The organism is Sedimentitalea arenosa (assembly GCF_016428585.1).
Taxonomy (GTDB): domain Bacteria; phylum Pseudomonadota; class Alphaproteobacteria; order Rhodobacterales; family Rhodobacteraceae; genus Sedimentitalea; species Sedimentitalea arenosa.
The window spans coordinates 166,802-222,736 of sequence record NZ_JAELVR010000003.1 but is presented as its reverse complement, the minus strand read 5'-3'; the positions used below and the strand labels follow the sequence as shown (position 1 = coordinate 222,736).

General features: G+C 65.2%; 59 protein-coding genes (2 of these 59 only partly in view). 34 read left to right on the top strand and 25 right to left on the bottom strand.

What is annotated here, in order from left to right:
* A protein-coding gene (locus JF290_RS05760; protein WP_199023810.1) for a long-chain-fatty-acid--CoA ligase crosses the window boundary here: on the top strand, nt 1-1,388 show its 3' portion. The gene continues 172 nt to the left of window position 1, outside the view; the window shows 1,388 of its 1,560 coding nt (coding positions 173-1,560); its start codon lies beyond the left edge, outside the window; its stop codon occupies nt 1,386-1,388.
* A 263-nt stretch (nt 1,389-1,651) separates the two neighbouring features.
* On the opposite strand, the gene JF290_RS05755 is transcribed toward JF290_RS05760, so the two are convergent.
* Nucleotides 1,652-2,413 (bottom strand): NAD kinase, encoded by a 762-nt coding sequence (locus tag JF290_RS05755; RefSeq protein ID WP_199023809.1) that lies wholly within the window; start codon nt 2,411-2,413, stop codon nt 1,652-1,654.
* Nucleotides 2,414-2,584: 171 nt separating this feature from the next.
* On the opposite strand from JF290_RS05755, the gene glyA reads away from it, so the two are divergent.
* Complete coding sequence (gene glyA, locus JF290_RS05750; RefSeq protein ID WP_199023808.1) at nt 2,585-3,889, top strand: serine hydroxymethyltransferase; 1,305 nt, start codon at nt 2,585-2,587, stop codon at nt 3,887-3,889.
* A 52-nt stretch (nt 3,890-3,941) separates the two neighbouring features.
* Here the strand turns inward: glyA and JF290_RS05745 are convergent, their stop codons facing one another.
* Entirely contained in the window at nt 3,942-4,316 is a 375-nt protein-coding gene (locus JF290_RS05745) for a hypothetical protein (protein ID WP_199023807.1), read from the bottom strand.
* An 89-nt stretch (nt 4,317-4,405) separates the two neighbouring features.
* Here JF290_RS05745 and JF290_RS05740 point away from each other — a divergent pair, with 89 nt between their 5' ends.
* The gene (locus JF290_RS05740; protein ID WP_199023806.1) at nt 4,406-5,164 is read left to right on the top strand and encodes an alpha/beta fold hydrolase; all 759 of its coding nucleotides are present in this window, start codon (nt 4,406-4,408) and stop codon (nt 5,162-5,164) included.
* Here JF290_RS05740 and JF290_RS05735 read toward each other — a convergent pair.
* Nucleotides 5,154-5,348, bottom strand: a complete 195-nt coding sequence (locus tag JF290_RS05735) for a CTP synthetase (RefSeq protein ID WP_199023805.1) — start codon at nt 5,346-5,348, stop codon at nt 5,154-5,156. The genes JF290_RS05740 and JF290_RS05735 overlap by 11 nt on opposite strands.
* Nucleotides 5,349-5,440: 92 nt before the next feature.
* Nucleotides 5,441-5,833 (bottom strand): rhodanese-like domain-containing protein, encoded by a 393-nt coding sequence (locus tag JF290_RS05730; RefSeq protein ID WP_199023804.1) that lies wholly within the window; start codon nt 5,831-5,833, stop codon nt 5,441-5,443.
* 158 nt (nt 5,834-5,991) lie between these two features.
* On the opposite strand from JF290_RS05730, the gene JF290_RS05725 reads away from it, so the two are divergent.
* Complete coding sequence (locus tag JF290_RS05725) at nt 5,992-6,207, top strand: hypothetical protein (protein ID WP_199023803.1); 216 nt, start codon at nt 5,992-5,994, stop codon at nt 6,205-6,207.
* A gap of 10 nt (nt 6,208-6,217) precedes the next feature.
* On the opposite strand, the gene JF290_RS05720 is transcribed toward JF290_RS05725, so the two are convergent.
* Entirely contained in the window at nt 6,218-6,652 is a 435-nt protein-coding gene (locus JF290_RS05720) for a DsrE family protein (RefSeq protein WP_328701209.1), read from the bottom strand.
* 163 nt (nt 6,653-6,815) lie between these two features.
* Here JF290_RS05720 and JF290_RS05715 point away from each other — a divergent pair, with 163 nt between their 5' ends.
* The gene (locus tag JF290_RS05715; RefSeq protein WP_199023802.1) at nt 6,816-6,953 is read left to right on the top strand and encodes an entericidin A/B family lipoprotein; all 138 of its coding nucleotides are present in this window, start codon (nt 6,816-6,818) and stop codon (nt 6,951-6,953) included.
* Between the two features lie 327 nt (nt 6,954-7,280).
* Nucleotides 7,281-7,529 (top strand): hypothetical protein, encoded by a 249-nt coding sequence (locus JF290_RS05710; RefSeq protein ID WP_199023801.1) that lies wholly within the window; start codon nt 7,281-7,283, stop codon nt 7,527-7,529.
* A 608-nt stretch (nt 7,530-8,137) separates the two neighbouring features.
* Here JF290_RS05710 and lepA read toward each other — a convergent pair.
* Entirely contained in the window at nt 8,138-9,937 is a 1,800-nt protein-coding gene (gene lepA / locus JF290_RS05705) for a translation elongation factor 4 (protein ID WP_199023800.1), read from the bottom strand.
* Between the two features lie 127 nt (nt 9,938-10,064).
* Between lepA and JF290_RS05700 the strand changes: the two genes are divergently transcribed.
* From JF290_RS05700 to JF290_RS05680, 5 genes are all read left to right on the top strand, one after another.
* Complete coding sequence (locus JF290_RS05700; RefSeq protein WP_199023799.1) at nt 10,065-11,903, top strand: calcium-binding protein; 1,839 nt, start codon at nt 10,065-10,067, stop codon at nt 11,901-11,903.
* A 110-nt stretch (nt 11,904-12,013) separates the two neighbouring features.
* On the top strand, nt 12,014-12,331 hold the full coding sequence (locus JF290_RS05695) for a hypothetical protein (RefSeq protein WP_199023798.1): 318 nt from the start codon (nt 12,014-12,016) through the stop codon (nt 12,329-12,331).
* 105 nt (nt 12,332-12,436) lie between these two features.
* Nucleotides 12,437-13,489, top strand: a complete 1,053-nt coding sequence (locus JF290_RS05690) for a Hint domain-containing protein (RefSeq protein ID WP_199023797.1) — start codon at nt 12,437-12,439, stop codon at nt 13,487-13,489.
* Nucleotides 13,490-13,556: 67 nt separating this feature from the next.
* Nucleotides 13,557-14,522: a LysR family transcriptional regulator gene (locus tag JF290_RS05685; protein WP_199023796.1), complete on the top strand. Its 966-nt coding sequence runs from the start codon at nt 13,557-13,559 to the stop codon at nt 14,520-14,522.
* Between the two features lie 20 nt (nt 14,523-14,542).
* Nucleotides 14,543-15,262, top strand: a complete 720-nt coding sequence (locus JF290_RS05680; protein ID WP_199023795.1) for an NAD-dependent deacylase — start codon at nt 14,543-14,545, stop codon at nt 15,260-15,262.
* Between the two features lie 69 nt (nt 15,263-15,331).
* On the opposite strand, the gene JF290_RS05675 is transcribed toward JF290_RS05680, so the two are convergent.
* From JF290_RS05675 to JF290_RS05650, 6 genes are all read right to left on the bottom strand, one after another.
* Complete coding sequence (locus tag JF290_RS05675) at nt 15,332-15,826, bottom strand: copper chaperone PCu(A)C (protein WP_199023794.1); 495 nt, start codon at nt 15,824-15,826, stop codon at nt 15,332-15,334.
* Nucleotides 15,827-15,878: 52 nt separating this feature from the next.
* Complete coding sequence (locus JF290_RS05670) at nt 15,879-16,205, bottom strand: hypothetical protein (protein ID WP_199023793.1); 327 nt, start codon at nt 16,203-16,205, stop codon at nt 15,879-15,881.
* 128 nt (nt 16,206-16,333) lie between these two features.
* Complete coding sequence (gene rpmB / locus JF290_RS05665) at nt 16,334-16,621, bottom strand: 50S ribosomal protein L28 (protein ID WP_199023792.1); 288 nt, start codon at nt 16,619-16,621, stop codon at nt 16,334-16,336.
* A 232-nt stretch (nt 16,622-16,853) separates the two neighbouring features.
* Nucleotides 16,854-17,831, bottom strand: coding sequence for a methylmalonyl Co-A mutase-associated GTPase MeaB (meaB, locus tag JF290_RS05660; RefSeq protein WP_199023791.1), 978 nt, complete (start codon nt 17,829-17,831; stop codon nt 16,854-16,856).
* 81 nt (nt 17,832-17,912) lie between these two features.
* Entirely contained in the window at nt 17,913-19,547 is a 1,635-nt protein-coding gene (locus JF290_RS05655; RefSeq protein ID WP_199023790.1) for a SulP family inorganic anion transporter, read from the bottom strand.
* A 182-nt stretch (nt 19,548-19,729) separates the two neighbouring features.
* Nucleotides 19,730-20,782: a cytochrome-c peroxidase gene (locus JF290_RS05650; protein ID WP_199023789.1), complete on the bottom strand. Its 1,053-nt coding sequence runs from the start codon at nt 20,780-20,782 to the stop codon at nt 19,730-19,732.
* Between the two features lie 283 nt (nt 20,783-21,065).
* Here JF290_RS05650 and JF290_RS05645 point away from each other — a divergent pair, with 283 nt between their 5' ends.
* The 5 genes from JF290_RS05645 (at nt 21,066) to JF290_RS05625 (ending at nt 25,786) form a co-directional block, all read left to right on the top strand.
* Nucleotides 21,066-21,581, top strand: a complete 516-nt coding sequence (locus tag JF290_RS05645; protein WP_199023788.1) for a lipid-binding SYLF domain-containing protein — start codon at nt 21,066-21,068, stop codon at nt 21,579-21,581.
* Between the two features lie 231 nt (nt 21,582-21,812).
* Entirely contained in the window at nt 21,813-22,685 is an 873-nt protein-coding gene (locus JF290_RS05640; protein ID WP_199023787.1) for an S-methyl-5'-thioadenosine phosphorylase, read from the top strand.
* Nucleotides 22,685-23,317, top strand: coding sequence for a LysE family translocator (locus JF290_RS05635; protein WP_199023786.1), 633 nt, complete (start codon nt 22,685-22,687; stop codon nt 23,315-23,317). The genes JF290_RS05640 and JF290_RS05635 overlap by 1 nt, the downstream gene beginning before the upstream one ends.
* A 69-nt stretch (nt 23,318-23,386) precedes the next feature.
* Nucleotides 23,387-23,926, top strand: a complete 540-nt coding sequence (locus tag JF290_RS05630) for an adenine phosphoribosyltransferase (protein WP_199023785.1) — start codon at nt 23,387-23,389, stop codon at nt 23,924-23,926.
* 219 nt (nt 23,927-24,145) lie between these two features.
* Nucleotides 24,146-25,786 (top strand): ABC transporter substrate-binding protein, encoded by a 1,641-nt coding sequence (locus JF290_RS05625; RefSeq protein ID WP_199023784.1) that lies wholly within the window; start codon nt 24,146-24,148, stop codon nt 25,784-25,786.
* 48 nt (nt 25,787-25,834) lie between these two features.
* Here JF290_RS05625 and JF290_RS05620 read toward each other — a convergent pair whose 3' ends face one another.
* From JF290_RS05620 to coxB, 11 genes are all read right to left on the bottom strand, one after another.
* Nucleotides 25,835-27,250 (bottom strand): FAD-binding oxidoreductase, encoded by a 1,416-nt coding sequence (locus tag JF290_RS05620; protein WP_199023783.1) that lies wholly within the window; start codon nt 27,248-27,250, stop codon nt 25,835-25,837.
* A gap of 21 nt (nt 27,251-27,271) precedes the next feature.
* Nucleotides 27,272-28,102 carry an MBL fold metallo-hydrolase gene (locus tag JF290_RS05615; RefSeq protein WP_199023782.1) on the bottom strand — a complete coding sequence of 277 codons (831 nt, stop codon included), beginning with the start codon at nt 28,100-28,102 and terminating at the stop codon, nt 27,272-27,274.
* 106 nt (nt 28,103-28,208) lie between these two features.
* Nucleotides 28,209-28,793: a GNAT family N-acetyltransferase gene (locus tag JF290_RS05610; protein WP_199023781.1), complete on the bottom strand. Its 585-nt coding sequence runs from the start codon at nt 28,791-28,793 to the stop codon at nt 28,209-28,211.
* A 10-nt stretch (nt 28,794-28,803) separates the two neighbouring features.
* Nucleotides 28,804-30,066 (bottom strand): M16 family metallopeptidase, encoded by a 1,263-nt coding sequence (locus JF290_RS05605; RefSeq protein WP_199023780.1) that lies wholly within the window; start codon nt 30,064-30,066, stop codon nt 28,804-28,806.
* Entirely contained in the window at nt 30,063-31,451 is a 1,389-nt protein-coding gene (thrC, locus tag JF290_RS05600; protein ID WP_199023779.1) for a threonine synthase, read from the bottom strand. The genes JF290_RS05605 and thrC overlap by 4 nt, the downstream gene beginning before the upstream one ends.
* Nucleotides 31,452-31,456: 5 nt before the next feature.
* A complete protein-coding gene (locus JF290_RS05595; protein ID WP_199023778.1) occupies nt 31,457-32,134 on the bottom strand; it encodes an SURF1 family protein in 678 nt (225 codons plus the stop codon).
* Between the two features lie 96 nt (nt 32,135-32,230).
* A complete protein-coding gene (locus JF290_RS05590; RefSeq protein WP_199023777.1) occupies nt 32,231-33,043 on the bottom strand; it encodes a cytochrome c oxidase subunit 3 in 813 nt (270 codons plus the stop codon).
* 24 nt (nt 33,044-33,067) lie between these two features.
* The gene (locus JF290_RS05585; RefSeq protein WP_199023776.1) at nt 33,068-33,643 is read right to left on the bottom strand and encodes a cytochrome c oxidase assembly protein; all 576 of its coding nucleotides are present in this window, start codon (nt 33,641-33,643) and stop codon (nt 33,068-33,070) included.
* The gene (locus tag JF290_RS05580; RefSeq protein ID WP_199023775.1) at nt 33,643-33,804 is read right to left on the bottom strand and encodes a hypothetical protein; all 162 of its coding nucleotides are present in this window, start codon (nt 33,802-33,804) and stop codon (nt 33,643-33,645) included. The genes JF290_RS05585 and JF290_RS05580 overlap by 1 nt, the downstream gene beginning before the upstream one ends.
* The gene (gene cyoE / locus JF290_RS05575) at nt 33,801-34,754 is read right to left on the bottom strand and encodes a heme o synthase (protein WP_199023774.1); all 954 of its coding nucleotides are present in this window, start codon (nt 34,752-34,754) and stop codon (nt 33,801-33,803) included. The genes JF290_RS05580 and cyoE overlap by 4 nt, the downstream gene beginning before the upstream one ends.
* A 55-nt stretch (nt 34,755-34,809) precedes the next feature.
* Nucleotides 34,810-35,649, bottom strand: a complete 840-nt coding sequence (gene coxB, locus JF290_RS05570) for a cytochrome c oxidase subunit II (RefSeq protein WP_199023773.1) — start codon at nt 35,647-35,649, stop codon at nt 34,810-34,812.
* Between the two features lie 191 nt (nt 35,650-35,840).
* Here coxB and tldD point away from each other — a divergent pair, with 191 nt between their 5' ends.
* Nucleotides 35,841-37,262, top strand: coding sequence for a metalloprotease TldD (gene tldD, locus JF290_RS05565; RefSeq protein WP_199023772.1), 1,422 nt, complete (start codon nt 35,841-35,843; stop codon nt 37,260-37,262).
* A 135-nt stretch (nt 37,263-37,397) separates the two neighbouring features.
* On the opposite strand, the gene JF290_RS05560 is transcribed toward tldD, so the two are convergent.
* A complete protein-coding gene (locus JF290_RS05560; RefSeq protein ID WP_328701208.1) occupies nt 37,398-38,219 on the bottom strand; it encodes a prephenate dehydrogenase/arogenate dehydrogenase family protein in 822 nt (273 codons plus the stop codon).
* 535 nt (nt 38,220-38,754) lie between these two features.
* Here JF290_RS05560 and dprA point away from each other — a divergent pair.
* The 4 genes from dprA to JF290_RS05540 all read left to right on the top strand — a co-directional run bounded on the left by dprA (nt 38,755) and on the right by JF290_RS05540 (nt 44,082).
* Nucleotides 38,755-39,909 carry a DNA-processing protein DprA gene (dprA, locus tag JF290_RS05555; RefSeq protein WP_199023770.1) on the top strand — a complete coding sequence of 385 codons (1,155 nt, stop codon included), beginning with the start codon at nt 38,755-38,757 and terminating at the stop codon, nt 39,907-39,909.
* Between the two features lie 151 nt (nt 39,910-40,060).
* On the top strand, nt 40,061-42,661 hold the full coding sequence (gene topA, locus JF290_RS05550) for a type I DNA topoisomerase (RefSeq protein WP_199023769.1): 2,601 nt from the start codon (nt 40,061-40,063) through the stop codon (nt 42,659-42,661).
* 98 nt (nt 42,662-42,759) lie between these two features.
* Complete coding sequence (locus JF290_RS05545) at nt 42,760-43,455, top strand: CoA transferase subunit A (RefSeq protein WP_199023768.1); 696 nt, start codon at nt 42,760-42,762, stop codon at nt 43,453-43,455.
* A gap of 3 nt (nt 43,456-43,458) precedes the next feature.
* Nucleotides 43,459-44,082 carry a CoA transferase subunit B gene (locus tag JF290_RS05540; RefSeq protein WP_199023767.1) on the top strand — a complete coding sequence of 208 codons (624 nt, stop codon included), beginning with the start codon at nt 43,459-43,461 and terminating at the stop codon, nt 44,080-44,082.
* Nucleotides 44,083-44,133: 51 nt separating this feature from the next.
* Here the strand turns inward: JF290_RS05540 and JF290_RS05535 are convergent, their stop codons facing one another.
* Nucleotides 44,134-44,919, bottom strand: a complete 786-nt coding sequence (locus tag JF290_RS05535) for a lytic transglycosylase domain-containing protein (RefSeq protein WP_199024006.1) — start codon at nt 44,917-44,919, stop codon at nt 44,134-44,136.
* 467 nt (nt 44,920-45,386) lie between these two features.
* Here JF290_RS05535 and JF290_RS05530 point away from each other — a divergent pair, with 467 nt between their 5' ends.
* From JF290_RS05530 to JF290_RS05470, 13 genes are all read left to right on the top strand, one after another.
* Nucleotides 45,387-45,566 (top strand): hypothetical protein, encoded by a 180-nt coding sequence (locus JF290_RS05530; RefSeq protein ID WP_199023766.1) that lies wholly within the window; start codon nt 45,387-45,389, stop codon nt 45,564-45,566.
* 262 nt (nt 45,567-45,828) lie between these two features.
* Entirely contained in the window at nt 45,829-46,008 is a 180-nt protein-coding gene (locus JF290_RS05525) for a hypothetical protein (RefSeq protein WP_199023766.1), read from the top strand.
* 89 nt (nt 46,009-46,097) lie between these two features.
* The gene (locus JF290_RS05520) at nt 46,098-46,277 is read left to right on the top strand and encodes a hypothetical protein (protein WP_199023765.1); all 180 of its coding nucleotides are present in this window, start codon (nt 46,098-46,100) and stop codon (nt 46,275-46,277) included.
* A gap of 164 nt (nt 46,278-46,441) precedes the next feature.
* Nucleotides 46,442-47,299, top strand: coding sequence for a Flp pilus assembly protein CpaB (gene cpaB / locus JF290_RS05515; RefSeq protein WP_199023764.1), 858 nt, complete (start codon nt 46,442-46,444; stop codon nt 47,297-47,299).
* A 194-nt stretch (nt 47,300-47,493) separates the two neighbouring features.
* Nucleotides 47,494-48,909, top strand: a complete 1,416-nt coding sequence (locus JF290_RS05510; protein WP_199023763.1) for a type II and III secretion system protein family protein — start codon at nt 47,494-47,496, stop codon at nt 48,907-48,909.
* 16 nt (nt 48,910-48,925) lie between these two features.
* On the top strand, nt 48,926-49,558 hold the full coding sequence (locus JF290_RS05505; protein WP_199023762.1) for an OmpA family protein: 633 nt from the start codon (nt 48,926-48,928) through the stop codon (nt 49,556-49,558).
* A 198-nt stretch (nt 49,559-49,756) separates the two neighbouring features.
* Nucleotides 49,757-50,995 (top strand): CpaE/TadZ family protein, encoded by a 1,239-nt coding sequence (locus JF290_RS05500; protein WP_199023761.1) that lies wholly within the window; start codon nt 49,757-49,759, stop codon nt 50,993-50,995.
* 20 nt (nt 50,996-51,015) lie between these two features.
* On the top strand, nt 51,016-52,476 hold the full coding sequence (locus JF290_RS05495; RefSeq protein ID WP_199023760.1) for a TadA family conjugal transfer-associated ATPase: 1,461 nt from the start codon (nt 51,016-51,018) through the stop codon (nt 52,474-52,476).
* Nucleotides 52,476-53,444, top strand: coding sequence for a type II secretion system F family protein (locus JF290_RS05490; RefSeq protein ID WP_199023759.1), 969 nt, complete (start codon nt 52,476-52,478; stop codon nt 53,442-53,444). Before JF290_RS05495 ends, JF290_RS05490 begins: the two co-directional genes overlap by 1 nt.
* A 10-nt stretch (nt 53,445-53,454) precedes the next feature.
* Nucleotides 53,455-54,441, top strand: coding sequence for a type II secretion system F family protein (locus JF290_RS05485; RefSeq protein WP_199023758.1), 987 nt, complete (start codon nt 53,455-53,457; stop codon nt 54,439-54,441).
* 73 nt (nt 54,442-54,514) lie between these two features.
* A complete protein-coding gene (locus JF290_RS05480) occupies nt 54,515-55,033 on the top strand; it encodes a tetratricopeptide repeat protein (RefSeq protein ID WP_233155161.1) in 519 nt (172 codons plus the stop codon).
* A 30-nt stretch (nt 55,034-55,063) separates the two neighbouring features.
* Entirely contained in the window at nt 55,064-55,912 is an 849-nt protein-coding gene (locus JF290_RS05475) for a tetratricopeptide repeat protein (protein ID WP_199023756.1), read from the top strand.
* Nucleotides 55,913-55,917: 5 nt separating this feature from the next.
* Nucleotides 55,918-55,935, top strand: the 5' portion of a protein-coding gene (locus tag JF290_RS05470) for a prepilin peptidase (RefSeq protein ID WP_199023755.1). The gene runs 477 nt beyond the window's last position; the window shows 18 of its 495 coding nt (coding positions 1-18); it begins with the start codon at nt 55,918-55,920; its stop codon lies beyond the right edge, outside the window.

Below are 55,935 nucleotides of genomic sequence, written 5' to 3'. Positions count from 1 at the left end.
CGCTGAACTCGGATCGCTTCATAGAGTATTTCTTTGCCGTGCTCTGGGGCGGCGGGGTGATGATGCCGATGAACGTCCGCTGGTCGCCGAAGGAATGCGCCTATGCGTTGAACGATGCCGGAGCGCGAATCCTGCTGGTGGACGACGCTTTCGCACCGTCCGTCGCGCAGATAGCGGAAGAGGTGCCGGGCCTGACGACACTGGTCCATTGCGGTGACGGCGATACGCCCGAGGGCATGCTGAGCTATGAAACCCTGCTGTCGCAGGCCGACGCGGTGGAGGAGTCCGGGCGCGGCGGCGATGATCTGGCGGGGATCTTCTATACCGGCGGCACCACGGGCTTTCCCAAGGGCGTGATGCTGTCGCACACCAATTTCTATGTCGGCGGCATGTCCAACGTCAGCGAACTGCACCTGTCGGATCGCGACATCTACCTGCACGCCGCGCCGATGTTCCACATCGCGGACCTGCTCTGGTTTGTCGCCGTCACGGTCGTCGCGGGCACCCATGTGGTGATCCCCGCCTTCACGCCCGACGCGACGCTCGCAGCGATCGAGACGCACCGGCCCAGCCACGTGCTGCTGGTGCCGGTAATGCTGCAGATGGTGATGCAGAGCCCGAAACTGGCCGACGCCGACATCTCCTCGATCCGGCTCATCGCCTACGGCGCATCGCCGATCACCGAAGCGACGCTGAAGAAGGCGTTCGCGCTGTTTCCCAACGCGCGCTTCGTGCAGGCTTTCGGGCAGACCGAGCTCAGCCCCGTGGCGACGATCCTCGGTGCCGAGTATCACGTTCTGGACGGCCCCAACGCCGGCAAGCTGCGCTCGGCCGGACGCGCCACCCGGGTGTGCGAGATCCGGATCCTGGACGATACTGGCGCTGAGCTTCCCACCGGCGAGGTCGGCGAGATCGCCGTCAAGGGGCCGATCACCATGCTCGGCTACTGGAACAGGCCCGAGGTGACCGCCGCGACCCTGCGCGACGGCTGGGTGCATACGGGCGACGCCGGCTACATGGACGCGGACGGCTTCGTGTTCCTGATGGACCGGATCAAGGACATGATCATCTCGGGTGGCGAGAATGTCTATTCCGCCGAGGTCGAAAACGCGCTGGGGCAGCATCCGGCCGTCGCCACCAGCGCCGTGATCGGGATTCCCAGCGACACCTGGGGCGAGAGCGTGCATGCGGTGGTGATACTGAAGGACGGCGCCAAGGCCAGCGAGGAGGAGCTGTCGGCGCATTGCCATGGCCTGATCGCCGGGTTCAAATGCCCGCGCAGCTATGAATTCCGCACCGAGCCATTTCCGCTCTCCGGGGCGAACAAGGTGCTGAAGACGGAATTGCGCAAACCCTACTGGGACGGACGCGACCGGGCGATTTCCTGACCCGGCCGGGTGGTTGAGCCTCCCGGAAAAAAGAAGCGCGGACGCAGGGTTTCCCCTGCGCCCGACTTCCGTACCAAATCACTCTTTACACAACTCTGAATGTTTCGATCTTCGAGGCTCAAATGGCTTGCCTTCAATGAGGTCAACATGCCACGTCGGCACCCCCTTCTCTGTAAGCTTGTTCACACAAGATGAAAGAAAGGTGCAGATCAGCGGACTTTTTTCCCAAAAAGCCGGTTCAGAGCGCGAACAGTCCGCGAAAATCAGGTGAATTGTTCGGAAATCAGCCGCTCTTCGAGCCCGTGGCCCGGATCGAAGAGAATCCGGTGCGAAATCGCCGGCTCGGAGCGGATCTCGACCCAGTCGATGTCGCGGATCGAGATCGAGTCGGCATCCGCCATCACCGGGCGCTTGTCCGCCTCGAGCACGTCGAACCGCACCCGCGCGGTCTTGGGCAGAAGCGCCCCGCGCCACCGCCGGGGCCGAAAGGCGGCGATCGCCGTCAACGCAAGGACATCCGCACCGATCGGCAATATCGGGCCATGGGCGGAATAATTGTAGGCGGTCGAACCCGCCGGGGTCGCCAGCAGCGCCCCGTCGCAGACCAGTTCGGACAGCCGGACCCGGCCATCAACGGTGATCTTGAGCTTGGCGGCCTGTGGACCCGCACGCAGCAGCGACACCTCGTTGATCGCCAGCGCGTGGTGCTCCTCCCCGGCCTGGTCCATCGCCCGCATCGACAGCGGGTTGATGACCTCGGCCTCGGCCGCGCCCAGCCGCTCGATCAGGTCGGTTTCGCTGTAGTCGTTCATCAGGAATCCGATGGTGCCGCGATTCATGCCATAGACCGGCACCGACAGCGCCTGCGTCGCATGCATCGTGCGCAGCATGTATCCGTCGCCCCCCAGCGCGACGATCACATCCGCATCGCGCGGCGCGACATTCCCGTAGCGCCCGATCAAGGCCGCGCGCGCCGTTTGCGCCACCGGGGCCTCGCTGGCCATGAACGCAATTCGTAATGTCATGAGATCGGGTTTCCGGTATTGCGCATCCGGTTCCGAAACAACCACACCTTTCCCCAGTTGACCAGTCATGCCGGCCGGCGCGCCCGTTGGGTCGCTTTATCGGCTTTTCGCATGGTCCGGTTTCCGATAGGAAATCCGCCAGACCCCCTTGCCCTGCGACAGGAGTGCCGAATGAACGCCCCCCACCGAGACGCCGCCGACACAGGCTTTTTCACCGAACCGCTTTCCAGCCGTGATCCCGAGATATTCGGGGCGATCGGGGCGGAGCTTGGGCGGCAGCGTGACGAGATCGAGCTGATCGCCTCCGAGAACATCGTTTCGGCGGCGGTGATGGAGGCGCAGGGCTCGGTGATGACCAACAAGTATGCCGAGGGCTACCCCGGACGGCGCTACTACGGCGGCTGCCAGTTCGTCGACATCGCCGAAAACCTCGCCATTGCGCGCGCCTGCGAGCTGTTTTCATGCGGGTTCGCCAACGTGCAGCCCAATTCCGGCAGCCAGGCCAACCAGGGTGTCTTCACCGCGCTGCTCAAGCCCGGCGACACCATCCTCGGGATGTCCTTGGACGCCGGCGGCCACCTGACCCACGGCGCCGCGCCGAACCAGTCAGGCAAGTGGTTCAACGCCGTGCAATACGGTGTGCGCCGGGAGGACAACCGGCTGGACTACGACCAGGTCGCCGCCCTAGCCGCCGAGCACAAGCCCAGGCTCATCATCGCCGGCGGCTCGGCCATCCCGCGCCAGATCGATTTTGCCCGCATGCGCGAGATCGCCGACAGCGTCGGCGCCTGGCTGCTGGTGGACATGGCGCATTTTGCTGGCCTCGTCGCGGCGGGCGAACACCCAAGCCCCTTCCCGCACGCCCATGTCGCCACGACCACGACCCACAAGACCCTGCGCGGGCCGCGCGGCGGCATGATCCTGACGAATGACGAAGGATTGGCCAAGAAGTTCAACTCGGCGATCTTCCCCGGCATCCAGGGCGGCCCCCTGATGCACGTGATCGCGGCCAAGGCGGTGGCCTTCGGCGAGGCGCTACGGCCGGAATTCAAATCCTATATTCAACAGGTTATCACCAACGCCCAGGCGCTGAGCGACCGGCTGATCAAGGGCGGGCTGGACACCGTAACCAAGGGCACCGACACCCATGTGGTGCTGGTCGACCTGCGCCCCAAGGGCGTGAAGGGCAATGCGACCGAACAGGCGCTGGGGCGCGCGCACATCACCTGCAACAAGAACGGTGTGCCGTTCGATCCGGAAAAGCCGACCGTGACCAGCGGCGTCCGCCTCGGCAGCCCGGCGGGCACCACCCGCGGCTTCGGCGAGGCCGAGTTCCGCCAGATCGCCGACTGGATCATCGAGGTGGTCGACGGGCTGGCGGCAAACGGCGAAGACGGCAACTCCGAGGTCGAAGCCCGCGTCAAGGCCCAGGTCGCCGACCTCTGCCAACGTTTTCCGATCTACCCGAACCTCTGATCACGAAACGGCCCGGCGCACACAACGCCGGGCCTGAAAAACGTGGGTCGCGTCAGAGAAATCCGCGCCAGACCAGCACCCCGATCAAGAGCGCCGTGAAGGCGATCAGGTTGAAGGACAGGCCGCCCAGCATCCCCAGCCACCATCCCTTGCGCCTGTCGGCCACGTCGATGGTCTTCAAATGCGCACGCAACTCACCTGCCGAGCGCGACAGCGCGGCCCGGTCGAGCGTCAGGCTCAGCCTGGGATGATCCAGCACCTGCTCGGCCCGGGCAAGCTCCGCCAGCGCACCCTTGGCCCAGGACGGCAGCAGGCGCTTGCTGCGCGACAGCGCCCGTTCGGCGGACGTGCCGCGCACGCCCAGCTTGGTGCGCAGCAGGTCCAGTGTCTGGCGGATCTCGGTCCGGATGGCATCGGTTTCGGTCACGGCGGGTCTCCTTGGTCGAGACTTAGCGTCCCGGGCGGGCGGGCTCAATGGGTCTGGTCGCGGCTCCGCATGGAAGTTATGACATCTGCATGCTGAACAAGATCACCCACGGAACCCCGACCGACTTGCCGACGCTGCTGATCGCGCACGGCCTCTACGGCTCGGCCCGCAACTGGGGCGTCATCGCCCGCCGCATCTCCGACAGCCGGCGGGTCGTCGCCGTGGACATGCGAAATCACGGCGACAGCCCATGGTCGCCGCGGCACGACTATCCCGAGATGGCCGACGACCTTGCCGAGGTGATTTCCGATATCGGTGGGCCGGTGGACGTTGTCGGCCATTCGATGGGGGGCAAGGCGGCGATGATGCTGGCGCTGCGCCACCCGGAGGCGCTGCGCCGGCTGGTCGTGGCCGATATCGCGCCGGTCGACTACACGCATTCGCAACTGCACTTCATCACCGCGATGAAATCCGTCCACCTCGACACCGTCACGCGCCGTTCGGACGCCGAAAAGCAGCTCGCCGCGCAGGGGATCGACCCCGCGCTGCAGAGCTTCTTCACCCAGTCCCTGGATGTGCCCGGCCGCGCCTGGAAGCTGAATCTCGACGTCCTGGCCGAGGAGATGCCGAGGATCATGTCCTTCCCGGACATCGATGCCCACTGGGATGGGCCGGCGCTGTTTCTTGCGGGAGCCGAGTCCGACTATGTGAAGCAGGAACACCGGGCACGCATCCGCGCCCTATTTCCCCAGGCCCGCTTTGCCAAGCTGCCGGGCGCGGGCCATTGGCTCCACGCCGAGAAGCCGCGCGAGTTCGAAGCCGCGCTCAGGACGTTCCTCAGGGCCTGACCTGCCCGTCATAGAGCTTGCGCGCCACAAGGTAGGCCACCGGCAGGCCCAGCAACGCGCCTGCGGCGGCGGCGATCAGGATCGGCACCAGCGTATCATACCCCGCCGTCAGGGCGACGATGATGAACGTGCCCGCCAGCGACGTGGCGATGATCGAATATAAAATCGACGCGAGGCGGATCATGGCATTCTCCTGCAAGGATTCCGGACAGGTCGAAACATATCGGTTTCAGAATGTCGCAACCTTGATCCGAATCAATCCGGCCGCGCGCGGCGCTACATGCCCGGGTCGATGGGCTGTTCGACGGGGCCGCCGGAAGACTGCCAATCCGACAGGCCACCGACATTGAAGACGCTCTTGTAACCCATGTCTTTCAACAGTTTTCCGGCCAGCGCCGCCCGCCCGCCCGAGGCGCAATGCAGCACGACCGGACGGTCGAACTGCAGCTCGGGATCATGAAATTGGGTTTCCGGGTCGGCCCGGAACTCGAGCATTCCGCGTGGGATATGGTGCGAGCCCGTGGCACGCCCGGCCCGTTCCAGCTCCGGCGCGTCGCGCACGTCCAGCAGCAGCGCCCCGTCCGCGACCAGCTCCTGGGCGCGCGCGCCATCTATGCGTTCGACGGCGGCGTTGGCCGCCTCCATCATCTCCTTGACCGTAACCGGCATGGTGTCTCCCCGTTTGCAGATTTCAAAACGCTAACATGTGCCCGCGCCGATGAATAGCACCTGAGCAAGCCGCTTTTTTCGCGTCTCCGTTAACCGGTCGTTCATCTTCGCCGTCCTAGCCTGAACGGGCCCTGTTCGCCTTGAAAGGACCGTTCGGAATGATCGCATTTCTCGTCCTCGCGCTGTTTTCCGGTGTCGCGTTCGCCGGCGTCGGTGCGGCCATGGGAGCAGGGATCTGGGCGGTTCTGCTGTGGTATGGCGCCGGCTGCTGGGCCGGGTTCCTGCTCTTCCTCGCGGCGATTCTGACGGTGCGTCGGGGACCTTGGCGGGGGCCGGACCTGCAGACCGGCCCGGCCATTCCCGCCGACAGGTGACAGGCCGCGCTCAGGGGCGCACGTAGGCGTAGCCCTGTTCCTGCAACTCGACCAGACGCACCACGCCCGAGGGCACGATCCGCGCCTCGTCCATCAGCTCGATCTCGTGACCCGCCTTGGCCGACATGGCCCGGTGAGTGTTGCCACAGGCAGCGAAGCTGAGGTTTTCCATCTCCAGGCTCATGCTGGAGATGCGGTCCTCGACCGGACTCTTGCCCGGGATCAGCATGGTCAGGCCAGGGCCATAGGTCACCATCTCGATCACCACGCTATCGCCCTGGGATTCATAGTAGTTCGCCAGGTTCTGCGCATTGTTCAGCGCCATGGTCATGACCCATGGATCGTCCTGGTTGACGTGGATCGCGACGTGATGGGTTTCGCCCTCGGCCCAGGCAGAGCCGGCGAGACTCGTGGCGATGGCGGCAGCGGCGAGCATGTGTTTCATTTTTCTCTCCCTTTGTTGGTGAGGCGACGATAGCGGCGGGGCGGGCAGTTGCATAGAAAAATGAGAATGTGAGATTCATGTCCGCGCAAACACGTTGCAAGGGCCTTGTCAAAACCGCGGGAACGGAGTTCATACTGATACGCAAAAAGGCAAGGAGACCCACATGATACGACCCATTCTGATCGGGCTGGCGCTGGTCGCGCTGACCGCCTGTGAAACCGCCAAAGGCGCTGGCCGCGACATCCAGAAGGCCGGTGACACGATCACCGACACGGCGGAAGACGTCCAGAAAAAGCTGTAACCCCAGCGGCGCGGCGCTCGCTCCGGTGGCGCCGTTTCAACCTGTATTTGGACAGGACCCCAGTACCCGATCTCCGGTCTTGCACAACGCGGTTCGACCAGATCGCCGACCGGTTGCGAGGGCCCCCGCGACCATCCTCCAGACAAACCGTCGGGTCGGCCCGGGCGGTTGGATTGCGCGTCCCGGCACGATGAACGGACGCGGCGCAGATTTTCCTTGCGCGACTCGCGGCGTGGCCCCATATCCCCGCCATCCGGGCGCGAGGCTCCGCCCGGAGGCCGCAAGGAGACCGCCCCAGGGCAACCGCCTCGCTCACAGGACATGCCGATGCGCATTCTGCTCGCTGCAGCCCTTCTGGCCGCAGCCCCCGCCTTTGCCGATGAAACAACCGGAACCATCCTCGCCTTTGACCGGGTGGACGGGGTGATCGTTCTGAATGACAAGACCGTCTGGGAACTGGCCGCCGATGTCGCCGTTCCCGAAGACCTCGCCGCGGGCGACAAGATCACGCTGGTCTATGAAACCGCCGGAGAGGAAGGCCTGACCAAGATCGACTCCGTGACGCGCGCGGAGTGACATTCCGGCGGTGCTTCGGATCGAAGCACCGCCCCGAAACCGAGCATGCAACGCCTGTCCCGGAAGATGTGCAGTGGGCGGTTTCCGGCAAAGCGGCACTGGCGCTTGGATCAGTTCCGGCACGATCGGAAATCGGGCATTTGGCTGTCGCCTCCATGTCAGTCGGTCAACGTCGATACACGCGACGGCCCCAAAGCGCGCTCCCTCAGCAAGAGACAAGTCTCCACCAGGCGCGAGACACAAACCCGAGGGTGGAACGTCCGCGACCGAACGCGAGGTCGCTTCGCTCCTCCCCTGCTCCCGACCTTATGCAAAGTCCAGATGCCGTTCTATCCAGGAGCGGCTGCGCCAGCGATCCCCCGGGGAGAGGTCGGTCGCGGCCCGACGGTGCCCGCCGGGCAGTGGGGCTGGAGATTTCGGCGATTAAGTGGCGTGCGCGTGGCGTGGGTCGCGGGCGGGGCCGCTCCTCCTGACCAATGTGGGCCCGCAGTCGGCCGCGCCAACCGCTTTCGCCCACCGGCCTTTTCAAGCGCTTTAACTGCACCGGGTGCCGGAAACATTCGGCTTTGCCAAACGTCTACCCGCAAGCGCTCCTAGAATGGACAGGCTCAGCTGTCCATTTTAAGGGCGGAAATAAACGCTTCCTGCGGGATGTCCACCTTGCCGAACTGGCGCATCCGCTTCTTGCCCTTCTTCTGCTTCTCCAGAAGCTTTTTCTTGCGGGTGGCGTCGCCGCCGTAGCATTTGGCGGTCACGTCCTTGCGCATGGCCGAGAGGGTCTCGCGGGCGATGACCTTGCCTCCGATCGCGGCCTGGATCGGGATCTTGAACATGTGGCGCGGGATCAGATCCTTGAGCTTTTCGACCATGGCGCGCCCGCGGGCCTCGGCGCGGTCGCGGTGCACCATCATCGACAGCGCATCGACCGGTTCGTCATTCACCAGGATCGACATCTTCACCAGGTTGTCCTGGCGGTATTCGGTCAGCTGGTAGTCAAAGCTCGCATAGCCCTTGGTGACCGATTTCAGCCGGTCGTAGAAATCGAACACCACTTCGTTCAGCGGCAGGTCATAGACCACCATGGCGCGGCTGCCGGCATAGGTCAGGTCGAGCTGGATGCCGCGGCGGTCCTGGCAAAGCTTCAGAACATCGCCAAGGTAGTCGTCGGGCACGAGGATCGTGGCCTTGATCCGGGGTTCTTCGAGGTGATCGACATGGGTCAGGTCGGGCATGTCGGCGGGGTTGTGCAGCTCGGTCATCTCGCCGTCGCGCATGTAGACGTGATAGACCACGCTGGGCGCGGTGGTGATGAGATCGATATCGTATTCACGCTCGATCCGGTCGCGCACGACCTCCAGATGCAGCAGGCCGAGAAAGCCGCAGCGAAAGCCGAAGCCCAGCGCCGCGGAGGTTTCCATCTCGAAACTGAAGGAGGCGTCGTTCAGGGCCAGTTTCTCGATCGCGTCGCGCAGGTCTTCGAATTCGGCGGAATCGACCGGGAAGAGACCGCAGAACACCACTGGCTGGGCGGGCTTGAAGCCCGGAAGCGCCTTGGCGCAGCCGTTCTTCTCATGCGTGATCGTGTCGCCGACCCGGGTATCGCGGACCTGCTTGATCGACGCGGTGAGAAAGCCGATCTCGCCGGGGCCGAGTTCGTCGACCGTGGTCATCGCCGGGCGGAAGACGCCGATGCGGTCGACATGGTGCACGCTGCCGTTCTGCATCATGCGAACCCGGTCGCCCTTCTTCAGCACGCCGTCCATGATGCGCACCAGAACGATGACGCCCAGATAGCTGTCATACCAGCTGTCGACCAGCATCGCCTTGAGCGGCGCGTCGCGGTCACCCTTGGGCGCGGGCAGGTGGTGAACGATGGCTTCCAGCGTCTCGTGGATGCCGACGCCGGTCTTGGCGCTGACCCGGATGGCGCCGGAGGCGTCGATGCCGATCACGTCCTCGATCTGCTCGGCCACGCGGTCGCAATCGGTGGCGGGCAGGTCGATCTTGTTCAGCACCGGAACGATCTCGTGGTCGGCGTCGATGGCCTGGTAGACATTGGCCAGCGTCTGTGCCTCGACCCCTTGGGTGGAATCGACCACCAGCAGCGACCCTTCGACCGCGCGCATCGAGCGGGAAACCTCGTAGGCAAAGTCCACGTGACCGGGCGTGTCGATCAGGTTCAGCACGTAGTCCTCGCCGTTGTCGGCGGTATAGTTGATCCGGACGGTCTGCGCCTTGATGGTGATGCCGCGTTCGCGTTCGATATCCATGCTGTCGAGCATTTGCTCCTTCATCTCGCGCAGCGAGACGGTGTTCGTCTCCTGGATGAGGCGATCGGCGAGCGTGGATTTCCCGTGGTCGATATGGGCGACGATGGAGAAATTGCGGATATGCGAGAGCGGTGTCATGGCGTGGATATGAGCGGGAAACAGGCAAGCGTCAAGCCGATGCGTGTTTGCAGCCAAGCTGGCTTGACGCGGAATCGCAACGTGTCCTAGCGTATGGGCAAGGTTATTTCAGCGAAGGGTTTTCAAGATGCCGATTGTAGAGATCGACACGCTGCAACGCGTGCGGGACATGGGGTTCGATAACGGCTTTGGAACATCGTATTTCGCGCCGGGACGGCTGACCAGTATCGAAACCGGCGGGCAAAACTACCTGGTGATGGCGTCCGAGGGCAACGGGTTCGGCATGGCGACCATTGCGAGCAACGGCGCGCTGGATTTTGTCGATGCCTATGGCACGTCCTTTGATCGGCTCGACAGCTATTCATTCGGCAGCAACACCATCGCCAGCATCGAAAAGAACGGCGTCAGCTATGTCTACCTGAGCGGCAGCGCGACCCGGCTGGAGAATAACCAGCAGTTCTTTGACACCGGGCTGTTCGTGATCAAGTTCGACGGCACCGGCGCGCCCGAGGTGATCCAGCATCGCGACCTGACCAATGCGCCGCAGGGCTATGGCACGGTCAGTTCCTTCGGCTCGGACCCCAAGATCGTCAATATCGGCGGGCGTGACATCCTGATCTCGTCGGACGGGGCGCGCACTTCATCGACCAATGGCACGTTCGAGACCTTCCAGATCCGAGCCAACGGCAAGCTGAAGCCGCTCGAGAGCACGGAACCCTTCATCTACGATTTTGAAAAGAACGACGTCGTGACAGTGGATGGCAAGACCTATGTGGTGGCTTTCGGCCAGTTCGACATTGCGCCCTTGCAGGTGCTGCGGTTGAAGCGCGACGGCAGCCTGACCGAAGCCTACGAGGTGCCCACGACCGACAGCGCAATCTACAACCGGATCACCAGCGACCTGGAGCCGGTCGAGATCGGCGGGCGTTCTTTTGTCGTGGTTCCCGAGGTCACGGCGGGCACGATCCTCGTTTATGAGATCCTCGGCAACGGGCGGCTGGAACTGATCGATCAGGAAGTGCCCAGTATTGGCGACCAGTGGGGCGCGCCCGAGACAGTCGTAGCCTTCGAGGAAGATGGCTTGCACTACATCGCCACCGGCGGATATGGCCGCAGCATCGCGATCTTCCGCATGACCGAGGGCGGCGCGCTACACGAGGTGGACGAGTTTCAGCCCGCAACCCAGCTGGGCCGCACCTATGACTTGGAGGCACGCGATATCGGCGGCGAACAGTTCCTGTTCTCGTCCAGCGGAGCGTTGGACGAGGTGCGGGCGCTGCGCTTCGTGCCGATCGACGACAGCATAAACGGCAATGGCGGCAACAATTCCATTGTCGGCACGCCACAGGACGATCTGATCTTTGGCCTCAAAGGGCGCGACACGCTCAAGGGCGCGGCGGGCGATGACGTGCTGGAGGGCGGCAAGGGGCTGGACATGCTGAAAGGCGGCAAGGGCAAGGACAGTCTTTTCGGCGGCGATGGCCGCGACACGCTCCTGGGCGGGGATGACGGTGATTTCCTGTTCGGCGATGCCGATGACGATTCCGTGATGGGACAGAACGGCAACGACTATGCCTATGGCGGCGCGGGCGATGACACCGTCACCGGAGGCGGCGGCAACGACCGGGTGTTCGGTGGCAACGGAGACGACAAGGTCAAGGGCGGGTCTGGCAACGACGTCCTGAGCGACGGAAAAGGCAAGGATTCGATGCTGGGCGGGTCCGGCAACGACGTGTTCGTGTTCACGAAGGACAACAAGCGCGACAAGATCCAAGATTTCGAGGACGGCAACGACAGGATCGACCTGACGGATTACGGTCGCGGTCTTGAATTTTCCGACCTGACCGTCACGCAAAATGGCAACAATGTCACAGTTGAGGTATTGGGTGACACCATCCTTGTGAAATCCGCGACCGGGCAGATCTTCGATTTCCAGTTGAGCCTGGGCGATTTCATCTTCGCGTGATGGTGTGGGCGGTGCCCCCTTGGCAGCATTGATCGGCGGAGCAGTTTGCGGCATAGTCTCGCGAAAACCTGAGCGGGCAACGTCCCGACGAGCAGCAAGAGGCATTCCCGATGAAAAGACTCTCCGTCGGCATCCTGTGTTTCGCGACCCTCGCCTGGGCCGTGCCCGAACCGGTACAGGCGGCCAACGGCATCATCGAGCGGGCCTGCCGCTCCTCGGGGCGGTCGGCGGCGACGCCGCAGATGTGCCGTTGCATCGAATCCGTGGCGCGCGACAGCCTGACCCGGTCGGACCGCAAGAAGGCGGCCAAGTTCTTCCGCGACCCGCACATGGCGCAGGAAGTCCGACAATCGGACCGGCGCAGCGACGAGCGGTTCTGGAAGCGCTACCGTGCTTTCGGCGAGCGCGCGCAGATGACCTGCGGCTGATCCCGCCCCATCCGCCCCAATTCGACTAAAATCCGCCGCATGAAGCGGCGCGGCGTTGCCCTTTGCGTTAACGCGCACGGTGTCTGATGGCGCCCGGTCCGGCCGATGGCGCGGGCCGAACTGGGGCAACAGGGGCATCCGGTCTTGGCGGAGTATTCCATTTTCGCGCTCGGCGAGTCGCACATGACGATCTCGGGCGGGGCGCAACTCGATGGCGTGACACAGGGCGACGGCTCGCATCTCGTGGGGCAGACGATCACGCTGGACTCGGATGCCTGGGCGCCGATCGCGCTCTCCGATGACGATTCCGATTTCCGCGACAACGACATGTCGCAACGGCTGGACGGGGCGCAAAGCTTCGATGGCGTTGGGTATGCCAATGGCACCATCGTGGAGGCCGAATACGGCCTGACCCTGAGCGACGGCGTGAACAGCTGGGAGGTGGTCGGCTTCAACCTGCACAACTCCTCGACCAGCTATGCCACCGTCGAGGGCCTGGCCTTCATCGGCGGCCCCGGCGGCTTCCCCCCGGTCGGGGTGCCCCTGACGGTGGTTTCCGCGCGGGACTTCCCGGATTTCCAGGTTGCCGACTACGCGACCCCGATCTGCTACGATGCCGCGACACTGATCGACACCGAGGCCGGGCTCCGGCCGATCCGGACGTTGCGCGTGGGCGACCGCGTCAGGACGCTGGACAACGGCTTGCAACCGGTGCGCTGGGTCGGCGCGCGGCGCGGCAACGGCCTTGGCCCCGGCGCCCCGATCGAGATCGCAACCGGCATGTTGGGGGCCATCGCGCCCCTGCGGGTGTCCCGCCAGCACCGGCTGCTGCTGCGCACCGCGCAGGCCGAACTGATGTTCGGCGCGGCCGAAGTCTTCGCCGCCGCAGGACATCTGCAGGACGGGGTCACGATCCGATCCCTGCAGGGGCTGGGCACGACCTGGATGCACCTTCTGCTCGACCGGCACGAGGTCATCTTCGCCAACGGGGTCGCCTCCGAGAGCCTCTATCTCGGGCCCGCGCTGGCCGGGACGGGGCCTTTCTTTGCAGATCTGCCGCGCGACTCGGGCTGCGCGCGCCGCCTCGCCCGGCCGCAGCTGCGCCGCGACGAAGCCGCGCTGCTCCGGCCGACCCCCACGCTGGCCCGCGCCGGCTGACCCCTGCCCCCTTGACCCGTCCGCGCCACGGTTCCAAACACGTGCGCAGGCAACAGGAGCGGTCGCGATGCTGACCAAGGGCGTCACCCTGCGCGGGCTGGAGGTGTTCGAGGCGCTGTCCCGGACAGGCTCGGTCGCGGGCGCGGCCGAGCTGACCGGGCTCAGCCAGCCCTCGGTGAGCCAGCAGCTGCGCAACCTCGAAGCCGCGCTCGGCACCGCGCTGGTCGACCACGGGCGCCGTCCGATGCGGCTGACCGCAGCGGGGCAGAGCTTTCTGCGGCGCGCCGAAACCGCCCTGTCCGAACTGCGCCTCGGGCAGAGCGAACTCACCCGGATGGACCTGTCGCATCTGGACTCGCTCTCGATCGGGCTGATCGACGATTTCGACAACGACCTGACGCCGCGCCTCGCCACAGACCTCGCCGCCAGCCTCGCGGGCTGCCGGTTCGAGATGATCACCGCCTCCAGCCACGAGATCGTCGCCGCGATGCGCAACCGGCGGTTCCACGTTGCGGTCGCCGCCAGCGCCGAGGCCGAGATCGCCGGGGTGACGGAATACCCGCTGGCGCAGGATCCGTTCGTGGTGGTCGCGCCACGCGGCGCGCTGCGCGACGCGGGCGAATTGTTCGCACCCGCCCCGCCGCTGCCCTTCCTGCGCTATGCACGCGAGCAGCTGATCGCCGAGCAGATCGCCCGGTTGCTGCAGCGCCGCGACCTGGCGCTGGAGGACCGGTTCGAGATCGGCAGCCACCTGGCACTGATGGCCATGGTGGCCCAGCGCATCGGCTGGGCGATCACCACGCCGCTGGGATACATGCGGGCGACCCGGTTCCACGACGATCTCGACGTCTTCGCCCTGCCCTTCGACGGCGCCGCGCGGCGGATTTCGCTGTTCGCCGCCTCGGATTGGGTCGACACGGTGCCGCTCGACATCGCCCGGACCATGCAGCGCCTGATGCAGAGCCAGATGATCTCGCCCGCGATCGAGCGCCTGCCCTGGCTTGCCGAGGACCTGGTTCTGATCGACCTTTAGGCCACAAGGGAGCCCGCCACATGGAACGGATCGTCATTCTAACAGGCGCCGGGATCTCGGCGGAAAGCGGGCTCGGCACGTTCCGCGACAAGGGCGGCATCTGGACCGAGAACCGGATCGAGGATGTCGCCACGCCCGAGGGATTCGCCCGCGATCCGGACCGGGTGCACGCCTTCTACAACGCGCGCCGCACCCAGGCGGCCGAGGCCCGGCCCAACGCGGCCCACCGGGCGCTGGCCCGGCTGCAGGCAGACTGGCCGGGCGAGGTGATGATCGTGACCCAGAATGTCGACGCCCTGCACGAGGCCGGCGGCACGCGGGAGGTGCTGCACATGCACGGGCGGCTGGATGGCGCGCTCTGTGCCGGGTGCGGCCACCGCTGGCCGGCCCCACCGGTGATGCACCGCGCCGATCCCTGCCCCGCCTGCGCCGCGCCGCTGACGCGGCCCGACGTGGTCTGGTTCGGCGAGATGCCCCATCACATGGACGAAGTGCTGGAAGCTCTGGCGCAGGCCGATCTCTTCGCCGCCATCGGCACCTCGGGGCAGGTGTACCCGGCAGCGGGCTTCGTGCAGGAGGCGTTGGTCGCGGGCGCCCACACGGTCGAACTGACGCTCGAGCCGACACCGCGACAGATCAAGCCCTTCGCCGAAACCCGCCCCGGGCGCGCCAGCGAAACCGTACCCGCCTGGGTCGCCGAGCTGCTGGAACGGTCAGGTCAGGCGCCGGCCGGCCCCTGAAAGGCCCGGCCCGCGTCCGGCCGACGGCTGCAGCGCAGCCCGAGGCCGGACGCCACCCGGTTCAAGAACTCAGCCGTCGCTGCCCTGGCCGTGCTTCTTCATCCCGTGGCGCGGCTTGCGCGTCAGGTCCACCGGCACCTCGATCACGACGTCGCCCGCCTTCTCGAAGCTCAGCGTCACGTTCACCACGTCGCCGTCATTCAGCGGTCGCGTCAGCCCCAGGAACATCACGTGGTCGCCGCCGCGCTGCAGCGCGTGCATCCCGCCGGCGGGCACCACGAAGCCGTCCTCGACCTCGCGCATCTTCATCACGCCATCGGCATCCTGGATATGGGTGTGCAGCTCGACCCGCTCGGCGATATCCGAGCTTGCCGAAACCAGCCGGTCATCCTCGGCGCCCTTGTTCATCAGCACCATGAAGGCCGCGCCGGTTTCCGAAGCCATCATCGAGCTGCGCGCATAGGCATCCTCGACCATGATCGTGCCGGTCGCGTCCTCGGCCAGGACCGGGGTGGTGAAGGTCAATGCGGCCATCGCCGCCATGAGGGTGGTTCTGAAAGACATCGCGTCTCTCCTTGTTGTCTCTGTGTCTGCTTGGAAGTCGAAGAAGGAAGGGTCAGGCCGCGACAGGCGGCGCGCGCGCCACCGTGCTCGGCGGCTGGTCGCTTCCCTCCTGCGAGGCGCCCGCGAAGGCAAGCCGCCACGCCGTGCGACGCAGCGGCCGCGGCGTCGCGTCGCTCAGCGCAACGGCACTCACCAGCGACAATGCCTGGTCCGGGCAGAAATGCGGCGGTGTGACCGGGGCGCCGCTCTCGTCCACGGCGATCATCACCGGGCCGGTGCCGGTGCAGAGCTCGATCGTCCCGGCGGCGCCGGGCGCACCGCGCGCCACGGCCATCGCCTGGCTGGTCAGAACCAGCAGCGCAACCAGCGCGAACGCCATGCATCGGGACATCGGATACCGCATGATGGGCCGGGTATAGGGCCGATCGCGGCGGCGCCGCAAGCGCAAAAGACCCCGCGAAACCGCGGGGCCGTCATGGCAGGTCAGCAGGTCCCAAGGACCGTGGATCAGGCCGAGGCAGCCGCCTTGGCGATCTCTTTCTTGACCTTCAGCGCGTTGGCGGACAGTTCGTCGTCCTTGGCCTTGGCCAGGAAACCGTCCAGACCGCCCCGGTGATCGACGCTGCGCAGCGCCGCGGCCGAAATCCGCAGCTTCACACCGCGGCCCAGGGTCTCGGACTGCAGGGTCACGTCGTTCAGGTTGGGCAGAAACCGGCGGCGGGTTCTGTTCTTGGCGTGGCTGACATTGTTGCCAGTCATCGGGCCTTTTCCGGTCAGTTCGCAGCGGCGCGACATGTCACTTACCTCGTCTTGTGCCGGATGCACCCCCGGCGCATCCCAATGAAAAAAGGCGCCGCATCGGCCGCGCCTGAAACCTGTGCGGTGCTGATAGGCGCAAAGCCCGCGCCCGTCAAGCCGCCCCGGCCCGGATTCTCGCCCTGACGCCGCGCCGTCGGGCCGGTTTTCCGCCCCCGGGCGATACCCGCACGGCCCCACCGCGCGAGCGGCGCGAATCACACCGGCGGTGTCAGGGCGCCAGGTGGTCGTCCAGCATCTCGCGCGCCGCCGCCGAAGGCGTCATCCGCCCCTCCGCCACCAGCCGGCCGAGCCGCTTCATCTCGGCCCGCGCCGCCCCGGTCTCGAGCTGCGCCAGCACGCCCTGGCGCACGTCCTGGGTGAACCAGTATTCCGCCTGCGCCGCGCGCCGCGCGTCCCAGAAGCCCTGTTCCTTGCGCCAGCTCACCAGCGCCTGCATCTCCTCCCAGGCCGCGTCCAGCCCGTGATCCTCGATCGCCGAGACCATCATCGCCTTGGGAAAGCCCTCGGGGTCCTGCGCGCGCTTTCGCAGCAGCCGCAGCGCCCCGGCGTAATCGCTGCAGGTGCGCGTGGCCGCCGCCTTCAGATCGCCATCGGCCTTGTTGACCAGGATCAGGTCGGCCATCTCCATGATGCCCCGCTTCACCCCCTGCAACTCGTCGCCCCCCGCCGGGGCCAGCAGCAGCAGGAACAGGTCGCACATCTCGGCCACCACGGTCTCGGACTGCCCGACGCCCACGGTCTCGACCAGCACCACGTCGAACCCGGCCGCCTCGCACAGCGCCACCGCCTCGCGGCTGCGCCGCGCCACGCCGCCCAGATGCGTCTGGCTCGGCGACGGGCGGATGAAGGCGGCAGGCTCCCGGCTCAGCCGGTCCATCCGCGTCTTGTCGCCCAGGATCGAGCCGCCCGACCGCGCCGAACTCGGATCGACCGCCAGCACCGCGACCCGCAACCCGCGGTCGATCAGCATCATCCCGAAACTCTCGATGAAGGTCGACTTGCCGACGCCCGGTGTGCCCGACAGACCGATCCGCAGCGCCTGCCGCCCCGCACCCGCCACATGTTCCAGCAGATCGGCGGCGGCGGCGCGATGATCCTCGCGGCCGCTTTCCACCAGCGTGATCGCCCGTGCCAGCGCCCGGCGCTCACCGGCCAGGACTCCCTCACCCAGTTCCGAAAGATCCATTTCCGCCCACGGCCTCCTCGTCGATTCGCGCCCCCCAATACGCCGCAATACGGCCATCGGGGCAAGGCGGGAGCAGCGCCCCTAGTGCCCGCCCAGGATGCCGGTGCGCACCTCGTAATCCACCGCCAGCGCGTAATCGGGGTCGTCGTCGCTATCCACCATCAGGTGGCCCGCCTTCTTCAGCAGCCGGTGGCAGTCCCGGCTGAGATGGCGCAGCTTGATCGCCTTGCCCGCATCCTCGTACTTGCCCGCGACGGCCTCGATCGCCTGCAACGCGGACTGGTCGACCACCCGGCTGCCGGCGAAATCGACGATCACGCTGTCGGGGTCGTTCTCGATGTCGAACAGCTCGATGAAGCCGTCGGAAGAGCCGAAGAACAGCGGCCCCTGGATCTCATAGACCTTGGCGCCCCGCTCGGTCGCCGAATCGCGCGTGATCGCGTGGATGCGGCGCGCGTTGTTCCAGGCGTATGTCAGCGCCGAAACGATCACGCCGACGACCACTGCGACGGCAAGGTCCTCCAGCACCGTGACCACGGTCACCAGCAGGATCACGAAGGCGTCGGTGCGTGGCACCTTGCGAAGGATCGTCAGGCTGTTCCAGGCGAAGGTGCCGATCACCACCATGAACATCACCCCGACCAGCGCCGCCAGCGGGATCAGTTCGATCATCGGCGCTGCGAAGAGGATGAAGACCAGCAGGAACAGCGCCGCCGCGATCCCCGCGACCCGCGTGCGCCCGCCCGATTTCACGTTGATCATCGACTGCCCGATCATCGCGCAGCCGCCCATGCCGCCAAAGAAGCCGGTCACGGTGTTGGCGATCCCCTGGGCGATGCATTCCTGGCTCGCACCGCCGCGCTTGCCGGTGATCTCGCCCACCAGGTTCAGCGTCAGCAGGCTCTCGATCAGACCGATCGCGGCCAGGATCACCGCGTAGGGCAGGATGATCCACAGGGTCTCCAGGGTCAGCGGCACCATCGGGATGTGAAAGCTCGGCAATCCACCCTGGATCGAGGCCAGGTCGCCGACCCGCGGCACGTCGAGCCCGGCGCCGATCACCAGCGCGGCGACGATGCCGATCCCGGCCAGCGGCGCCGGGATGAACCGCGTGATCCGGGGCATGACCCAGATGATCACCATCGTCAGCGCCACCAGGCTGAGCATCAGGTACAGCTGCGCGCCGCTCAGCCACTCACCGCCCGACATGCCGTGGCCCGAGTTCTCCATGCTGCCCGGCACCTTGAACTGGCCCAGCTGCGCAAGGAAGATCACGATCGCCAGCCCGTTGACGAAGCCCAGCATCACCGGGTGCGGCACCAGGCGGATGAACTTGCCCCATTGCATCGCACCGGCAAACACCTGCAGGAACCCCATCAGCACCACGGTCGCGAACAGGTATTCGACCCCGTGCTGCGCCACCAGAGACACCATGACCACCGCCAGCGCGCCCGTCGCGCCGGAAATCATCCCCGGCCGCCCGCCGATCAGCGCGGTGATCAGGCCGACGATGAACGCAGCATAGAGCCCGACCAGCGGGTGCACGCCCGCGACGAAGGCGAAGGCCACCGCCTCGGGCACCAGCGCCAGCGCCACCGTCAGCCCCGACAGCAGCTCGATGCGCAGCCGCGACGGCGTCAGCCCCTCGTCGGGCATCCAGCGCAGGTCGGGCATGGCGAGTCGGTTGGCGAGTGACGCCAGCAAGGAGCGGGGCATGGCAAGATTCCTGTTCGCTTCGGGCGGAACGCGCGGCAAGGGGGCCGCTTACAGGCTTTGATGCCAAAAGGCCATGCCTCGCGGCAAATGGCCGCCATGCGCAGGGCTCATGGCACCTTTGCGTCCTCGTCGCGAACAGGGGGCGCGGGCGGCGTCTTGCCCCCCGCGCCGCTCTCATGTTGCTACTGCGGCAGCACCTCGCCGCTCGGCCGTGGCGTCGTGGCCGTCTCGGGCGGCAGCACCGGATAGGTGACCACGGGCATCTCGCCGGTCAGGCTTTCCAGAAAGGCGACGATCTCGTCCGCGCTCGAGTCCGAAATCTCCTCGCCCAGCTGGCTTTCCGCCATGATCTGCACCGCCACCTTCAGATCCCACACCTTGCCCGAGTGGAAATAGGGCGCGGTCACCGCGATATTGCGCAGGGGCGAAGCGCGGAAGACATATTCGTCATCGGCCGTTTCGGTGACCGCAAAACGGCCCTTGTCGCCCACCGGCAGCACATCGGCACCGGGCTTCTCGATCAGGCCGAACGGGTAATAGCCATGCCCGCCCACGTTGATGCCCGAATGGCACGAGACGCAGCCAAGGTCGATGAACTGTTCCAGACCGGCCAGCTGTTGCGCGCTCATCGCGCCGTCATCGCCATTCAGCCAGGCATCGAACGGTGCCGGCGTGATCAGCGTCGCCTCGAAAGCCTCGATCGCCTTGGCGAAATTGTCGAAGGTGACGGGATCGGGCTCGCCTTCGAAGGCGGCGCCGAACCATTCGACATATTGCGGCATCGATGTCAGCGTCGCGATCACGTTGTCGGGCGTGTTCGCCATCTCGACCCCCGCCTGCACCGGTCCCTTGGCCTGCTCGGCGAGGTCGGCGGCGCGGCCGTCCCAGAACTGCGCCTCGTTGAAGACCGAGTTCAGCGCCGTCGGGGCGTTGCGCGGGCCCTTCTGCCAGCCATGCCCGATCGAGGTTTCCAGGTTGTCGTCGCCCCCGGTGGCAAGGTTGTGGCAGGAATTGCACGAAAACACCCCCGACGCCGACATGCGCGGGTCGAAGAACAGCGCCTTGCCAAGCGCGATCTTGGCGTCGGTGATCGGGTTGTCCTTGACCGCCGGCGTGGTCGAGGGCAGCGGCTTGAACAGGTCGAGCGCGGTCTCGCGCAGGTTCTCGGCCTGCGCCACCCCGCTCATCGCGATCAGCGCCATTGCAGTTGTCAGGGTCAGGTATCTCGTCGTCATGATAATCTCCAAATCGGTCGCGCGCGGCCAATTTTATCAGTCCGGTCAAGGCACTGGATGATTTAGATCAATTCTAAACCGGGGATCGCCCGCGCCGGCCGCTTTGTCGCACCCCGGGCGGGATCGGCGGGACGTATTCGAGCGCGGGACCGACAAATCGGAATACATTCCGTCCGCATCAGTCCAAGTGCTGCTTCTACGCATGAAATCAAAAAGGATTCCCTCCATATCACACCCGTCACGCCGCTCCTTCCTTGCCATCTCCGCCGTTTCAGCTGCGGCGTTGTTCGCGGGATCCGGCTTTGCGTTTGCGGAAGATCTCGCGAAACGCGCTGAAATCGACGCAGAAGCCGATGCGGCGCTGGCAAAGCTCCTGTCCGAGAACACGCACGCTGCGGAACTTGCCAAGAAAGCCAGCGCCTTCCTCATCTTCCCCAAGGTGACCGAAGTCGGGATTGTCGGCATCGGTGCCGAGCGTGGAAGCGGCGTGTTGCGCCAGAACGACGAGAGCTTGGCGTATTACCACACGACGAGCGCGAATTTCGGGCTCGAGCTCGGCTTCGCGACACATGGCTATGTCGTCATGTTCATGACTCAGCCCGCCGCCCAGAAATTCGCGTCCAGCCAGAAATTCCAGTTCGGCGGCGAAGGTCAGATCACCGTGTTCAAGGCCGGGGCGACAGCCGAGGCCAACACGACCAACCTGAAGACCGAAGTGGTCGCCTTCGTGTTCGACGAGAAAGGCGCGATCGTCAACCTGACGCTCGAAGGCACCACGATCACCCGCTGGGATATCTGATCCCGGCAGCGTCAGCTTCGAACCATCGCCCGTCGCCCCACCCGCGGCGTCGGGCATGCGAGAGGCGTACACCGCCTCTCGCATCGTCGATCCGGCTTGGGCCTGCGGCGAGACCTGATCCGCCCCAAGGCCACGACGCGGGTATCCGGGCCGTCTCCCAGACAGCATTTCCCCGGTTGATTTCCCCCGCCGCCCCCGCCACCTTGCCGCGACACCACAGCGGAGATCGCCATGACAGGGACCATGATCGGCATCATCGGAGGCTCGGGCGTCTATGACATCGACGGGCTGAAAGCGGCGGACTGGCGCGAGGTCGCCAGCCCCTGGGGCGCGCCCTCGGATTCGATCCTGACCGGGCGGCTGAACGGCGTCGACATGGCGTTCCTGCCGCGTCACGGGCGCGGCCATGTCCATTCGCCCAGCACCGTGCCCTACCGCGCCAATATAGATGCGCTGAAACGGCTGGGGATCACCGACGTGGTCAGCGTCTCGGCCTGCGGCAGTTTCCGCGAGGAGATGGCGCCGGGCGATTTCGTCGTCATCGACCAGTTCATCGACCGCACCTTCGCGCGCGAGAAATCCTTCTTCGGCACCGGCTGCGTCGGCCATGTCAGCGTCGCGCACCCGACCTGCCCGCGCCTGTCGGCGGCCTGCCTCGCGGCAGCCAAGGACGCAGGTATCACCGTGCATGAGGGCGGCACCTACCTGGCGATGGAAGGCCCGCAGTTTTCGACGCTGGCCGAATCCAGGATGTATCGCGACAGCTGGGGCTGCGACGTGATCGGCATGACCAACATGCCCGAGGCCAAGCTCGCGCGCGAGGCCGAGCTTTGCTATGCCTCCGTCGCGATGATCACTGACTACGACAGCTGGCACCCGGATCACGGCGCCGTCGACATCGCGCAGATCATCGCCACGCTGATGGGCAACGCCGACAAGGCGCGCAGCCTGGTCGCGCGGCTGCCCGGCCTGCTGGGGACCGAGCGCGCCGCCTGCCCGCACGGCTGCGACCGCGCGCTGGACCACGCCATCCTCACCGCGCCCGACGCCCGCGATCCCGCCTTGGTCGCCAAGCTCGACGCCGTCGCCGGGCGGGTGCTCTGATGCCGCTCGATCTCTGGCTCGCCTTCGTCGCCGCCTCCACTGCGCTCTTGCTGATCCCCGGCCCGACCGTGCTGCTGGTGCTCAGCTACGCGCTCTCCAAGGGGCGCAGCGTCGCCGTCGCCTCGGCCGCCGGGGTAGCTTTGGGAGACCTCGTCGCCATGACCGCCTCGCTGGCCGGGCTCGGCGCGCTGGTCGCGACCTCGGCGACGCTGTTCACGGCGCTCAAATGGATCGGGGCCGCCTACCTCGTCTGGCTCGGCATCAAGCTCTTGCGCAGCGCGCCTTCCGAGGGGCTCGGCACCGTCACGACCGGGCGCGAGGTCACCGCGCGCGGGGTCTTCACCCATGCCGCGGGCGTAACCGCGCTCAACCCGAAATCCATTGCCTTCTTCATCGCCTTCGTGCCGCAGTTCATCCGCGCCGACGCACCGCTGCTGCCGCAATTCGCGATCCTGATCGCCACCTTCGTCACCCTCGCGGCGCTGAACGCGCTGGCCTACGCGCTGCTGGCCGACCGGCTTCGGCGCACCATCGCCCGCCCTGCCGTGGTGCAAAACCTGACCCGCGCCGGCGGCGTCACGCTGATCCTGATGGGGCTGGCCACGGCGCTGCTGCGCCGCCCCGCCGCCTGACGCGCCACTTGCGCCACGCGGCGGGTTCCGGCAAACCCGACGCCGGAGCCAACAGCCAGGGACGCAGCCATGCCCAAGACCACCTCCGTGCGCGACTACATCCGCACCATCGTCGACTTCCCGCACGAGGGCATCATGTTCCGCGACGTGACCACGCTCTTCGCCGATCCGCGTGGCTTTCGCATGGCGATCGACCAGATGCTGCACCCCTATGCCGGCATGCGGATCGACAAGGTGGTCGGCCTCGAGGCGCGCGGCTTCATCCTCGGCGGCGCCATCGCGCACCAGCTGTCCGTCGGCTTCGTGCCGATCCGCAAGAAGGGCAAGCTGCCCGGCACCGTGATCTCCGAGGAGTACACGCTGGAATACGGCGAGGCGATCGTCGAGATCCACGACGACGCGATCCAGCCGGGCGAGCAGATCCTGCTGGTCGACGACCTGCTGGCCACCGGCGGTACCGCCGCTGCCGGGATCAAGCTGATCGAGCGTCTGGGCGGGGATATCGTGTCCTGCGCCTTCATCGTCGACCTGCCCGATCTGGGCGGGCGCAAGGTGCTGGAAGGGCTCGGCATGGACGTGCACGCGCTCTGTGCCTACGAGGGCGACTGAGCCCGCCGAACATCGCACAGGCTGCAACCGGACACCGGGCCGACGGGATTTTCGGCCCGAAAATGTCGCTTTCGGTTGATTATGTCGCTTTCGGGCTATCTGTTAGGATCGAATGAACGGACGCGACGACCGCGCCCGCGGCTGGCGCCATCGCCGACGCGCTCAGCCGGTTGCCTCCCCCTTTTCGATCCCGACATCCCCGACAGCAAAGAGAGCTTCATGACAGTTTCCAAACCCATTCACCCTGCCGCCCGCGCCTATGCCGATGAGGTCAGCAGAGGCACCCTGTCGCGCCGCGAGTTCCTGACCCGCGCGACCTCGCTGGGTCTGACCGCCGGCGCCGCCTACGGGCTGCTGGGCCTTGCGGCCCCCACGCCTGCCGCGGCGCAGGCGCAGAGCGGCGGCACGTTGCGGATCGAATCCTCGGTGAAGGCGCTGAAGGATCCGCGCACCTACGACTGGCCGCAGATGTCCAACTACACCCGCGGCTATCTGGAATACCTCGTCGAATACCAGATCGACGGCAGTTTCAAGCCGATGCTGCTGGACAGCTGGGAGGTGAATGAAGACGCCACCGAATACCTGCTCAAGGTGCGCCCCGGCGTGACCTGGAGCAATGGCGACACCTTCACCGCCGAGGACGTGGCCTTCAACATCGCGCGCTGGTGCGAAAAGGATGTCGAGGGCAATTCAATGGCCTCCCGCATGGCCTCTCTGGTCGACGAGGAGACCGGCAAGGCGCGCGAGGGCGCGATCACCGTGGTCGATGACAGCACCGTGCGCCTGGCGCTGACCCAACCCGACATCACCCTGATCGCCGGGTTCTCGGACTACCCCGCCGCCATCGTGCACCAGAGCTTCACCGGCGATCCGCTGGACAACCCGATCGGAACGGGCCCCTACAGGCCGGCCGAATTCGAGGTCGGCATCAAGGCGGTGCTGGTGCGCAACGAAGACCACCAGTGGTGGGGAGAGGGTGCCTGGCTCGACCGGATCGAATATCTCGATTTCGGCACCGAACAGGCCGGCATCGTGGCCGCGGTGGACGCGGACGAGGTCGACATGGTCTATGAATCCATCGGCGATTTCATCCTCGTGATGGATGGCATCGGATGGGTCAAGTCCGAGGCGATCACCGCCAACACCGTGGTGATCCGCCCCAACCAGGAGGCCGAGGTCAACGGGATCAAGCCCTATGCCGATGCCCGCGTGCGCCGCGCGCTGGCGATGGCGGTGGACAATTCCGTACTGCTGGAGCTCGGCTTTTCCGGCAACGGGCGCGTTGCCGAGAACCACCACGTCTCGCCGATCCACCCGGAATATGCCGAATTGCCCGCACCGGTCTTTGACCCCGAGGGCGCCCGCGCGCTGATGGACGAGGCCGGCATGGGCGATTTCGAACATGAGCTGATCTCGATCGACGACACCTGGCGCAAGAACACCACCGACGCCGCCGCCGCGATGCTGCGCGACGCGGGCTTCGCGGTGCAGCGCACCGTGCTGCCGGGCTCGACCTTCTGGAACGACTGGGCGAAATACCCGTTCTCGACCACAGACTGGGCCCAGCGACCGCTCGGCGTGCAGGTGCTGGCGCTGGCCTATCGTTCGGGCGAGGCGTGGAACGAAAGCGCCTTCGCCAATGCCGAGTTCGACAGCCTGCTGGGCGAGGCGCTGTCCATCGCCGACGCGGACCAGCGGCGCGAGGTGATGGCGAAACTGCAGACGATCATGCAGGACGAAGGCGTCATCATCCAGCCCTACTGGCGCTCGATCTACCGTCACCACCGGGAGAACGTGGTCGGGGCCGAGATGCACCCGACCTTCGAGATCCACGTCAGCAAACTCGGCTTCGCGGCCTGACGGCCTGGCCCGCTCCCTTGAACACCGGTTTGGGGGCGGGCCTCCCGCTCAGGCGGGCAGCACCGCGCCGGGATTCATGATGCCCTGCGGGTCGAGTGCGGTCTTGATCGCCCGCATCGCCGCCAGTTTCACCGGGTCGCCATAGCGTTCCAGGTCCTCGACCTTCATCCGTCCGATCCCGTGTTCGGCACTGATCGACCCGCCGAGCGCAGCCACGAGATCATGCACCGCGCTCTTGATCTCGCCGCGCTGATTCTCGTGATCGGCGCGGCTGCGCCCCGGCATCGGGAAGACGTTGTAATGCAGGTTGCCATCGCCCAGATGGCCGAAACAGTTGATCCGGAACTGTCCGATCCGCGCGATCGCCGCGCCGCCCTTCTCGATGAACGCCGCGACCGCCCCCAGCGGCACCGAGATGTCGTGGCTCGACACCGACCCGATGCGCCGGTTCGCCTCGGGCAGATGTTCGCGCACGGTCCACAGCGCCCGGCGCTGCGCATCCGACTGCGCGATCACCCCGTCGCTGACCAGCCCGCGTTCCGCCGCCGTCGCAAACAGCCGCTCCAGCGCCTCGGAAGGATCCAGCCCCGCGGCGAGCCCGACCTCGATCAGCACGCTCCACTCCGGCGGCGTGGCGAAGGGCTGGCGCACCTCGGGCAGCACCTCGGTCAGGAAATCGAACCCCTGCCGGTGGATCAGTTCGAACGCGCTGACGCCCTCGCCCAACTGCGCCCATGCCAGCGACAACAGCTCCAGCGCCGCAGCGGGTGACTCGACCACCAGCATCGCCGTGCCCTGCCCTGCCGGGATCGGCGACAGCTTCAGCGCCGCCGCGGTGATCACTCCCAGCGTGCCTTCCGACCCGATCAGCAGGTTGCGCAGGTCATAGCCGGTGTTGTCCTTGCGCAGCCGCGTCAGCCCGTGCCAGATGCGTCCGTCCGGCAATACCGCTTCCAGCCCGAGACAGAGATCGCGGGTATTGCCATAGCGCAGCACGTTGACGCCGCCGGCGTTGGTCGCGAGGTTGCCCCCGATCCGGGCCGACCCTTCCGAGGCCAGCGACAGCGGGAACAGCCGCCCCGCGTCATGCGCCGCCGCCTGCACATCGGCCAGGATCGCACCGGCCTCGGCCACCAGCACGTTCTCTTCCGGGTGCACCGCGCGAATCGCGCGCATCCGCTCCAGCGACAGGATCAGCGGGCGCGGCCCCTCGGTCAAAGTCTGCCCGCCGACCAGCCCGGTGCCGCCGCCCCAGGGCACGACGCCGACCCGCGCCGCCGCCGCCGCCGCGATCAGGACCGACACCTCCTCGACGCTGCGCGGCAGGGCCAGCAAGCCGCCCGAACCGCGATAGCGTCCGCGCGGCTCCTCCAGGTGGCGCGCCTCGGCCTCGCGCAGCGTGTCCTCGGGCAGTCGCGCACGCAGCGGCGCGGCGAAACTCTCATCGGCAGGGGTCAGGGTCATCGGCTCATCCGGGTCCGGGGGTCATTCCCCATCTGCCAGATAGCGCGGGCGCAGCACAACCACCGTCGGACGCGGCGGCAGATCCCGCAGCGACAGCTCGATATGCGACGTGCCGGGCTGCGCGATGGCGAAATCCCCGGCGATCCCCACCAGGAAATCCTGCAACGAGTAATCGCTGAACCAGTGCATCGGGATCACCACCGAGGATTTCAGCCGCTTCAGCACCGCGATCATGTCGGGCAAGGGCATCGTCATGCCGCCATCGACCGGCGCCATCACCACGTCCAGCCGCCCCAGCGCCGCGAACTGCTCGTCATTGGGCACGTGATGCAGATGGCCCAGATGCCCGATGCACAGCCCCGCCACCTCGAACACGAAGATCGAGTTTCCGTTGTCCTCGATGCCGCCAAAGCGCGAGCGGATATCGGTCGAGACGTTGCGCACCACCATCTCGCCCAGATCGAGGTAGTGGTCGATGCCCTCCCCGAACGCGCCCCAGCCGGGCAGCACATGCGGGATCGCGGGGTCCGGAAAGGCCGTCCAGTGCGTCTCGTGCGCATGGTTCATGGTCACCACGTCGGGAATCAGCGGGGCGGTGCCGATGAAGCCGGTGAAATCCGTCACCGCGTTCAGCCCGCCCTCGGTCTGCAGCAGGAAACTCGCATGCGCGATGTAATGCAGCCGGACCGAGAATTCGCCGACCGGTTCGCGCCACGCCGCCTTCTGCACATAGTGCAGCCCCGGCGCCGCATCCGCGATGGCGATGCAATGGCTCGGGCGCCGCTCCTGCGCCGTGGCGGCTCCGGACAGCGCCGCCAGCACGGCAAGGATCAAGACGGTCAACCGGATCATGGCGAAAAGTGTAGACCACGCCGGCGAAAAGTCAGCCCGTTTCCGCGTCTTCGTGATGGAAAATGCTCCGGCACGCGCGGCAGCGCCGCAGGCGCGGGCGGTTTCGCTATCCGACGGCGGTCTTTCCGCGCCGGTCGCTGCGCAGCGCGGCATAAAGAACATGGGTGCGCCAGCGCCCGGCGATCTGCAGATAGGATTGCGCCACGCCCTCGTATTTGAAGCCGGACCGCTCCAGCAACCCGCGCGAGGCGGCATTCTCCGGCAGGCAGGCGGCCTCGATCCGGCTCAGGTCCAGCTGCGAAAACGCGTGATGCACCACCGCCCCGATCGCCTCGCGCATGTATCCCTGCCGCGCGAAGGGCTGCCCGGTCCAGTAGCCCAGCGTACCCGCCTGCGCCGGGCCGCGCCGTATGTTGTCCAGCGTGATCGCGCCCACCAGTTCCTGGTCGGCGCGCCGCATCAGGAACAGCGGCACCGCCGATCCGTTGCCGATCGACCGCTGCGCCCAATAGACCCGGTTGGTAAAGGCCTTGCGGCTCAGGTGATCCTCGGCCCAGCTCGGCTCCCAGGGGCTCAGGAAGTCGCGGCTGCTCTCGCGCAGGGCCGACCAGGCGCGGAAATCCGAATGGGTCGGCGGACGCAGGCTCAGCCGCTCGGTCTCGATCCTCAGTTTCCGTTTCGCCAGAAGCATCACGGCGGACTCACGCGGCGCGCCGGTCCTGAAGGGCCGCGAGGGTCGGGGCCGCGTCGATCGGCCCGTAAAGCGCCAGCGCCGCCGGCGCGGTCGTGGCGACGGTCTCGGCAAAGTCGCGCACGTCGCCGGTGGTCACCGCGTCGATGCGCGCGATGGTATCCTCCAGCGGCGGCACCACGTCCCAGATCTGCACCAGGCGCGCCAGCCGCTCGGCCCGGTTGGACGGGCTCTCCAGCCCCATCAGCAGCCCCGCCTTCATCTGGGCGCGGGCGCGGGCGACCTCGGCCGGGCTCATGTCCTCGGCGGCGCGCTTCATCTCGTCGAAGGTGATCCGCGCCAGGTCGCCGATCTGCTCGGCGCTGGTGCCGGCATAGATCGTCGTGGTGCCGGTATCCGCATAGGCACCGGTCTGCGCGAAGATCGTGTAGCACAGGCCGCGGTTCTCGCGGATTTCCTGGAACAGCCGCGAGGACATGCCCCCGCCCAGCGCGCTGGAATAGATCTGCGCCGTGTAGATCGCGTCGTCCCGGTATCCCGGGCTCTCGAAGGCCAGCGCGAAATGCGCCTGCTCCAGCTCCTTCAGGCGGCGCGTCTCGCCACCGGTGAAGCGCGCGACATCGGGCACCTGCGCCGGCGTCGGCGCGAGATGGCCGAACAGCTCCTCCGCCGTGCGCACCAGCGCGTCGTGATCGACCGCGCCGGCGGCGGACAGGATCATCTGGCCGGGGCCGTAATGTTCCGACACGAACCCCGCTAGGTCCTCGCGCGAAAACGCCCTGACCCGCTCGCTCGGCCCCAGGATGGTGCGCCCCAACGGCTGATCGCGATAGCTGTCTTCCTGCAGCCAGTCAAAGATGATGTCGTCCGGGGTGTCGTTCGCCTGCCCGATCTCCTGCAGGATCACCCCGCGCTCGACCTCGATCTCGTCCGGATCGAACACCGGGTTCAGGACGATGTCGCCGATCACGTCCAGCGCCAGCGGCACGTCATTTTCCAGCACCCGCGCGTAATAGGCCGTGACCTCGCGGCTGGTATAGGCATTGACGTAGCCGCCCACATCCTCGATCGCCTCGGCGATCTGCAACGCGGTGCGCCGCTCGGTGCCCTTGAACGCCATGTGTTCGAGGAAATGCGCGATGCCGTTCTGTTCCAGCCGCTCGTGCCGGCCCCCGGCGGTGATCCAGATCCCGATCGAGGCCGACTTCAGCCCCGGCATGTGTTCGGTGACGATGCGAAAGCCGTTGGCCAGGGTGTGCTGTCTGACGGTCACGTGGCGATATGTCCCTTGATGAAATCTTTCATGGCGCCCAGGTCGTTGGCGATCCGGTGCACCCGTTCCGGCCTGTCATACAGGTCGGACATGCGCGGGGGAAGAGGCGGATGCACACCGCTGGCCTGTTCGACCGCGGCCGGAAACTTGGCCGGATGCGCGGTGGCCAGCGTGATCATCGGCACGGACGCCACGCGCTGCTCCTCGGCCACCTTCACGCCCACGGCCGAATGCGGGCAGAGCAGCTCGCCGCTGGTCGCGAGCGTCCTGGTGATCGTCGCCAGCGTTTCCTCTTCCGAGGCCCGCCCCGAGGCGAACTGCTCGCGCAGGTATTCCATCGCGCCCTGCGACACGTCGAACCCGCCGGCTTTCAGCTCGTCCATCAGCTGCGCCACCGCCGCGCCGTCCCGCCCATAGGCGTCAAACAGCGCGCGTTCGAAGTTGGAGCTGACCTGGATGTCCATCGACGGGCTGATCGAGGGATGCACGCTGCCCTTGTGATAGCCCTGCCCGCTCAGGCAGCGATGCAGGATGTCGTTCTGGTTGGTGGCGACCACCAGCCGGTCGATCGGCAGCCCCATTCGCTTGGCGATATAGCCGGCAAAAATATCGCCGAAATTGCCCGTCGGCACGGTGAAGCTCACCAGCCGCTGCGGCGCGCCGAGGCTGACGGCGGCGCTGAAGTAATAGACCACCTGCGCCAGCACCCGCGCCCAGTTGATGCTGTTGACCCCGGCCAGCTTCACCCCGTCGCGGAAGTCGAAATCGTTGAACATGTCCTTCAGCGCCGCCTGGCAATCGTCGAAATCGCCATCCACCGCCAGCGCGTGCACGTTGGACTCCGTCGGCGTGGTCATCTGCCGGCGCTGCACCTCGCTGACCCGGCCGTGCGGGAACAGGATGAACACGTCGACATTGTCGAGCCCCCGGAACGCCTCGATGGCGGCGCTTCCCGTGTCGCCGCTGGTCGCGCCCACGATCGTCACCCGGTCGCCCCGCCGCGCAAGTGCCGTCTGGAACATCTGCCCGATCAGCTGCATGGCGAAATCCTTGAACGCCAGCGTCGGGCCGTGAAACAGCTCCAGCAGGAAATGGTTCGGCGCCAGCTGCACCAGCGGCGCGCGCGCCGCATGGCCAAAGCCCTCGTAGGCACGCGCGATGATGGCGCGGAACTCCGCCTCCGTGAACGTGTCGCCCACGAAGGGCCGCATCACCGCAAAGGCGGTCTCCTCGTAGCTCTGCCCGGCGAGGGCGGCGATCTCCGCCGCACTCATCCGCGGCACCTCGGCCGGCACGTAGAGCCCGCCGTCGCGCGCCAGCCCGGTCAGCATCGTTTCCTCGAAATCGAGCTCGGGGGCGGCGCCCCGCGTGGACACGTATCTCATCTCAGTCAACTCTCGCGCTCGGCCCCGGCGCGACCGCGCCAGAGGAAATAGACGGTCATCCCGGCCCAGATCAGGGCCAGCGAGAACCAGGTGATTGCATATTGCAGGTGATCGTTGGGCACGGCGGCGGAATCCACCGGCAGCGGCCGGATGCCGGGCCCGGTGCGCGAGCGCGCGACCAGCAGCACCGGCTCGGTCTGCAGGCTGGCCGCCATCATCGGCACGTCGCGCGCGAACCAGGTGTCGCTCACCGGGTCCGGCTCGGGCGTGAAGGAATCCGTCTCCTGCGGCCAGTGCAGGTTGCCCGTCACCGTCATCGGGCCCAGCAGCCGCTCGGTCTCCTTTTCGGGGATCTCGACGAACCCGCGATCCAGCAGGATGCGGCGGCCGTCCTCGGTGGTGAAGGGCGCGATGATGCGCAGCCCCGGCCCCACCCGCTTGATCGACACCAGCACCTGGATCTCGCCCGGTTCGATCTCGCCCGACACCTCGACCGGCAGATAGCGGTCGGCGACCGGATCGGGCGCCGCCGGCAGCGGCACCGGCGCGGCGCCGATGCGGGCGTCGATATCGGCGAGGATCGCTTCCTTCCACGCCAGTCGCTGAAGCTGCCAGACCCCGAGCCCAACCAGCGTCGCCCCCCCGACAAGGCCGACGATCAGCAAGAAGAAGATGCCGCGCATGGCGTGAGCGCCCCCGTGAATGCCCAAGGCGCGCGGGATGACCCGCGCGCCTCGCTTGTGACCGACGGTCGGCCCGTGTTCAACCGCAAACCGGACTCAGCCGAGACCGGAGGTGCCCCAGAGATAGACCGCGAAGAACAGGAACAGCCAGACCACATCGACGAAGTGCCAGTACCAGGCGGCGGCCTCGAAGCCGACATGCTGCTCGGGGGTGAAATCGCCCTGGATCGCCCGCACCAGGCAGACCGCCAGGAAGATCGTCCCGATGATCACGTGGAACCCGTGGAAACCGGTCGCCATGTAGAAGTTCGAGAAGAACTTGTCCTCGCCGAAGGTCCAGCCCTCATGCAGCAGGTGGATGTATTCATAGGCCTGCAGCGCGGTGAACAGCACACCCAGCACGATCGAGATCGCCAGGCCCGCGATCAGGTCGCGGCGCACGTTGCCATGCACCAGCGCATGGTGCGCCCAGGTGACGGCACAGCCCGACAGCAGCAGCACGACGGTGTTGATCAGCGGCAGGTGGAACACGTCGACCTGGTAGATCTCGGGCGGCACGTATTCGCTGCCGACATATTCGTTCATCGGATAGATCGCGTGCTTGAAGAACGACCAGAACCACGCCGCGAAGAACATCACCTCGGACATGATGAACAGGATGAAACCATAGCGCAGGCCGATCCGCACCACCGGGGTATGATCGCCGACACGGCTCTCGTGCACCACTTCGGACCACCACGCGAACATGACGTAGAGCACGCCGACGAAGCCGATCCAGAAGACATAGGGCGTGATCCCGTGCATCCACAGCACGCCGCCCGCCAGCATGACGAAACCTCCGAGCGCCCCCAGGAGCGGCCAGATCGAGGGGTTCAGAATATGGTAATCGTGGTCTTTTGCATGTGCCATTTAAGTGTCCCTCACCGTTCGGCGTTAGTTCGTGTTTGTATCTGCACCGGTGTCGAGCGCGGCATGGCTCTCGGGCAGATCGATTTGATGGAAAGTGTAGGAAAGCGTGATCGTGTGCACGTATTTGGCGTCCAGATCGTCGACGATCTCGGGGTCGACGAAGAAGGTGACGGGCATCTGCACCCGCTCGCCCGGCATCAGAACCTGCTCCTCGAAGCAGAAACAGGCGATCTTGTTGAAGAACCCGCCCGCCTCGTAGGGAAAGACGTTGTAGCTGGCCGACCCGGCCACCGGCTCGTCGGTCGGGTTGTAGGCTTCATAGAAGGCCAGACCGGTCTCGCCGATCTTCAGCTCCATGGTGCGCTCGACCGGCTTGAAGGACCACGGCATGTCGCGTTCCAGCGAGGCGTCGAAGCGGATCTTGATGGTCTTGTCCAGCACCGTGTCCGACCCGGCGGTTTCCACGCCGGTGGTGCCGCCGAACCCGGTGACCCGGCAGAACCAGTCGTAGAACGGCACCGACGCCCAGGCCAGCCCGCCCATCAGCAGGACCACGGACACCGTCTGCACAACCGTCTTCTTGGGACCGTCCAACGCCATCAGTTGATCTCCTCCGCTCGCGGCATCTCGAAATCGCCGCTCGTCACCTTGGCCACCGTCAGGCCGAACACCACCGCGATGAAGCCGACGAGAACCAGCGCCACCCCCAGGTTGCGCCCGAACCGGCGCTGGTGCAACTCGTGCGTGGTCTTGATGCTCATCCCCAGCCCCCCAGGCCCCAGGGCCGCAGCACGGCCTCGGCCAGGATCGCGCCGAAATGCAGGAACAGGTAGAGCAGCGACAGCTTGAAGAACTTGCGCTCGACCAGGAAATTGTCGGCCTCGGCCATCTCCTCGTCGCGCCGCCAGATCCGCACCGCACCGCGCAGGAACAGCGCGTTCAGAACCACCGACACCGTCAGGTAGATCGGCCCGCCGATCCCGGTGAAGGCCGCAGCCACCGCAAGCACCGCCAGCAGGACGGTATAGACCAGGATATGCACCCGTGTGGCCCGCCGCCCGTGCGTCACGGTCAGCATCGGCACCTGCGCGTTGTCATAGTCGTTGCGCATGAACAGGCAGAGCGCCCAGAAATGCGGCGGCGTCCACATGAAGATCAGCGCGAACATCAGCCACGGCTCCACCGCCATGCTGCCGGTCGCCGCCAGCCAGCCGATCACCGGCGGGAAGGCGCCCGCCGCGCCGCCGATGACGATGTTCTGCGGCGTCGTGCGCTTCAGCCACATGGAATAGATCACCACGTAGAAGAAGATGGTGAAAGCCAGCATCGCGCCGGCCATCAGGTTGGTGGCGAGCGTCAGCATGATCACCGACAGGCCCGACAGCGCCAGGCCCAGCGCCAGCGCGTCCTGCCCCGACACCTTGCCCGCCGGGATCGGCCGCTTGCGCGTGCGCTTCATCACCCGGTCGATATCCGCGTCCCACCACATGTTCAGCGCGCCCGAGGCCCCGCCGCCGATGGCGATGAACAGGATCGCGCAGAAGCCGACGAACGGATGCACCGGCACCGGCGCGGCCAGCAGGCCGACGAAGGCGGTGAACACCACCAGCGACATCACGCGCGGCTTGAGCAGCGCGAAGAAGTCGCCGAACTGCGCCTCGTCCTCGCGCGCCGTCGCCGTCGCCGTGGTGTTGAAACCGATATCGCTCATCGCGTCACCCCCGCACGGGCCGGGAGGTCGCCCGGCCGGCCACCTTCATCCCGGTTCAGTTCGACGCGACGGTCAGGTCGCGCGGCTTGCCGGCGTATTCCTCGATCGCACCGTCCAGCCACTCGGCATAGGCCTCTTCGCTCACCACCTTGACGGTGATCGGCATGTAGGCGTGGTCCTTGCCGCACAGCTCCGAACACTGGCCGAAATAGATGCCTTCCTTCTCGGCGGCGAACCACAGCTCGGCCAGGCGGCCCGGCACCGCGTCCTGCTTGACGCCGAAGGAGGGGATGGTCCAGCTGTGGATCACGTCCGCGCCGGTCACCTGCATGACCACGGTCTTGCCCACGGGCACCACGACGGCGGTGTCGGTCGCCAGCAGGTACTCGTCCTCGCCATAACCGTATTCCGCAAGGTCCTCCTTCGCCAGCATGAAGCTCTCGAAGCCGAACTCGTGGTCGACATATTCATAGCCCCAGTACCACTGGTAGCCCGTCACCTTGATGGTGATGTCCGCCTCGGGGATCTCCTGCTGCTTGAACAGCACCGGCAGGCTGAACGCGCCGATGAAGACCAGGATCACGATCGGGATCACCGTCCAGGCCACTTCCAGCGGCGAATTGTGGGTGAACTTGGCCGGCGTCGCGTTGGTGCGGCGGTTGAACCGCACCGCCGCATAGGCCAGCAGGAAGGTCACGAACACGCAGATCGCGGTGATGATGACCAGAATCAGCCAGTCCAGCGACTGCAGGTCGCGCGCCAGTTCGGATGCCGCCGGCTGAAAGCCCGTCGCTCCGTCGACCGGTCTGCCGACGATCTCGAGCCCGTCCTGGGCGAGCGCCGGAAGCGCGGAAAGGGCGGTGAACACCCCGGAAAGCGTGATTGCGTTCTTCATGTCATGTCCCGATCGGTTGATCTTCTGTTCTGTCTGTGGTCGTCAGGGTCGCGCCGCTTGGCACGCGGCCGCACCTGCCCCGTTGTCTTTGCTGTGGCTAAAAACCATATTCCAGCGGACAGATAAAGATGCCTGATTGCGGCAAACGGACGCTTTTCTTGATTCAGATCAAATTCCGAGGTTCCCCGACCATGACCCAGCCCCCCTTCCGCCCCTTCGAGACCAGCCTGCCGCGCGACGAAGCCCTGCGCGTGCTGCGCGACGCGACCGCGGGGGCCGAGGACGGCGAGATCTTCGTCGAACGCCGCCGCTCCGAGGCGCTGGTCTTCGATGACGGGCGGCTGCGCACCGCCAGCTACGACGCCTCCGAGGGCTTCGGGCTGCGCGCGGTCAACGGCGAGGTCTCGGGCTACGGCCATTCCACCGATCTCAGCATCGCCGCGCTGAAACGCGCCGGCGAAACCGCGCGCCTCGCGGTCGGCGACGGCGGCGGCACCCTGGCCGACGCGCCGCACCCCACCAACCGGCAGCTCTACACCGATGCCGACCCGATCGCCGGGCAGCCCTTCCCCGTCAAGATCGACACCCTGCGCGAGATCGACGCCTTCGCCCGCGATCTCGATCCGCGCGTGGTGCAGGTCTCGGCCACGCTCGCCGCCTCGCTGCAGGAGGTCGAGATCCTGCGCCCCGACGGCGTTCAGGTGCGCGACGTCCGCCCGATGACCCGCGTCAACGTCTCGGTGATCGTCGAACAGGACGGGCGGCGCGAAAGCGGCAGCGCCGGCGGCGGCGGCCGGGTCGGGCTCGACGGGCTGATCGCGCCCGCGGACTGGCAGGCCAAGGCGCGCGAGGCCCTGCGCATCGCGCTGGTCAATCTCGACGCCGTGCCCGCGCCCGCCGGGGTGATGGAGGTCGCGCTCGGCCCCGGCTGGCCCGGCATCCTGCTGCACGAGGCGATCGGCCACGGGCTCGAGGGCGATTTCAACCGCAAGGGCGCCAGCGCCTTCGCCGGGCTGATGGGCCAGCGCATCGCCGCCCCCGGCGTCACCGTGCTGGACGACGGCACGCTCCCCGACCGGCGCGGCAGCATCACCGTCGACGACGAGGGCACCCCGTCGGCCCGCAACGTGCTGATCGAGGACGGCATCCTCACCGGCTACATGCAGGACCGCCAGAACGCCCGCCTGATGGGCGTCGCCCCCACCGGCAACGGGCGGCGGCAGAGCTATGCCCACGCGCCGATGCCGCGCATGACCAACACCTACATGACGGGCGGCGACGCCGACCCCGCCGACCTGGTGGCGCAGATCAAGGACGGCATCTGGGCCGTGGGCTTCGGCGGCGGGCAGGTCGACATCACCAACGGCAAGTTCGTGTTCTCCTGCACCGAGGCCTACCGCGTGCAGAACGGCAAGGTCGGCGCCCCGGTCAAGGGCGCGACCCTGATCGGCGACGGCGCCACCGCCCTCACCCGCATCCGGGGTCTGGGCAACGACATGGCGCTCGACCCCGGCATGGGCAATTGCGGCAAGGATGGCCAATGGGTCCCCGTCGGCGTCGGCCAGCCCACCGTGCTGATGGGCGGCCTCACCGTCGGCGGCTCGGCAGCCTGATCCGCCAGCCGCCGCACGACGCGGTCGCGGCGACGCCGACCGGAACGAACGTGATCGAAGTCGGGCAACCGACACATGCCGCAACGGGCCTCCATGTCCGCTGAGCGGACGAAGCTTCCGCTAGATGCTTTTCCATCAATGCCCCGTCTCGTTGTGCGGCGGTGTCCTGGATGCTGAGTCCAACTCGACGCTCAAGCATGCAGCCAAGTCAAAAAACCGTCGTCGCACCGTCTCGGCGTAGGGATTGGCCTTTTCAATCGCTTCGAATACTTCCGGCGCATCATGCTGAACCATGGAAATCGCATTGGATAACAGGTCAAAACTCTTCGTTGTCATGCGCGTTGGCAGAGGCCCCATTTTCAGAAGCACTTTGGCGATGAGGTGCGTGAGGCCTTGGACAACTGCTGCTTCTTGGTCGTGATCTTCCGGTGTCGTCATGATGACAGTCAGACCAAGAGCCTTGCGTAGAAATGCAGCCAGCCTTGCGTGTTGTTTTCCCTGGATGGGGCAGACCGCGATTTTCAGACCCTCAATACCTTTCGCAGCGCTTTGAGGACCGAACAATGGGTGAGTGGCGATGATGTCTACATGGGGCGGTAGCAACCGTCGCATGATCTCCGAGGGAACGACTTTGACCGAGGCAACATCGACAATCAGCGCGCCAGGTTTACATGCAACCGCAATCTCGCCGACAACCTGCTCAAACGAGGATACTGGCGCCGCGATGAGGATAACGTCAGTCTGCGATACCGCGTGCAATGACGTCAGAGGCACTCCGAGCTGCTTTGCGACCGTGGCAAGGCCCGGGGACGGATCGTAGGCGGTCGTCTCGAAATGCTGGCCAAGATGATGGGCGGCAAGCTGTCCGAATGCACCAAACCCCACGATGCCCAGCGACATGTTTTGATTATTTCTATAGTTGTCCATTTTTCGACCTTTGAATGTGCCGCCCGGCACAAGGTCGCATTCATGTTGACCGCTGTCAGGGGCAGCGGAAAACCAATGATGAATGACCCGCAGCTATCGAAGCTGAGGATAATAGTCCCGCGATGCGAAGAACGATTTCACCATGTCGGTAGCGATAAGGCACCGAGGAGCGCAAAGTCAACGACATGATGCTGGCTAGCGGTTGTTGGCTGTGACGCCGCATTCTGGATGTATGGTCTCAGATCCGTCGATCTCTGCGCAGCGTACGAAAGTCCGCTTGCGGACCGACTCGATCCTGAAGAAACCGTGACCCGACCGGGGGCCTTGGTAGGGGGGGGACGCACGGTCCGGGCCCGTTCGGGCGGTGCACACCGCGTATGCACGCGGTATGTACGCCGTCTGCACGCGTGGCACAGGCGGTTTTCGGGCCGGTTCGGGGCCGCGGGCGCCTTGGTAAACGGGGCTCGGACGGTTTTGCGAAAAAACTGAAAAGAATTTGTCACGCTTTACGCCCTGTTAACTCGGCGGGCGCTAGACCTGTTTCTGCAAGCAGGCGGAGCGACGGATGACCGAGGAAACTACTTCTTCCACTCACCCCCCACTCCCACCCACCACGGAAGACGATCGGTATTCGTGGCTTCGTCTGTTGCGCTCGCGCAGGGTCGGTATCACCACGTTTTACCGCCTGTTGGCAGAGCATGGTTCAGCGCAGAACGCGCTGGCCGCGTTGCCCGAAGTGGCGCGCGCCGCCGGGATAGAAGGGTATGAAATTTGCCCTGCCGGCGTGATCGACGCCGAACTCAAGGCCGCAAAAGCCGCCAAAGCGCGGCTTTTGTGCCTTGGCGACGGTGCCTATCCCCGGACCCTGGCCGAGATCGAGGACGCCCCTCCGCTGCTCTGGGCGATCGGGGATTTGTCTTTCCTTTCCAAGCCCATGATCGCGATGGTCGGCTCCCGCAACGCCTCGTCTCTGGGCGTCCGCATGGCGCGTGCCCTGGCCGGAGAGCTGGGCGGCAAGGGCCATGTCATCGTTTCGGGGCTTGCCCGCGGCGTGGACGCCGCCGCGCATCTGGCGTCGCTGGAAACCGGCACGGTCGCGGTGCTGGCCGGCGGTGTCGACGTGACCTACCCGACCGAGAACGCGGCCCTCACCGCCGACATCGCCGCGCGCGGCCTGCTCCTGTCCGAACAGCCGATGGGCCTCACCCCGACGGCGCGCCATTTCCCGCGCCGCAACCGCATCATCTCGGGCCTCGCGCAGGCCGTCGTGGTGGTCGAGGCCGCCATCAAGTCCGGCAGCCTGATCACCGCGCGCGACGCGCTCGACCAGGGCCGCGAGGTGCTGGCGGTGCCCGGCCACCCCTTCGATGCCCGCGCCGCCGGCTGCAACCTGCTGATTCGCGACGGCGCCACCCTCGTGCGCTCCGCCAACGACATCATCGCCACCCTCCCCCAATCCGCCACCCGTACCGCGACGCCGGTACAACCGGACCTGCTCGCAGACCTGCCGCCGCCCCCGCCGGAGACCCGCAGCCTGCGCGAAACCGCGGCGTTGCATCAGCGTATTCTGGACCGCCTCGGCCCCTCGCCGGTAGCCGAGGACCAGCTGATCCGCGACCTCGCCGTCCCCGCCGGTCATGTCGGACCGGTGCTGGTCGACCTCGAACTCGACGGCAAGATTCGCCGTCAGTCGGGTGGGCTGCTGTCGCTCAATCATTGACCATCCCGCATCGCGACGCGGGTCAGAGATCACGGATGTGAAGGCTGCGAATCCTGCGCCGAATGCGCACGGATTGACATTCGGGACTTGCACCCCACATGTTGCGCGGTCATAGAGCGCCCAGAGTCCGAGCCATGAGGTAACCCGTTAAATGCCCGTAGTTGTTGTAGAATCCCCGGCCAAGGCCAAGACGATCAACAAGTATCTGGGTCCCGGCTACACGGTTCTGGCCTCCTACGGGCATGTGCGTGACCTGCCGCCGAAAGATGGTTCGGTCGATCCCGAGCACGATTTCGACATGAAATGGGAGGTCGCCAGCGACAGCAAGAAGCACGTCAAGGCGATCGCCGACGCGCTGGCCGAGGACAACGCGCTGATCCTCGCCACAGACCCCGACCGCGAAGGCGAGGCGATCAGCTGGCACCTGCAGGAAGCGCTGACCAAAAGGAAGTCGATCAAGAAGGACACACCGGTCAGCCGCGTCACCTTCAACGCCATCACCAAGGCCGCGGTGGACGAGGCGATGGCCCATCCCCGCCAGGTCGACATGCCCCTCGTGCAGGCCTATCTCGCCCGTCGTGCTCTGGACTACCTTGTCGGTTTCAACCTCTCGCCGGTCCTGTGGCGCAAGCTGCCCGGGGCGAAATCGGCCGGGCGCGTGCAATCGGTTTGCCTGCGTTTGATCGTCGAGCGCGAGATGGAGATCGAGGCGTTCCGCGCCCGCGAGTATTGGTCGGTCAAGGCGCTGCTCGCCACACCCCGCGGGCAGGATTACGAGGCCCGGCTGACGGTGCTGGCCGGCAAGAAACTCGACAAGTTCGACATCGAGAACGAGACCCAGGCCGAACTCGCGGTGCAGGCCATCACCAGCCGCGACCTGACGGTGACCGCGGTCGAAGCGAAACCCGCCAGCCGCAACCCCAGCGCGCCGTTCATGACCTCGACCCTGCAGCAGGAAGCCAGCCGCAAGTTCGGCATGGGCGCCCGCCAGGCAATGAGCGTTGCGCAGAGGCTCTACGAGGCAGGGCACATCACCTATATGCGGACCGATGGCATCGACATGGCGCCCGAGGCCGTGCATGCCGCGCGGGATGCGATCAAAGAGCGGTTCGGCGACGACTACGTGCCCAATAGCCCGCGCATGTACAAGAACAAGGCCAAGAACGCACAGGAAGCGCACGAGTGCATCCGCCCCACCGACATGACCCGGGATGCGGCCGGCCTGAAACTCTCGGATCCGGATCAGCGCAAGCTCTATGACCTGATCTGGAAACGGACGCTCGCCTGCCAGATGGAGGCGGCGCGGCTCGAACGCACGACTGTGACCATCGCCAGCCGGGATGGCCAGGTCGAACTGCGCGCGACGGGCCAGGTGATGCTGTTCGACGGGTTCCTCAAGGTATACGAGGAAGGCCGCGACGACGCGGTGGTGGACGAGGACGACAAGCGCCTGCCACAGATCGCGGAGGGCGAGGCCGCCGAGAAGCGCGCGATCACGCCCGAGCAGCATTTCACCCAGCCGCCGCCGCGCTATACCGAAGCAACCCTGGTCAAGAAGATGGAAGAACTCGGCATCGGGCGTCCGTCGACCTATGCCAGCATCGTCACCACGATCCAGGATCGTGAATATGTCCGCAAGGACAAGAACCGCCTGATCCCCGAGGACAAGGGCCGTCTGGTGACGGCATTCCTCCAGAATTATTTCAACCGCTATGTCGAATACGACTTCACCGCCGGCCTCGAGGACGAACTCGACCAGGTGAGCGCCGGCGATGCGGACTACAAGGCAGTCCTGAACCGGTTTTGGCGCGATTTCTCGGCCGCGATCGCGGAAACCAGTGAATTGCGCATCACGGACGTGCTGGAAAAGATCAACGAGGTGCTCGAGCCGCATCTGTTCCCGCCCACCGAGGACGGTAGCGACCCGCGGCTCTGTCCGAATTGCGGCGCCGGGCGGCTGAGCATGCGCACGGCGCGCTCTGGCGGGGCGTTCATCGGCTGTTCGAACTATCCGGAGTGTCGCTATACCCGCGCCTTCGGCCCTCCGGGCGCGGAAGACGACGGCGCGATCCCGCCCGAGGGCAAGCTGCTGGGCGAGGATTCGGGCGACAAGATCTATGCCTTCAAGGGGCGGTTCGGCCCCTATGTGCAGCGCGGCGAGGTCACCGACGACAACAAGAAACCCCCGCGCCAGTCGATCCCCAAGGACTGGCCGCCACAGGATGTCGACCTGGAACAGGCGCTGAAACTGCTGTCGCTGCCCCGGCCCATCGGCCCCCACCCCGAGGACGGGGTCATGGTCTGGGCCAATATCGGGCGCTATGGTCCCTACCTCAAACATGCCGAGAGCACGTCCGAGCGCGGCGGCACGAACGCCAACCTCGAAAGCATCGACGAGGTGTTCACGATCGGCATGAACCGTGCGGTGCAGCTGCTGGCCGAAAAGGTGGCCAGCCGTGGTGGGCGCGGCGCGGCCGCCAAGCCGCTGCGCGAACTCGGCGAGCATCCACAGGACGGCGGCCCGATCAGCGTGATGGAAGGCAAGTACGGCCCCTATGTGAAGTGGGAGAAGATCAACGCGACCCTCCCCAAGGGCACCGAGCCCGACTCCGTCACCATGGAGCAGGCGCTCGAACTGATCGCCGAGAAGGCGGCCAAGAAGGGCGGGCGCAAGAAAGCCGCCGCCAAGAAGACCCCTGCCAAGAAAGCCCCGGCAAAGAAGACGGCCGCGAAGAAACCCGCCGCCAAGTAGGTGGGCGCGCCGGCGGGACTGACGATTGCCCGTGCTTTGTTGACTCTCTTGCTGCACAGCGGCACAACCGGGCCGACACCGGTCCAAGGGAGTTTTCCATGAAGAAGGTCTATGCAAATGCCGCCGAGGCGCTCGACGGCTTGCTGTTTGACGGCATGTTCATATCTAGCGGGGGGTTCGGTCTATGCGGAATTCCCGAGCTTCTGCTGCAGGCGATCAAGGAAGCGGGGACGAAGGATCTGACCTTCGCCTCCAACAACGCGGGAGTCGACGATTTCGGCATCGGGATCCTGCTTCAGACCAAGCAGGTCAAGAAGATGATCTCCTCCTATGTCGGCGAGAACGCCGAGTTCATGCGGCAGTACCTGTCGGGCGAGCTGGAACTGGAATTCAATCCCCAGGGCACACTGGCGGAACGGATGCGTGCCGGCGGCAGCGGCATCCCGGGCTTCTACACCAAGACCGGCGTCGGGACCCAGGTCGCCGAGGGCAAGGAGCACAAGGAGTTCGACGGCGAAACCTATATCCTCGAACGCGGCATCGTTGCGGACCTGGCCATCGTCAAGGCGTGGAAGGCCGATGACACCGGCAACCTCGTGTTCCGCAAGACCGCGCGCAATTTCAACCCGCCGGCAGCGATGAGCGGCCGCGTCTGCGTCGCCGAAGTCGAGGAGATCGTGCCACGCGGCAGTCTGGATCCCGACCATATCCACCTGCCGGGCATCTATGTTCACCGCCTGATTCAGGGCGAGCACGAAAAGCGCATCGAACAGCGCACCATCCGGGAGGCTTGAGCCATGTGGGACCGCAATCAGATGGCCGCACGGGCGGCGCAGGAGCTTGAAGACGGTATGTACGTGAACCTCGGCATCGGGATCCCGACGCTGGTGGCGAACTATGTCGGCGACAAGGACATCACGTTGCAATCGGAGAACGGGATGCTGGGCATGGGGCCCTTCCCGACCGAGGACGAGATCGACCCCGACCTGATCAACGCCGGCAAGCAGACGATCACCGAACTCGCCCGCACCTCGTACTTCGACAGCGCGACCAGTTTCGGCATGATCCGGGGCGGCAAGATCGCGGCGGCGATCCTCGGCGCGATGGAAGTGGCCGAAAACGGGGATCTCGCGAACTGGATGATCCCCGGCAAGCTCGTCAAGGGCATGGGCGGCGCGATGGACCTGGTCGCGGGTGTCGGCAAGGTCATCGTGGTGATGGACCACACCAACAAGCATGGCGAAAGCAAGGTGCTGAAGGATTGTACCCTGCCCCTGACCGGCAAGGGCGTGGTGGATCGGATCATCACCAACCTCGGCGTTCTGGACGTGGTTGAGGGGGGTCTCAAGATCGTCGAATGCGCGGATGGCGTGACCGAAGAAGAACTTCGCGCGGCGACCGAGGCCACCATCGTCTCCTGAAACCCGCAAGACCTGGACCATCGAACCCGGTGCATCTGATGCGCCGGGTTTTCAGTTCATGGACACGAAGACGCAGCCATCGCTGATCAGTTGCGGAGGCGTGGTGCAGAGCCCGCTGGCGACCTGGAAGGCGGCAAGCACCTTGGGCACGTAATCCCGCGTTTCGGCATAGGGAGGCACCCCGGCGTGATTATAGACCGAGCCCTCCCCCGCGTTGTACCCGGCCAGCACGAGTATCGGATCGTTGTTGAACTCGCCCATCAGCCAATCGAGATACTTGACGCCCCCGGCGATATTCTGTTCGGGCTTGAGACTGTCGGTCACGCCAAAGCGTTTCGCGGTGGCTGGCATCAGTTGCATCAGGCCTTGGGCTCCGGCATGGCTGGTCGCGTCCGACTTGCCCGAAGATTCCACCGCGATCACCGCCAGGACCAGCGCCGGTGACACTCGCGTCCCGACGGTCGAGCGCAGGATCGGCACGCCCTGACGGCGCGCGATATCCTGCAGCGCTTGCAAACGCGGCGCCGTGATCTCGCCAGAGGCCTTGAGCACATCGAGCGCATCGAGCAATCGCCCCGGCCCTGTGTTCACGATTTGTGGCGACACCCGGTCCCAGAACCACGCGTAGCGCCCGATCCGCTCGCCCGGTGACGCTTGGGGCGCGGCCCGGGGCGGCGCGGGTGGCGACGGTGCCAGTGCGCGCTGCTGCTCGGCTGGATCGATCTGGATGGTGATCCGCTTCGTGGTGCCGGATTTCGGCGGCTTGACCCGTTTTGCCTGGAATTCCGGAAACGGGGTCGGCGCGTTGCGGGTCACCGGCGCTTGCGATTCCGGCATCGGATCGGCTTGTACCGTGCTGTCGCTTGCCTCGCGCAGAACCAACCGCTCCGCCTCGGCCGGGCCGCTGAACAGCAGCGCGGCCGCGAGCGCGGACACTGGCAGAACACTCGATCTCATCTGCGGGCCTCAATTGTTTTTTGGAAATCGTTACGGAGATTCCATCGCCACGCCAGAAAACTCTGGAAAAATGCGTCGATTCTGCCCGAATTGAGACTTGAATGCATCGCCGGGCACCGTGGCCGAATTGCGCCACCCTTTGCAAATTCACGTGTTTTCAGACACCTGCGGGTTTTCTTAGTGCAAAATTAAATGTGGCGTAAGAAATCATTTTTCCGCCCAAATCCTGCCATCGCGGCCCGGCTATATGACGCCATACCACGGCGGACACGGGCCATGAGAGCAACAGCCCAGATTGAACGGCGCGGTTCGTGAGACAAACCAGTGATCCTTTGGAGGGATGAACAATGATGAAATTCTTCAAGAAATTCCGTGACAGTGAATATGGCGCCGTGACCGTCGACTGGGTCGTGCTGACCGCAGCCGTCGTCGCCCTGGCAGGTGCCGCCTTCACCTCGATCAAGACCAGCTCGGTCGGGCTGACCGCGTCGACCGGCACCTACATCACCGATCAGGCGCCCGAGTAAGGCGAACCAAATGAGCCCGCGTGGCTCCCGAACATGGCCGCTTTCCGCACACCGGAGAGCGGCCGTTTCCGTTTTCAGGGGCTCTTGCCGCGAGGATGTGAAGAAAAGGTCAACCGGCAAAAAAACTCTTAATTGCGAACAAAATCCTGCCCCAATCGAGTCGCCTAATCGTTCCATGCCACGTCACCGGCACTCGGTTCGAGCCGAACCACTCGGAATGGCGCGGATGCACACAGCCAACGATCCTTTGGAGGGATGAACAATGATGAAATTCTTCAAGAAATTCCGTGACAGTGAATATGGCGCCGTGACCGTCGACTGGGTCGTGCTGACCGCAGCCGTCGTCGCCCTGGCAGGTGCCGCCTTCACCTCGATCAAGACCAGCTCGGTCGGGCTGACCGCATCGACCGGCACCTACATCACCGATCAGGCGCCCGAGTAAACTGCGGCATTCTGCGGCCACGGGGCCGTGCCCGTCCCATAGGACATGGCCCCCCGCCCCCCTGTATCGGCGCCATTTGCGAGGTTTCCATGCGAACCATCTTCAAGAAGCTACTGCGCGACGAGAGCGGCGCCGTCACCGTGGACTGGGTCGTTCTGACTGCGGCCGTCGTGGCCCTGGCCGGCGCCGCCTTCACCTCGATCCAGACCGCCTCGGGCGGCGTCGGGTCGAGCACGGCGACATATATCTCGGACATCACGATCGAATGAGATCCAGAAATGACCCTTCCCCTTCAGGGCGTATGCCGCGGCGGGGTCATTTTCACAGTATTCGCGGTCCTCGCTGACAGGCGCCGAAAACAGGCGCCGTCATCACCGGATCGCCCCCTGCGCCTGGCCGCTGCCGGGACGCAACACAGAGAAAGGTAGAGGCAATGCGTGCGGTATTTGGATTGGTGCTCATCGTCGGGATCGCTCTTGCGGGCGGCGCTGTGATGATGGCGAAGAAGTACATTACGGCCTATCAGACCGAATTGCAGAAGGAACGCGCCGCACGCGCGGCGGTCGTGCCGACGGTGGATGTGTTCGTCGCGACCCGCGCGTTGAAATACGGCGAAGCACTACGCGAAGAGGACGTGAAACTGGTGCGCTGGCCCGAGAACGCGATTCCCGAAGGGGCCTTTACCGACAAAGCGGTGCTGTTCCCGCCCGAACTCACCGAAACCCGGGTCGTTCTGCGCGCGATGGAGAAGGACGAGTCGATCATGGCGATCAAGGTAACCGAACCTGGCGAGGACGCGGGGCTGACGTCGCAACTGGAACGCGGCATGCGCGCCTTCGCGATCAAGGTCGACGTCGCCTCGGGCGTATCTGGCTTCCTGCGGCCAGGTGACAGGGTCGACGTCTACTGGACCGGCAGCGTAGCAAGTGCCGGTGGCGGCGACCGCGGCGAGGTGACCCGTCTGATCGAAGCCAACGTGCCGCTGATCGCAGTCGACCAGAGCGCGGGTGGTGATCTCGACGGCACGATCATCGCGCGCACCGTCACCGTTGCGGCACGCCCCGAACAGGTCGCGGCCCTCGCCCAGGCGCAATCGACGGGTGATCTTTCGCTGTCTCTCGTGGGTGCCGGCGACGACACGATCGCCGCTGCGGTCGAGGTCGATCAGCGCTCTCTTCTGGGTCTCGGCGCACTCGAATCTACGCCTCAGAAGGTCGAAGAACGGGTTTGCACCATCCGGACGCGCCGCGGCGCCGAAGTCGTCGACCTGCCGATCCCCTGCACAAACTGACACAATCACAACGTGTTAGGGATTCTCAGACGCATGCATGGCGTGTCCCCATTTATGGGGATGTTGCCAGATGCCCACATACGTTGTTTGCTGGAAACCGTTGATTATTGCAAAAAAATTCCAATCCGCGCAGAGTGAAACGAAAGCCGGGCAACAAGACCCGAAATTGAGGCGTGATCGGAAAGGCAGGTCACATGAAAATCGACACTCTCGTGAAGGCGGCCCTTTTCGGGCTCTCCGTCGCGCTCGCGCCCCTGTCGGGGGATGCGCTCGCGGAGAATCTGACGGTCGTCAAGAAAGGCACCGAAGCGACGCTGGACGTGCCGATGAACCGGGCCGTCGTGGTCGAAAGCGACGTGCCCTTCGCGGAACTGAGCATCGCCAATCCGGGCATCGCCGATATCTCGTCGCTGTCGGATCGCACGATCTATGTCCTCGGCAAGTCGCCGGGCCTGACGACCCTGACACTGCTGGATGCCACCGGTCGGCTGATCACCAACGTCAACGTGCGCGTCGCCGCCGATGTCACCGAGTTCAAGGAACGGCTCCGCCAGATCCTGCCCGGAGAGAAGATCGAAGTTCGCACCGCCAATGACGGCATCGTCCTGTCGGGCGTCGTGTCAAGCACGGCCCGGCTGCAGCGCGCGCTCGACCTTGCCGAACGCTATGCACCGGAACGCGTTTCGAACCTGATGAGCGTGGGCGGCGTGCAACAGGTCATGCTGAAGGTGCGCTTTGCCGAGATGCAACGCGCGGTGTCCAAGTCGCTGAGCTCGTCACTGGGCTTCAACGGCAGCATCTTCGGCGGCGACGCCGGCCTCAACGGCGGGATCGGCACGCTGAACAACCAGGGGGCGCTGTCAAACGCGCTGAACGGCAATATCCCGATCGCCAACAACAACACCGGTGCCGTGCTGTTCGGCTTCAACGCCGGGTCAGTGCAGGTCGGGCTACTGATCGAGGCGCTGGAGCAGAAAGGCGTCGTGCGGACCCTGGCCGAACCGAACCTGTCCGCCCTGTCCGGGCAGGAGGCCAAGTTCCTCGCCGGCGGCGAATTCCCGATCCCGGTGGCACAGCGCGACGGCCTTTTCTCGATAGAATACAAGCCTTTCGGCATCGAGTTGAACTTCGTGCCGCGGGTGGTCGACAAGGATGTCATCAACCTCGAACTTATGGCTGCTGTGTCGGCGATCGATCCGACGCTGGGCTCGGAAGTCAACGACCTGAACGTGCCCGCCTTCTCACGCCGCGAGACCTCGACCACCGTCGAGATGCGTGACGGCGACAGCTTTGCCATCGCCGGACTCATCCAGGACGAATTCCTCGACAACGCGTCGCAGATGCCCTGGCTGGGCGATGTGCCGGTGCTGGGCGCGCTGTTCCGCAGCGCCGACTACTCGCGCAAGCAGACCGAACTGGTCATCATCGTGACCGCCCATCTCGTGACGCCGACCCGGGGCGAAGCTCTGGCCCTGCCGACAGACCGCGTCACTCCGCCGAGCGAATCCGATCTCTTCCTCTTCGGCAAGATGAGCCGCACGAAATCCGGAGCCGCCAGCGAAGTGGCCAAGCAGGATTTCAGCGGCTCCTACGGCTATGTCATGGATTGAGCGGGAGAACCGGACCATGAAGACAACACTTATCGCGTCGGGACTGTGCCTCGTGCTTGCGGGCTGTGCCAACGAGGCGGGCGATTTCGTGCGCACCGGAGAATTCGGCGAATCGACGATGAACAACGCCCTGGTGATGCGTGGCGACGACAGCTACGCCATCGCGCTCGGCGAGCGGTTCGCACAAGAAATCCCGACGACGGTGAATTTTGCCTTCGACAGCGACCGGCTCGACACCCAGGCGCAACAGATCCTCGACCGGCAGGCCGACTGGATCCGGCAGTTCCCCGAAGTGCGCTTCAACGTCTACGGCTACACGGACGAAGTCGGCTCCCAATCCTACAATTACGGGCTCGGCAAGCGCCGGGCCAACGCGGTTGTCCGCTATCTCGGCACGCGCGGGATCAGTCGCTCGCGGCTGCAGGCCCTGGTTTCCTACGGCGAAACACGGCCCGTGATCGACACGCCGGGTCCGGAGCGTTTGAACCGGCGCAGCGTCACCGAGGTCGCGGGCTTCCTCGCGCGCCATCCGATGGTCCTCGACGGCAAGTACGCCGAGATCATCTATCGCGAATACATCGCCAGCGCGCGCCCTGTGGACGGGCTGACACGTCGCGCCAACACCGGCGGTTTCGGCGAAACACAATAACGCCGTTTCCGGGTTATCGTCTCCCGATTCCCTACAATTGGGGCTTTTTGGCCCCAATCCTGCCCAGATTGCTCTGCAGATTGTCCCCAATAGGTGACGTGCGGCCAGGTACGGCCGCTCGCGGGCAACAGCAGGACAGCAAGAAACGGGCTCGACCCGCAATGCCCTGCCCAGCCTTCAATGTTGAGGATGACGGCAATGAGCAGCGGACTGCCACACCCTGAAATGAACCCGATCGTCGCGTGCACGATCAGCCGCGACGTCACGACTTTCGATCTGCTGATCGAAGACATGGAAGCGGCGCTGGGGGAAAGCTGGGGGGATCTTGGGTTCGCCGAGGCGCTGGCGTTTTTCGGTCAACCCGAAGCCGACGCGTTGCAGTTCGTCGCCCTGGCGCTGGATTCCGGGGACGAGGACAACCTGGTGCTGATGGTCGAGATCATCACCCAGGCCAAGGCACGCGGCATCGGCGTGATTCTGATCGCCGAAGACGTGACACCCGCCTCGCTGCACCAGTTGCTGCGTCAGGGGGCGGATGAGTTCGTCCCCTACCCTCTGCCCGAGAACGAGCTGCAATCCGCGATCCAGCGGTTGAACGCGCCCGAGCCCGAAGCCGAACCAGTGCCGCGCAATACGCATCAGTTGAAGTCGGGCAACTCGCGGGAAGGCGCCGTGATCGTGGTGCACGGGCTCGCCGGCGGTGTCGGGTCGACCACGACCGCGGTCAACCTGGCCTGGGAACTGGCCGCAATCGGCGACCAGGGGCAGCCGAGTGTCTGCCTGATCGATCTCGACCTGCAATACGGCTCGGTCGCGACCTATCTGGACTTGCCGCGGCGGGAAACCGTTCTCGAGATGCTGTCGGACACCGAATCTATGGACGAGGAGATCTTCGGTCAGGCGTTGCTGAGCTTTGAGGACAAGCTTCAGGTGCTGACCGCTCCGACCGACATGGTGCCGCTCGATCTCGTCACGCCGGAAGATATCGAACGCCTCATATCGCTGGCGCGCAGCCATTTCGATTTCGTCGTGATCGACATGCCTTCAACCCTGGTGCAATGGTCCGAGACCGTTCTGCAGGCGGCGCATGTCTATTTCGCGCTGCTGGAGCTCGACATGCGGTCGGCACAGAACGCGCTGCGCCTGAAACGCGCGCTGCAATCCGAGGACCTGCCGTTTCAAAAGCTTCGTTTCGCACTCAACCGTGCCCCCAAGTTCACCGACTTGTCGGGCAAGAGCCGGGTCAAGCGCATGGCCGAGAGCCTTGGCATCTCGATCGACCTGCAATTTCCGGACGGCGGCAAACCGGTCATGCAGGGCTGCGATCACGGCCTGCCGCTCGCCTACTCTGCCGCAAAGAACCCGTTGCGCAAGGAAATCGCCAAGCTGGCCCAATCATTGCACGATCTCGGCCGGAGCGAGGCCGAAGCCGCCTAAACCCCAGGGGACGCAGAACCATGTTTTCCAAGTATAAGAAGGTCAAACCCGCCGGTGCCCCAGCCAAGCCCGAAGCACGACCGGCCAATATCCCCGACGCAGAACCGCAGCTCGACGCGGCCCCGGTGCGTCCCGCCAGCCTGCGCCGCCCAATGCAGGTGACGTCAGCCGAGGCCGGTAGCGCCGACAAGGACCGCAAGCGCAAGGAACGGCTGGGCGAGATCAAGATCGAGCTCCACCGCTCGTTGCTGGACAACCTGAATCTCGCCGCGCTGGAACGCGCCAGCGAGGCCGAACTGCGCCAGGAGATCAGCAGCATCGCCGGGGAACTGCTCGAAGAGAAGGGCATCGTGCTGAACCGCGAGGATCGCCAGACCCTGAACAAGGAGCTCTACGACGAGGTGACAGGCCTCGGCCCGCTTGAAACCCTGCTTCAGGACGACACCGTGAACGATATCCTGGTCAACGGACCGCAGCAGGTGTTCGTGGAACGGAGCGGCAAGCTGCAACTCAGCGACGTGACCTTCAAGGACGAACGCCACCTGCTGCGCATCATCGACAAGATCGTCTCGGCGGTGGGGCGGCGTGTCGATGAATCCAACCCCTATGTCGATGCGCGCCTTGCGGATGGATCGCGCTTCAACGCCATGGTACCGCCGATTGCGGTGGACGGCAGCCTCGTCTCGATCCGGAAATTCAAGAAGGACAAGCTGGGCATCGACGACTTGGTCGGTTTCGGAGCCTTCTCCGAAGAGATGGCCGCGTATCTGCAGGCGGCGGTGGCCACGCGGCTCAACATCATCGTGTCAGGCGGCACCGGGTCGGGCAAGACGACGACGCTTAACGCTTTGTCGAGCTTCATCGACAATGCCGAACGAATCCTGACCATCGAGGACACGGCCGAATTGCAACTGCAGCAGACCCATGTGGGCCGCATGGAAAGCCGTCCGCCGAACGTCGAAGGCAAGGGCGAGGTCAGCCCGCGCGACTGCCTGAAGAACGCTCTGCGGATGCGTCCCGACCGCATCATCGTCGGCGAGACGCGCGGCGAGGAAGTCATCGACATGCTCCAGGCGATGAACACCGGCCATGACGGGTCGATGACCACGATCCACGCCAACAGCGCACGCGACGGGGTCAGCCGGCTTGAGAACATGATCGCCATGGCCGGGATCGAGATGCCGCTGAAAGCCGTGCGCAGCCAGATTTCGAGCGCGGTCAACCTGATCGTGCAGGCCAGCCGCCTGCAGGATGGCAGCCGCCGGATGACTTCGATCACCGAGATCACAGGCATGGAAGGCGACGTGATTTCGATGCAGGAAATCTTCAAGTACCAGCGCGTCGGCCTGACGCCCGACAACAAGATCATCGGCCATTTTACCGCGACCGGCGTACGCAGCCACTATTCCGAACGTTTCAGGATGTGGGGGTATGACTTGCCGGCCTCGATCTACGAGCCGACCGTGATGGAGCAACGCTGATGGAACTGAGCGCGGAACCGATCATCTATGGCCTGATCTTCGTCGGGGTGCTTGTCCTCGTCGAAGGCATCTATCTGGTGGCCTTCGGCAAGTCGATCAGCCTGAACAGCCGGGTCAACCGCCGCCTGGAAATGCTCGACAAGGGTGCCGGGCGGGAACAGGTGCTCGAGCAGCTGCGCAAGGAAATGCGCCAGCACATGAAGTCGCGCTCGATTCCGCTCTACTCGTTGCTGGCGGAAAAGGCGCAGAAGGCGGCCATTGCCTTCACACCTCGCCAGCTGATCATGATCATGGGCGGCCTGTCCGTCATCGCCTTCGTGGGCTTGAGCATCGGCACGACCGCCGAAGTGCCATTGCGCCTCGTCGCCTCGGTCGGGATCGGCGTCGGAAGCGTCTATTTCTGGGTCAATTCCAAGGCCAAGAAGCGCATGAGCATGATCGCCGAACAACTGCCCGACGCGGTCGAGCTGATGGTACGCAGCCTGCGGGTCGGTCATCCGTTCTCCTCGGCGATCACCATCGTGTCCAAGGAAATCGAGGACCCGCTCGCGACCGAATTCGGCATCATCGCCGACGAAAGCGCCTATGGCCGCGATGTCGGCGACGCGCTCAAGGAAATGGCGGAGCGCCTCGACATGCAGGACCTGCGTTTCCTGTCGGTCGCGGTGACGATCCAGCAGCAATCGGGTGGCAACCTGGCCGAGATCCTCGCCGGCCTCGCCAAGGTGATCCGCGCCCGCTTCCGCCTGTTTCGCAGGGTCAACGCCATCACCGCCGAAGCGAAATGGTCGGGCAAGTTCCTGTCGGCCTTTCCGCTGCTGTGCCTCATCATCATCCTGGTGAACGATCCGAACTACTATGCCGAGGTCGACGACCATCCCTGGTTCATCCCCGGCTGTTTCGTCGTCGGACTGCTGCTGTCGGCCAACCTGGTCGTGATGCGCATCCTCACCAACATCAAAGTGTAAGGGCCGTGCCATGCAAATCCTGACGGATCTCAACGATATGGTGACCGGATCATTGGGCGAATTCGGCCCGATCATCCTGGTCGGGGTGCTGGGTCTTTTCATGATCCTGCTGACCATCCCGCTGATGCTGAACCAGCGTGAGGATCCGCTGAAAAAGTTGAAACGCGCTAACGAACCGACTAGCGGCGAAAAACCCAAGAAGGAGCGGTTGCGTCAGACTGGACGCAACGAGCAGCTGCAGAAGTTCGCCACCTTCCTCGAACCGCAGAACGAGGACGAACTGTCCGCGATCCAACTCAAGCTGCGCCAGGCCGGCTATCAATCCAAGGACGCGGTGCGGTTCTTCCATTTCGCGCAGTTCGCCCTTGGCATCCTCGGACTGATCGGCGGCGTGATTTATATCGCGATGCTCTCTTCGAACGGGCAGGAATTGGATAACCAGAAGATGATCATGTACGTGATCGGACCCGGCGGCGTCGGATACATGCTGCCGAAATACTGGATCACCCGCCGTGTCGCCGCCCGCAAGGAAGCCATCGAACAAGGTTTTCCCGATGCGCTCGACATGCTGCTGGTTTGCGTCGAGGCCGGCCAGTCTCTGGATCAATCGATCGTGCGGGTCGCAAAGGAACTGCACGCCTCCTACCCCGATCTCGCCGAGGAGTTCGAAGTCGTCGCCTACGAGATGAAAGCCGGCAAGGAGAAATCCTCGGTTCTGCGCGACATGGGCACACGGTGCGGAGTGCAGGACGTGTCCTCCTTCGTCACCGTGATGATCCAGTCGGCCACTTTCGGCACCTCGATCGCCGAGGCGCTGCGGGTCTATGCCAGCGAGATGCGCGACAAGCGCGTGATGCGCGCCGAGGAAGCGGCAAACAAGTTGCCAACCAAAATGACGCTTGCCACAATGGGTCTGACCGTGCCGCCGCTGCTGATCATCCTGGTCAGCCCTTCGGCGCAGGGGATCGCGAACTTGGGAAAGATGGGCAACCAGTAACATGGCGACACCGGGTGCGCCGCCTTGCGCAACCCTCAGAAGGCTGGCCCTCGCCATTGCCGCTCTTGCGGCCATGGCCGCCTGCGACAGGGGCGCGACAGACGCTTCGCCCGACGGGCTGTTCGCACCCGGCGTTGACTTGCGCGCGGAAGCTGTCGATGGCGTCGAAGTCGGCAACCGCCTGATGGCCGCCGAGGAATACGAACTGGCACTCGATGCCTTCACGCGCGCGGCGCTCGATCAGGGCATGACACCCGAGATCCTCAGCGGACTGGGCACCGCCAACCTGGGGTTGGGCCGGCTTGGCCAATCCGAACGCCTGCTGCGCCGCGCGGTAGAGGCCGCGCCGGACTGGCCCGAAGCATGGAATAACCTTGGGGTTGTATTGATGGAACGCGGTGAGATCGCCGAAGCGACCGGAGTCTTCCGCAAGGCTTATGGTCTGGACAATGGCCAAAGTGACTCAATCCGGGATAATTTGCGCTTGGCACTCGCAAAATCCGAGAATACTGCTAATAATAACGACGCAAACAACGATTATAAATTGGTGCGGCGGGGTGGAAGCGACTTCCTGATCCGCAAGACACCATGACAGAGGCCAGAGCAGTAAAGGACGCAAACAATGCGCCACCTTATCGTGATTCCCCTACTCCTTGCCGGCGCGACCACACTTTCAGGTTGTGCGGAGAAAGCCGACGAAACGGTCGAGCGGGCCTTTCAGGACGTAAACGTCGTTGATGAAAGCGACCTGAACGATGTGATGCTGACGGTGGCCGATCCGAACGAGGCGGTCGATTACTTCTCGCGCAGTCTGCAGAATTCCCCCGGACGGATTGACCTGCAGCGTGGGCTGGCGGCGTCGCTGGTACGGGCCAAACGCAACACCGAAGGCGCGGCCGCCTGGGAAAAGGTGGTCGCGATGAACGGTGCGACGGCAGATGACAAGGTGCAACTGGCCGACGCCCAGATCCGCAACGGCGACTGGAAGGCGGCCGAAAAGACGCTGGACAGCGTTCCGCCGACCCACGAGACCTTCAAGCGGTACAGGCTCGAAGCGATGGTGGCGGACGCCAACAAGGAGTGGGACAAGTCAGACAGCTTCTACGATACCGCGGTCGGACTGACCACGAAACCCGCCGGCGTCATGAACAATTGGGGCTATTCCAAGCTGACGCGGGGCGATTTCTCCGGGGCCGAACGCCTCTTCGGTGAAGCCATCCGGCAGGATCCCTCGCTCTTCACCGCCAAGAACAACCTCGTTCTGGCCCGAGGGGCACAACGCAACTATTCCCTTCCGGTCATTCCGATGGAGCAGACCGAACGCGCCGAACTGCTGCACACGATGGCGCTGACGGCGATCAAGCAGGGTGATGTGAAGACGGGCGAAGGCCTGCTGCGCGAGGCCATCGACACCCATCCGCAGCATTTCGAAGAGGCGACCCGATCCCTGCGGGCGCTCGAAAGCAGCTAAATCCGATGGCGGTTTCGGCTTTT

Coding starts and splice junctions, on each gene's coding strand:
- JF290_RS05755 (WP_199023809.1), bottom strand. CDS start 2,413: ATGACATTACGAATTGCGTTCATGGCCAGCGAGGCCCCGGTGGCGCAA.
- glyA (WP_199023808.1), top strand. CDS start 2,585: ATGAACGCCCCCCACCGAGACGCCGCCGACACAGGCTTTTTCACCGAA.
- JF290_RS05740 (WP_199023806.1), top strand. CDS start 4,406: ATGCTGAACAAGATCACCCACGGAACCCCGACCGACTTGCCGACGCTG.
- JF290_RS05735 (WP_199023805.1), bottom strand. CDS start 5,348: ATGATCCGCCTCGCGTCGATTTTATATTCGATCATCGCCACGTCGCTG.
- JF290_RS05730 (WP_199023804.1), bottom strand. CDS start 5,833: ATGCCGGTTACGGTCAAGGAGATGATGGAGGCGGCCAACGCCGCCGTC.
- JF290_RS05725 (WP_199023803.1), top strand. CDS start 5,992: ATGATCGCATTTCTCGTCCTCGCGCTGTTTTCCGGTGTCGCGTTCGCC.
- JF290_RS05720 (WP_328701209.1), bottom strand. CDS start 6,652: ATGAAACACATGCTCGCCGCTGCCGCCATCGCCACGAGTCTCGCCGGC.
- JF290_RS05715 (WP_199023802.1), top strand. CDS start 6,816: ATGATACGACCCATTCTGATCGGGCTGGCGCTGGTCGCGCTGACCGCC.
- JF290_RS05710 (WP_199023801.1), top strand. CDS start 7,281: ATGCGCATTCTGCTCGCTGCAGCCCTTCTGGCCGCAGCCCCCGCCTTT.
- lepA (WP_199023800.1), bottom strand. CDS start 9,937: ATGACACCGCTCTCGCATATCCGCAATTTCTCCATCGTCGCCCATATC.
- JF290_RS05700 (WP_199023799.1), top strand. CDS start 10,065: ATGCCGATTGTAGAGATCGACACGCTGCAACGCGTGCGGGACATGGGG.
- JF290_RS05695 (WP_199023798.1), top strand. CDS start 12,014: ATGAAAAGACTCTCCGTCGGCATCCTGTGTTTCGCGACCCTCGCCTGG.
- JF290_RS05690 (WP_199023797.1), top strand. CDS start 12,437: ATGGCGCGGGCCGAACTGGGGCAACAGGGGCATCCGGTCTTGGCGGAG.
- JF290_RS05685 (WP_199023796.1), top strand. CDS start 13,557: ATGCTGACCAAGGGCGTCACCCTGCGCGGGCTGGAGGTGTTCGAGGCG.
- JF290_RS05680 (WP_199023795.1), top strand. CDS start 14,543: ATGGAACGGATCGTCATTCTAACAGGCGCCGGGATCTCGGCGGAAAGC.
- JF290_RS05675 (WP_199023794.1), bottom strand. CDS start 15,826: ATGTCTTTCAGAACCACCCTCATGGCGGCGATGGCCGCATTGACCTTC.
- JF290_RS05670 (WP_199023793.1), bottom strand. CDS start 16,205: ATGGCGTTCGCGCTGGTTGCGCTGCTGGTTCTGACCAGCCAGGCGATG.
- rpmB (WP_199023792.1), bottom strand. CDS start 16,621: ATGTCGCGCCGCTGCGAACTGACCGGAAAAGGCCCGATGACTGGCAAC.
- meaB (WP_199023791.1), bottom strand. CDS start 17,831: ATGGATCTTTCGGAACTGGGTGAGGGAGTCCTGGCCGGTGAGCGCCGG.
- JF290_RS05655 (WP_199023790.1), bottom strand. CDS start 19,547: ATGCCCCGCTCCTTGCTGGCGTCACTCGCCAACCGACTCGCCATGCCC.
- JF290_RS05650 (WP_199023789.1), bottom strand. CDS start 20,782: ATGACGACGAGATACCTGACCCTGACAACTGCAATGGCGCTGATCGCG.
- JF290_RS05640 (WP_199023787.1), top strand. CDS start 21,813: ATGACAGGGACCATGATCGGCATCATCGGAGGCTCGGGCGTCTATGAC.
- JF290_RS05635 (WP_199023786.1), top strand. CDS start 22,685: ATGCCGCTCGATCTCTGGCTCGCCTTCGTCGCCGCCTCCACTGCGCTC.
- JF290_RS05630 (WP_199023785.1), top strand. CDS start 23,387: ATGCCCAAGACCACCTCCGTGCGCGACTACATCCGCACCATCGTCGAC.
- JF290_RS05625 (WP_199023784.1), top strand. CDS start 24,146: ATGACAGTTTCCAAACCCATTCACCCTGCCGCCCGCGCCTATGCCGAT.
- JF290_RS05620 (WP_199023783.1), bottom strand. CDS start 27,250: ATGACCCTGACCCCTGCCGATGAGAGTTTCGCCGCGCCGCTGCGTGCG.
- JF290_RS05615 (WP_199023782.1), bottom strand. CDS start 28,102: ATGATCCGGTTGACCGTCTTGATCCTTGCCGTGCTGGCGGCGCTGTCC.
- JF290_RS05610 (WP_199023781.1), bottom strand. CDS start 28,793: ATGCTTCTGGCGAAACGGAAACTGAGGATCGAGACCGAGCGGCTGAGC.
- thrC (WP_199023779.1), bottom strand. CDS start 31,451: ATGAGATACGTGTCCACGCGGGGCGCCGCCCCCGAGCTCGATTTCGAG.
- JF290_RS05595 (WP_199023778.1), bottom strand. CDS start 32,134: ATGCGCGGCATCTTCTTCTTGCTGATCGTCGGCCTTGTCGGGGGGGCG.
- JF290_RS05590 (WP_199023777.1), bottom strand. CDS start 33,043: ATGGCACATGCAAAAGACCACGATTACCATATTCTGAACCCCTCGATC.
- JF290_RS05585 (WP_199023776.1), bottom strand. CDS start 33,643: ATGGCGTTGGACGGTCCCAAGAAGACGGTTGTGCAGACGGTGTCCGTG.
- JF290_RS05580 (WP_199023775.1), bottom strand. CDS start 33,804: ATGAGCATCAAGACCACGCACGAGTTGCACCAGCGCCGGTTCGGGCGC.
- cyoE (WP_199023774.1), bottom strand. CDS start 34,754: ATGAGCGATATCGGTTTCAACACCACGGCGACGGCGACGGCGCGCGAG.
- coxB (WP_199023773.1), bottom strand. CDS start 35,649: ATGAAGAACGCAATCACGCTTTCCGGGGTGTTCACCGCCCTTTCCGCG.
- tldD (WP_199023772.1), top strand. CDS start 35,841: ATGACCCAGCCCCCCTTCCGCCCCTTCGAGACCAGCCTGCCGCGCGAC.
- dprA (WP_199023770.1), top strand. CDS start 38,755: ATGACCGAGGAAACTACTTCTTCCACTCACCCCCCACTCCCACCCACC.
- topA (WP_199023769.1), top strand. CDS start 40,061: ATGCCCGTAGTTGTTGTAGAATCCCCGGCCAAGGCCAAGACGATCAAC.
- JF290_RS05545 (WP_199023768.1), top strand. CDS start 42,760: ATGAAGAAGGTCTATGCAAATGCCGCCGAGGCGCTCGACGGCTTGCTG.
- JF290_RS05540 (WP_199023767.1), top strand. CDS start 43,459: ATGTGGGACCGCAATCAGATGGCCGCACGGGCGGCGCAGGAGCTTGAA.
- JF290_RS05535 (WP_199024006.1), bottom strand. CDS start 44,919: ATGCCGGAATCGCAAGCGCCGGTGACCCGCAACGCGCCGACCCCGTTT.
- JF290_RS05530 (WP_199023766.1), top strand. CDS start 45,387: ATGATGAAATTCTTCAAGAAATTCCGTGACAGTGAATATGGCGCCGTG.
- JF290_RS05525 (WP_199023766.1), top strand. CDS start 45,829: ATGATGAAATTCTTCAAGAAATTCCGTGACAGTGAATATGGCGCCGTG.
- JF290_RS05520 (WP_199023765.1), top strand. CDS start 46,098: ATGCGAACCATCTTCAAGAAGCTACTGCGCGACGAGAGCGGCGCCGTC.
- cpaB (WP_199023764.1), top strand. CDS start 46,442: ATGCGTGCGGTATTTGGATTGGTGCTCATCGTCGGGATCGCTCTTGCG.
- JF290_RS05510 (WP_199023763.1), top strand. CDS start 47,494: ATGAAAATCGACACTCTCGTGAAGGCGGCCCTTTTCGGGCTCTCCGTC.
- JF290_RS05505 (WP_199023762.1), top strand. CDS start 48,926: ATGAAGACAACACTTATCGCGTCGGGACTGTGCCTCGTGCTTGCGGGC.
- JF290_RS05500 (WP_199023761.1), top strand. CDS start 49,757: ATGAGCAGCGGACTGCCACACCCTGAAATGAACCCGATCGTCGCGTGC.
- JF290_RS05495 (WP_199023760.1), top strand. CDS start 51,016: ATGTTTTCCAAGTATAAGAAGGTCAAACCCGCCGGTGCCCCAGCCAAG.
- JF290_RS05490 (WP_199023759.1), top strand. CDS start 52,476: ATGGAACTGAGCGCGGAACCGATCATCTATGGCCTGATCTTCGTCGGG.
- JF290_RS05485 (WP_199023758.1), top strand. CDS start 53,455: ATGCAAATCCTGACGGATCTCAACGATATGGTGACCGGATCATTGGGC.
- JF290_RS05480 (WP_233155161.1), top strand. CDS start 54,515: ATGGCCGCCTGCGACAGGGGCGCGACAGACGCTTCGCCCGACGGGCTG.
- JF290_RS05475 (WP_199023756.1), top strand. CDS start 55,064: ATGCGCCACCTTATCGTGATTCCCCTACTCCTTGCCGGCGCGACCACA.